A 57,671-nucleotide genomic window follows, 5' to 3' on the forward strand; every position below is an offset into this window, starting at 1 on the left:
ATTATTTTTAAGCATGATATTTCAGTTTAAACTATTCCTTTATTACGACTATACAAAAAAATATAGCATCTGCCAATAAGACTATGGGCTGAACTTCTTATCTTTGTTTAGGATAAATAAAGAATCGACTTAGTCCTTCAGGGCGAACAAAATTCTCTTGTACCACTAAAAGATCCTTTAATTCAATACTGTCAATCACTTCCGCAAAATCAAACAAGGTTGTTTCACCAAATTTCATGGTGCTGAATTGATTAGCAATATATTCTAGAGAATCTAATGATTGAAGGTGTCGTCCCATCATTTTACGTTTGGCCAAGTTTAAGTTACGTTCGTTTAGTTCAGGGCTATCTTTTGATTTTAAAATCAAATTGATCATTTGATTGGCGAAGCGTTCAGGTTCACTAGTATCGGTACTAAAATCAGCAAAATGAAAACTTCGATCTAGTGTAAATTCATAAGAAAACGAATCATCAATCAGTACATCATTGTACATTTCTAAGTAACTTTCAGATGTATCACCAAAAAGTAAGTGTAAAAGTAGTTGAAGGCTTGTTTGATATTTTAAGCGTTCAAACCCATCTTCTGGAACAGTATCAAGACCTTTCAAACCAACAATTGCTTTTGGTCGATTAACCGATAATTCAATTCGGTCTTCTTTAATAATTTCATTTGATGTTTCAATAGGAAAACGTCGCTTAATAGATTGGCTAGGAACAAACTCTTTTTGTGCCTGATTTTCTTTTATAAAGGTCATTAATCGCTCGGGTTCTAAATTTCCTACGATAAATAGATTCATATTACTAGGATGATAGAAGGTATTGTAACAAAGATAGAGGTCTTCTGCTGTAATTCGATTAATACTTTCTTCAGTTCCAGCAATATCGATATGTAATGGGTGCTTAGGATACAAGTTATTAATTATACCAAAATATAGGCGCCAATTTGGGTCGTCTTGATACATTCTAATTTCTTGGGCAATAATTCCTTTTTCTTTATTAACAGATTCTTCCGTGAAATAAGGGTCTTGGACGAAATCTAAAAGTGTTTGAATATTTTTTAGTGTGTTATCAGTACTTGAAAAAAGATAGCTAGTTCGAGTAAAACTGGTAAAAGCATTACTTGAAGCACCTTGTTTACCAAATTTTTGAAAAACATCTTCGTCTTCTTTTTCAAATAGTTTATGCTCTAAAAAATGTGCTATACCATCGGGGACTTTGGTAAAATTATCTTGTCCAAGTGGTACAAAATCATTATCAATTGACCCATAATTCGTTGTAAATAAGCCGTAAGTTTTATGGAAATCGAGTTTTGGTAATAAAGTGACTTCTAGACCATTGTCTAAAGTCCCAGTATAAAGAGTTTCGTTAATTGAAGGATAAAAAATTTTTTTCATCATTAGTTTTTCTCTCCTTCCATGAAATAAACAGCTTGTAAACGGACGTGTTTAGCGACTTCTTGAATGTCTTCAATGCTAACTTGATCGATGCGTTGCAGCCACTCTTCTTGTGAAATATCAGCAGCAGGTACTTTTAGTTTTAAATAAGCCTGCTCCATCAAATTACGCTGACTATCTTGTCCAAGTAAATAGTGGTTTTTAAGCATGACTTTAGTCTGATCAAGATCTTCAATTGAGATCTTTCCAGCAATAAGTTCTCTGAGTTGCTCGTTAATTAAACGTAAAACTTTTTCTCTATTTTTACCATCAATCCCAGTTTGAACTGTAACTAATCCTCTAAAAGGTTCTAATGAGCTACTTGCATAATAAGCAAGGCTATGTTTTTCACGAACGTTTAGAAAGAGTTTAGAATGGGGAAAGCCACCAAATAAGCCATTGAAAATCATTAAAGCAAAATAAAGTTCGTCATAATAATAGATATCACAATGATAGGCTAAATTTAGTTTTGATTGAACAACGGGTAATTGTTCCATTTTTTGTTGAATAATATTTTGAAAAGGCTGTTGATAAAATAAAGGGGTGATAATATTTTCACGATCAGTAAAACCGAAATTTTTAAAAACTCGCTTAACATAACCTTCAGCGACATCACCAATGACCATAATATCGACTTTATCGGTACGAATCATGTCTTGATAATAACTAGCAATAGAAGCAGCTGTTTCTGATTCTATTGAGCTGACATCTCCAAAACTAGGTGTTTTTTGACTATTAGAGTGAGTAAAAAATAAATTTTGTAGGGAAAGAGCTGCGTACGTTTGCTTATCATCAAAAATAGATTCGATGTACTCAACTAAATTCTCTTGTTCGCGGTTAAAGGTTTCTTGATCAAAGGAACCATCGATAATATGAGGTTCAAAGATGATCTCTTTTAAAAAAGCAACAGCAGATTCTAAAACAGATGTTCCACTAGGTACTAAATGGTCATTGATAATATTAAGACCAATTGTAAGATAGTGTTGATTACCATTACGACTAACACCTATACCAAAGCCTGCCCCATATAAATCAGATAATTTTTTGCTAAGAGAAATTTGATCAGGAAAATTCAAACTATTGGTTTCCATTAAGCTTGCTAAAAGTGAACGTTTACTACTAGTTTCTTTATTTAAAGGTGCGGCAAAACGAACTAAAAGACGCACCGTTTTATATTTATTAGTTGGGAAAACATGTAAATTAACATTTTTATTTAATTCATAGGTCATGAATCTAATCTCCTTCGTTGATCAGATAGGTGTCTTAATTTTGTAAAATAAGATACACCCACTAGAGTACCAAAAATTAATCTATATTGGTAGAGAAAAGCTAGATTTTAAGCTGAAAAATCTAATTTTAATAAAAGATTAAGGATTGCAATAAATTTAATCTTTTAATTTATCTTTACAGTATCTTATCATATATTACAAATAAGTTACATGTCAAATCAAAATAAATGAAATTATTTATTTGATTTTGTATAATGAAAGAGATAAATCGTAAGGGGAGTTGATAGTGTGTTAAAAGAGTTTAAGGAATTTATATCAAGAGGTAGTGTTTTGGATTTAGCAGTCGGTGTTATTATAGGTGGGGCTTTTACAAGTATTATTACCACTTTAACAACAAATGTGATTACACCCCTAATAAATTTAGTTATTAGTTTTATTATACCTAATTCTAAAAATATGGAAGATGCGACTAAGGGGATGTTTTTTAAAGTAAATGGCATTAAATTTGACTATGGATCAGTTATTTCTGCAATTATTACTTTTTTAATTACAGCATTTGTTTTATTTATGATTATTAAGACGGTCAATAAAGCCAATCAAATTGTTCCTAAAAAAGAAGAAGTTGTGGCAGATGAAGAAGAGCCAGAGACTTCAGAAGCTATCTTAAATGATATTCGTGACTTGCTAAAAGCACAACAAGAAAACACAAAAAATACGCCAGACAACTAGTCTGACGTATTTTTTTAACCTATTTTTTTGATTCAAAAAGTGGACTAACTGGTTTGTTTTCGTGGATACGTTTAATCGCATCTCCCATTAATTCACCCACACTAACGATTTCGATTTTGTCTGATGTTTTATCTTCAGGTAAACGAATTGAATCTGTAATGATTAATTTTTCGATTGAAGAATTATCAATACGTTCAATTGCAGGTCCGGATAAAACAGGGTGAGTACAACATGCAACAACTTCAGTTGCGCCTTTTTCTTTCAAGGCTTCAGCTGCTAATGTAATCGTACCAGCTGTATCAATCATGTCATCAATTAAGACACATTTTTTACCCTTAACTTCCCCAATAATGTTCATTACTTCAGCAACGTTCGCTTTAGGACGACGTTTATCAATAATAGCAATAGGTGATTTCAAAATTTCTGCTAATTTACGAGCACGAGTTACTCCACCGTGATCAGGAGAAACAACGACAACGTCATCACCTTCATAACCATGATCTTTAAAGTAATCTGCAAGTAAAGGTGCTGCCATCAAATGATCTACTGGAATATCGAAGAAACCTTGGATTTGTGAAGCGTGTAAATCTAAAGTAAGCATACGAGTTGCTCCAGCAGTTTCTAACATGTTAGCTACCAACTTAGCCGTGATTGGCTCACGAGAACGAGCTTTACGGTCTTGACGAGCGTAACCATAATAAGGCATAACCACGTTGATTGTTTCAGCACTCGCTCTTTTAAGTGCATCAATCATGATAAGAAGCTCCATTAAATGATCGTTTACAGGATTGCTTGTTGATTGAATTAAATAAACGTGACCACCACGAATACTTTGTTCAATATTGATTTGAATTTCACCATCGCTGAATTGTTTCACTTCAGACTTTCCTAATTCTACCCCAACAGCATCAGCTATTTTAGTAGCTAAAGGTTTATTTGAGTTTAACGAAAAGATTTTTAGTCTTGGATCAAAGTAATGATTAGACATGAGGACCTCCACTTTCTATTTCTATAACTGAGATTATTCTTCCACCTAAATAGTAGTCATTTTTTACGAATAAATCAAGTGATTTCATGTTTTTTATTCGTTATATGGCATTTTTTTAGAATAACCATCTAAATTTGATTGACGACTTCGGGCAATACCAAGCGCATCATCAGGTACATTTTCAGTAATGGTCGACCCGGCAGCAGTAGCGGCGTTATTACCGATTGAGACAGGTCCAATTAAATTGGTACCACTGCCAATAAAGCTATGATCACCAATTGTTGTATGAAATTTATTTTTTCCGTCATAGTTCACAAAAACTGTGCCGCAACCAACATTAATATCTTTTCCTAAAGTAGCATCTCCCACATAAGTTAAGTGACCAACTTTTGAGCCTTCACCGATGGTTGCTTTTTTAATTTCAACAAAATTGCCGATATGGGCATTTTCAGCAATAATCGCATCTGGACGCAAGTGAGCATAAGGCCCCACATCTGCTCCATCTTTGACCGTGGCATTTTTTAGAGTAGATGAATGAATTTTTACGTTATTACCAATGATTGAATCTGAGATATCAGAATTAGCACTTACGAAACAATTATCACCAATCACTGTTTTACCACGAAGAACAACACCAGGTTCAATTAAGGTGTCTTGTCCAATCAAGACATCACTTTCAATGTAAGTGGTGCTTGGATCGATAAAAGTAACCCCATTGCGCATGTGGTTTTCGTTAATACGAGCCGTCATGATTTGGTTAGCTTTGGCAAGAGCAACACGGTCATTAATTCCCATAGATTCGTCTTCTGAGTCCATGACAAAAGCTGTTACGATCTCACCTTTATTTTTTAAGATACTAATCACATCAGGTAAATAATATTCACCTTGGGCGTTGTCATTACCAACACTGTTTAAAGCATCGAATAAAAATTCATTATCAAAGCAATAAGTTCCAGTGTTAAATTCATTGACTAATAATTCAGCTTCGGAAGCATCTTTATGTTCAACGATTTTTTCAACTAAGTTTTTATCATTGCGAATAATACGACCGTACCCTGACGCATCCTTAGCCACAGCGGAAAGAATTGTTGCTTTTGCTTTTGTCTCTTCATGATGTTGGACTAGTTTGCTTAAAGTATCAGAAGTTAAAAGAGGGGTATCTCCACAAATAACAAGAGTTGTCCCTTTTTTATCTTTTAATAAATCAGCAGTAGCTAGGACCGCATGACCGGTACCAAGTTGTTCTTTTTGTAAAGCATATTTAGAGCGATCTCCAACATGTTCTTTTACCATCTCAGCACCAAAACCGACGATTGTAACAATTTCATCTACATTAATAGCTTCAACTTGCTCAATAACATGTTCTACCATTGGTTTTCCTGCAACCGAATGAAGGACTTTGTATAAAGAAGATTTCATACGAGAACCCTTACCAGCTGCTAAAATAATTGCATAGCGATTTTCCACTTATTTAACACTCCTTATTTTCATTAAGACTCATCTAAGTTTTCAGTTCATTGTAACAAAAAAAGAGCTCGAAAGACAAGCTCTTTATCATTTTAGGTGACTAGACCAATTTAGTTATTATTATCAGTATCAAAATAATTACCAGGAACAACGGTAATATTTTTTGTTCTAATATCGACGTCCTTCACGCAAAGAAGTGAAGTGTAATCTTCAATCATGCGACGACCACTAAAAGTCGATTCTGCAAAAACTGTAATCCCCACAAGTTCGGCTTCAAATTCTTCAATCAAGGCTTTCATACCATTAACAGTTCCGCCACCTTTCATGAAATCGTCCACAACAAGTACACGAGAACCACGTTTTAAGCTACGTTTTGATAGTTCCATTTTTTCAATTCTTTCAGAACTACCAGAGACATAGTTGACACTAACTGTGGAACCTTCTGTGATTTTAGAATCACGACGAACGATAACAAAAGGCACATTTAAATAATGCGAGACCGCTTGGGCAATGGGAACACCTTTTGTCGCAACAGTCATGACAGCATCAATTTCTTTACCCACATATTGAGAGGCAATGATTTGACCTATTTGTTTTAGTAATTGAGGTTCTCCAAGCAAATCTGAAAGATAAACATACCCACCAGGTAATAAACGATCTTGCTCTGATAAACGTCCACATAATCCTGTCACCATTTCTTTAGCAGTATCAAAAGGAATTTCTGGTGTAAAAATAACGCCTCCAGCAGCACCGGCAACTGTTTCTAATGTACCAAAGCCACGATCCTTAAATGTTTTTTTGATTATTGTCAAATCTTCACTGATTGAAGATTTTGCTGATTCGTATTTTTTAACAAAAAAAGTTAAGGGAGTTAGTGTGTGAGGGTGGCTTAAAATATAAGCAGTCATATCAATTAATCGTTCACTTCTCTTTATTTTCATAGTAACCTCCTTCTTTATATTAAGTATTATTAACCATTATAGTATGTTTGAAGTAAAAAACAAAGTATTTTTATAAAAAAAAAGAAAATGTTCGGTAAATAAAGAAACACCACTGTTTGAGTCACTTTTATTTTAAGAATAAAAGTCTCTAAACAGCAGTGTTTTTAAGTAATAAAAACGATGCGTTGTGATATTGGGACGTTAAATAAACAACGTTAGACCATAAGATAAAATGATAGAAAAGGCGGTAATAGCAAAACCTGGAATTATAAAACTAAAAGGTTTAGTTCGTCCTGTTTTATCTAATTCACAAGCAAGTAGCAAAGTGGGTTGTGCCGGTATGATGAAATTTATATTTAAACATTGAACAATGATAATTAGAGTAATCGGTGAGATATTCAAACTAAGTGCTAAAGGGAAAACAATTGCAGCAACAGCCGTTTGTGCCCCAACAATCATCGCCACAAAACCACAAATTAAAATAATAACCCAAGGATTACTCTGTAAAATCTGACCAATAGTTGTTTGAAGGACTACCTGATTTCCTGGAGAGCCAAAAACTGTCGCGCCAACCCAACCAAGACCAAGAACAATGAGTGCAGCACCTAAAGCATTTCTAACAGCATCAGTTGCTAAAATAGTTTTAGACTTAACTCTGAAAACAAGGATATTAATCGCTGCAGATAAGTACATAAACATTTGAACTAAATCGGATGCGGCGATTTTAACTAGTTTATCCTCTACTTTATATTGAGGCAGCAAGTCTGGCATTAAACCAAAGAGAATAATACAGAAAACACAGCCAAGAAAGACAAATGTTGAATATTTAGCTGATTTAGAGTGAGAAGTAACAGTTGCTGATGTTTTATATTCTTTTAAAACGCTTTCGTCGAAGGGCGTTTTTTTCTCTAAAATCATTAAAATTAAGCTTAAAATAACAATAGCAGCTAAAGTTGAAGGTAGAACAATACCTAAATAAGTAACAAGAGAGACACCAAAAGGCATTAAAAGCATGATGACAAAAGCAGTTGAAGAAGAAGCGGGACTACATAGGAGAGCCATGTTAGAAGCAAGAACAGAGCTAATCAGTGCACCTTTAGGATTTACCTTAGATTTTGTAGCTGTTTCAGCAATTATCGGTTCTAAAGAAAGGCTGATCATCGCAGTTCCCATACCGAAAACAAAAATAAAACAGACGAGAGGGGCAACTAGGGTAATGATTTTTGGAAAACGACGAATAATTTTTGTGGCAATGGAGATCATATAATCCATCCCACCAGAAGCCTGAAGAGCACCGCTTGCGATACCAATAGAAATAATAATGAGGACTGCTGTAACTGGGGGTGAAGAAGGTGGTAAATGAAAAATAAATAACATAATAAAAAGTGCGACGACAGAAGCAACACCAGAACCAAGTGTGCCTCCTTTAACTAATCCTAAAATAATTGTACAGGACATAATCAATATTTCGATTAATAATAACACCATAAAAATTCCTCCTTTTTATAATTAATTACTAGTCAATCTTCATTAGATACATCTACTGTCAAAAGAAAGATAAAGTTAAAAAATAACAAGAGTATATCTAACGTAATTAAAGCATAACATACCTGACAGCCCTCTTAAATAACAATAAGTCTAACTAAATGAACGGAAACATCGACGTTAAATAAAAATTTGTCCAAAAAAATACCTCTGTGTGAGTTATAACTCATACAGAGGCAAGGTGCTTAACAAAATAAATTATTTTTTGAGTGTTTTCTTCTTTAAAATTTCCCAAACATTTACGAGAATAAAGATAAAAATAAAAACCAAAGTAATCGTTGCACCTGGTGGCGTATCTAGTTGGTAAGAACCAATTAAACCTGAAATCATGCCAATAAATCCAACAACAATACTAAAAATGATGACACCATTAAACGTCCGGCCTAACTTCATAGAAATTGTCCCAGGTAAAATCATAATTGCCGAAACAAGTAAGGCACCAGCTATTGGAATCATGACGGTAATAGCAACTCCTGTAATCACATTAAATAAAGTCGAAAGTAAGCTGACAGGAAGTCCGTCTACATGAGCGGTATCTTCATCAAAGGTTAAAACGTACATTGGGCGCTTTAAGAAAGTGAATAAAATCAAAACGACTACCATTAAAATACCTAGAATCTTTACTTGAGACCAATTAATCGTAATAATTGAACCGAATAAATACTGTTGAATATTCATTTGAGATTCACCTTTGTTTAAATTCATTAAAACAAGAGCTACTGCTAAGCCACCAGACATCAAGACTGCTGTGGAAACTTCGGAGTAAGAACTGTAAAGCTTACGAATGTATTCTAAGGCTAAAGCAGAAATGACGACAACAACTAAAGTCGTAATAGTTGGGTTCATATTAATGAAGAAACCAAGGGCAATTCCGGCTAAAGAAACATGTGACAGAGTATCAGCTAGAAGTGATTGCCTTCTTAAAACAAGGAAGACACCTAAAAGTGGTGCAATAACAGCCATGAATGAAGCCGCAATTAACGCTCGGGTCATGAACTCATATGAAAACATCTCCATTCTGTGTCCTCCTTTCTAACTAACTGGATATGACGATCCATGTATTCTTTAATATCTTCGTGATCATGAGTAATCATTAAAATTGCTTTTTGATGCACATGAGAACTATGTTGAAGTAACTTATAAAAAGCACGTCTAGAAGCCTCATCCATCCCAGTTGTAGGTTCATCTAAAATAAATAAATCTGGGTCAGAAGCAAAAATTCGAGCCAAACAAATTCGTTGCTTTTGTCCACCGGATAATTCACCGATTCGCTTATGACGCATGTCCCACATACTAACCGATTTCAATGCCTTTTCAACATGACTGTGATCTTCCTTAGATAAGCGTTTAAACCACTTGCCACTACTGAAACGCCCAGATTCTACCATTTCTAAAACGGTACTAGGAAAACCAGCATTAAAAGAAGCAATTTGTTGGGGACTATAACCTATTTTCAGTTTTTTTCCTTCTATATTAATAGGAGAAATTGTGATATCACCTTTAGCTGGTGTTAAAAGTCCGAGTGTGTTCCGAATCAATGTGGACTTAGCTGCACCATTTTCACCAGTTAAGATGACAAATTCACCAGGAGATACATGGTAAGAAATATCTTGGAGAACAGGTTCCTCTCCGTAATAAAAAGTGAGCCCTTTAACATCTATATAATTCATGAGGATAGTCCTTCCTTTTACTTTTTATACAAAGCGTAATTGTTACGTTTTGCGTAATGAAAATTTTAACACGATATGAATAAAAGGGCAAGGATAAAAACTTGGATTAAAAAAGGGAACGTAATATGTTTCTAGTTTGTATTTAAATAAAAAATCAGGAAGTAATAATAAGTATTATGAGGTATTTATAAAAAATATATGTTTAATTATAAATTTGATAATAAGGGAAAGAAAACACCTTGTAATGATATATGATTAGGAATATTGAGTTGGCAATAAAAAACCTCCTCGAGTTAGACGGAGTATCTAACTTAAGAAGGTTTTTTATTTATTCAACGTCCTCACCACATATACTTCTTGACAGAATCCCTTCAAAGAATTAGCCACATGTAATGCTCGTGAGTATTTATCACACAAACCAATGACTGTAGGACCACTACCGCTCATAACAGAAGCATCTGCACCAAATTGAATCATCTTATCTTTAATGTGTTGAACAACTGGAAATTTTGCTGTTGTGTAATCTTCTAATGAGTTACCTAAATATTGTGTCATTTCCGAATAGTCATTTTTTTCAATACTTGCTTTTAATTTTTCGATATTCGGATGACTTAATGATTCTGCTTCTATTTTAGAAAAAACACGAGGGGTAGAGACGCTTATTTTCGGTTTTACTAGAACAACCCAACATTGGGGAATTGGGTTAGTGAGAGGTGTGACAATTTCACCCAGGCCAGTTACTAAGGCTGTATTACCTTGTAAACAAAAAGGAATGTCTGTACCAATCGGAATCGCTAGCTGCGTTAAATCCTCTAAGGTAGCGTTTAGAGAGAATAAGCGGTTAACGCCTCTGAAAGTAGCGGCAGCATCACTGCTTCCACCTCCTAAGCCAGCAGCAACAGGAATATTCTTATGAAGCTCAACATGGATACCACCAGGAAAGTTGTAATGTTTTTTCATTGCTTCAATCGCTTGAAAAATATTATTTTTACGATCTGTAGGTAAAAAGCCACTATTGGTTTCAATTATTATTTTTTCTTCCCTAATTGGTTGAAAGGTTAAACGATCAGCCAGATCAATACTAGCCATAATCATCTCAAGTTCATGATAACCATCGTCTCGTTTATATAAAACATCTAGGCCAAGGTTTATTTTTGCGGGTGCTTTTTCGATGATTTCCATTATGTCATCTCCTCATCTGCTAAATCATATAATTGTCTTAATTATACATTAAAAAAAATGACTTTTAAATCATTGTTAAAAAGAAGATTGTTCTTAAGTTCTTCCAGTTTCTTGGAGCTGGAAGATTTTTTTATCACCTTTTTGTAGTCGGGAGATAAAAGGCAGCACTTTCGGCAACTTCACTAATAGCAATCAGTCTAAAAAGCAGACTGGTTGCTATTACCTCCAGTTGCTCAGAGCAAGACGCCTTTTTTATCACCTTTTTGTAGTCGGGAGATAAAAGGCAGCACTTTCGGCAACTTCACTAATAGTAATCAGTCTAAAAAGCAGACTGGTTGCTATTACCTCCAGTTGCTCAGAGCAAGACGCCTTTTTTATCACCTTTTTGTAGTCAGGATAAAAAAGGCAGCTTCTGCGACAATTTCAGAATTGATAATCAGTCAAAAAACGGACTGTTTATCAGCTCTTCCAATTGCTTAAAGCTGAACGCCCTTTTTATCACCTTTTACTTCCGGTACATTTTGAATTCTAGGAAGCGGTCGTTGTAGATTTCCAGGTATTTAGGACCTAAGTCTTGATAGACTTCTAAATTTTTCATTGTGTCTTGATCTGGATAGAATTGTTCATCTTCTGTAATTTCTTTAGGTAATAATTTTTTTGCTTCTTTATTGGGTGTTGAATAACCGATGTATTCCGAATTTGTCGCAGCGTTTTCTGGTTCTAACATAAAGTTTATAAAATCATAAGCCCCATCGATATTTTTAGCAGTTTTAGGAATAACAATGTTATCAAACCATAGATTAGATCCTTCTTCTGGAATAACGTAATGAAGATGTTCGTTATTATCTAACATCTCACGTGCTTCCCCAGAAAAAGTAACAGCTGTGGCACTCTCTTCGTTGATCATATACATTTTTATTTCATCTGCTACGATGGCTTTAACATTATCAGTCATTCCCGTTAATTTTTCTGAAGCTTGGTCTAATTCATTATCTGTTTTACTATTAAGTGAATGTCCGTTACTATTAAGAGCTAGTCCAATAACTTCTCTAGCACCATCAATTAACATGACATTATTTTTTAGTTCTGGTTTCCAAAGATCATCCCAGTGTTGCATCTCTTCTTCTTTAATAAATTTATCGTTGTAAATAATACCAAGAGTTCCCCAAAAATAAGGAATGGAGTATTGATTTTTTTTGTCAAAAGGCAAATCTAAAAATGTAGAATCAATTGTTTCTAAGCCTTTAATTTTTGAATGATCTAACTTGAGTAAAAGGTTTTGTTTCATCATTTTTTGAATCATGTATTCACTAGGAATAGCAATATCATAGGCTGTTCCACCTTGCTCAACTTTAGTTAACATGGCTTCGTTAGAATCGAAGGTCTCATAAATGACTTTATAACCATACTCTTTTTCAAATTTCTTTAGAAGGGTGGGATCAATGTAATCTCCCCAATTGTAAATAGTCAGTACTTTAGCGCCAGAATTGCCTGATTTTTTTTCTAAATTAAAGGCAGTTAAAGCAAGGCAAGCGATGATTAAGATGATTCCAATGACGAGTGAATTAAGTTTTTTCATGATTGCCTCCTTTCTAGTTCACTACTTTTCGACGGTGTTTTTTAGTTTTATTTTCTTTACTAATAAAATAATAGCCAAGTACAAGAATCATTGAGAATAGGAATAATAAAGTACTTAGAGCGTTGATTTCTAAACTAATTCCTTGTCTAGCTCTTGAGTAAATTTCAAGAGATAGAGTGCTAAAACCATTTCCCGTAACAAAGAAAGTTACAGCAAAATCATCTAAAGAATAAGTAAATGCCATAAAATAACCAGCAATAATGCCTGGAGTGATATAAGGTAAAATAACTTGGCGTAAAACCTGCCAGTTGTTAGCCCCTAAATCACGAGCAGCATCAATAAGTGACTCGTTCATTTCTTGAATTTTTGGTAAGACCATCAGTACAACAATCGGAATACTAAAAGCAATATGGGAAAGTAAAACAGACATAAAACCTAATTTAAAGCCAAACCATGTGCCTAAAAATGTGAATAAAATCAAGAAACTAGCCCCGATAATAACATCAGGTGAAACCATTAAAATATTATTTAAACTTAAAATCATGTTTCTCATGCCACGTTTTTTAGTATAATGAATTCCCATAGCCCCAAAAGTTCCGATAGTTGTCGCAATTAAGGCAGATAAAAAGGCAAGTAAGAACGTATTAACAACGATACCGATTAACCGAGTGTCTTCAAAAACAGCTCTATAGTGATCTAAAGTAAAGCCTGTAAATTTAGTCATGTTTCCACCATCGTTAAATGAATAGTAAATCAGGTAAAAGATTGGAATGTATAAAAGAATGAAAATGGCTACTAAATAGAGATGAGACCACTTGAATTTATTTTTTGTCATTTTTTCTTTTTACCTCCTTTTTTCTTTTCACCTGTTAAGAACATAATGATGAACATTGTAATAATCAAGATAACGCCAATGGTTGAGCCCATGCCCCAGTTTTGAGTCACTAAGAAATGTTGCTCAATCGCTGTTCCAAGAGTAATCACACGATTTCCACCAATTAAGCGAGTTAACATGAATAAACTTAATGAAGGAATAAAAACAGCTTGGACCCCACTTTTTACCCCATTTAAAGAAAGAGGGAAAATAACACGTCTAAAGGTCTCAAAATTATTTGCGCCTAAATCTCGGCTTGCAGAAATTAGTGAAGGATTAATTTCTTCTAAAGCGTTAAAAATTGGCATAATCATAAAAGGAATTTCAATATAAGTTGCCACAAAAATAAAACTAAAATCAGTAAATAAAATCTGCTGAGAACCAATGCCAATTCCTTCAAGAAAATGATTAATACTACCGTTAATGCTAAATATCCCAATAAAGGCATAAGCTTTCAGCAACAAGTTAATCCAGGTTGGTAAAATAATCAGCATTAACCAAAGTTGTTTATGTTTCGTTTTATTTAATAAATAAGCTGTCGGATAACTAATCAAAAGAGTAAAAAAAGTAATAATGAATGCGTAAAAAACGGAGTTAAAAGTCATCCTTAAATAAGTTCCACTTGTTAAATATTGTTGATAGTTAGCTAAAGTAAAAGCACCACTAGCATCAAAAAATGATTGATAGAATATCAAAAGAACGGGGGCAATCACAAATAAAAGTAACCAAATAACATAGGGGATTGTATACATTTTTTTATTAACTGACATTTTTTCTCCCCCTAGTCTTCATCATAACTTTCAAGTCTCGCATCGAAATCTTCCTCAGATTCTCCAAAACGCATCACGTGGATATCCTCTGGTTCAAAGTAAATCCCTATTTCTTGTCCTTCTTTACTTCGTTTCGTCGAATGAACAGTCCAAGCGTTACCTTCGTTGTCTAAGCAAAAAATTTCATAATGAACCCCTCTAAAGAGAATCGTATCCACAGTGGCGATAAGTTTGCCTTTTTCAATCGGAACAATACTTAAATCTTCTGGTCGAATCATGATTTCCACAGGTTCATTTTTACGCATGCCACTATCCACACATTCAAACTTTTTACCTACAAATTCTACAAGGTTATCCTCTTTCATAACACCATCCACAATATTACTTTCACCAATAAAATTAGCTACAAAGCGGTTAATTGGTTCATCATAAATATCACCAGGTGTACCACTTTGTTCAATGTTACCTTCATTTAAAACAAAAATTTCATCACTCATTGCCAAAGCTTCTTCTTGATCATGGGTAACAAAAATAAAGGTAATTCCCAATCTTTTTTGTAAATCACGTAACTCAGATTGCATAGCTGTTCTAAGTTTTAGATCAAGAGCAGATAAAGGCTCATCGAGTAAGAGAATATCAGGTTCGTTAACAAGAGCGCGAGCAATTGCCACACGTTGACGTTGTCCGCCTGACATTTCGCTAATTTGACGCTCATCAAAACCAGAAAGTTGGACCATACGTAGTGCATCGCTAACTTTTGTCTCAATTTCTCTTTTAGGTAATTTTTTTATTTTTAAACCAAATGCCACATTGTCAAACACATTCATATGAGGGAAAAGGGCATAGTCTTGAAAAACGGTATTTACTTTTCGTTTATTGGCAGGAATTGTATTAATTTTTTTACCATCAAAATAAATATCCCCACTCGTAGGTTCGGAAAATCCCGCGATCAATCTTAAAATAGTCGTTTTTCCACAGCCAGAAGGACCGAGTAAAGTATAGAATTTACCTTGTTCTATTTCAAAACTAACCTCTTTTAAAACGACTGTTTCATCAAATTCTTTTACGACATTGTCAAAGCGAATAATTGTATGACTCATTGTTTGCCACCCCTTTTATAAATATGAATTGGTTGCCACTAATAATAAGCGACTAGTACTTGTATGGTTATTGCTAATTTGATGTTTTTTGAGTGCTTGATAATAGATGCTTTCCCCTTGATTAGCGTAGTAGTAATCTGAGCCAATTTTAATACAGACACTGCCCTCTAAAATATAGGCAAAAGTATCCGAAAGTGAAGGTTCAAATTCTTTATACTCACCTGCCTGATCTAAAGATAGAATAATCGGTTCCATCTCTTTTTCGTTAGAATCAGGAACAAGCCACTTGATTTCGTAACCTTTTTCTTCTTCGTGATAAACGGTATACTCTTCACTTTGATAAACAACTTGTTGAACCTGTTCGTTTTCATCAAAAAAATCTTTCGGTGAAATACCGAGAACTTCTAAAATTGAAAAAAAAGTTTCCATAGAAGGTGAGCTTAATCCTCTCTCCAATTGAGAAATATAACCTTTACTTAAATCTGTCCGCTCACCTAGTTCTTCTTGGGTTAAACTTTTTTGGATGCGTAAATTTTTAATCTTATTGCCAATATTCATTATTTTCCTCGTTTCAAAGTTTATAATTACTAAACTTCAAAGCACAAAAGTTTAATATAATTAAACATGTAGTTTACTAACAACGGAATTATACAAGAAAAGTAAAAATAATTCAATTATTTTACTATAAGATTTACATTAAAAATAAGGTATACTTAAGAGAGAAAAACAAGTTTAAGAAAAGAGGTAAAAAAATGACAATCAAAGGATTTAAAGCACTCGTTGTAGAAGAAACAGAAGGTAACATTACTGCTCGTGTGAAGGAATGTGATTTATCAAACTTGTCAGAAGGGAATACGTTAATAAAAACGGCTTATTCAGCAGTAAATTTCAAAGATGGATTAGCAACAATTAAAAATGGTGGCGTTGTAAGAAGTTATCCCATGATTCCTGGAGTAGATGCAGTAGGTGAAGTTGTTACTTGTGAGGATGGAACATTTGAAGTGGGAGATCTGGTTATCCTTACAGGAAATGCTTTTGGTGTAAGCCATACAGGTGGTTTTAGTGAATACATTCGTGTGCCGAGTCAATGGCCCTTAAAGTTACCTAAAGAGTTGACGCTTAGAGAAGGAGCGATTGTTGGAACAGCGGGTTTAACAGCAGTTGAGGCAATTAATCAATTAGAAAAACATGGATTAGCAGAAAAAAATACTCGCATACTTGTAACAGGAGCTACAGGCGGTGTTGGTAGTACGGCAATTGCGATGCTAAAAAGTTTAGGATATCAAAATATTACTGCGCTATCAAGAAAGAAAAATGAAGATTATCTTTTAGAAATTGGTGCGTCTTGTGTTATAGGGTTAGAGGAATTTATACCTGAAAAAATCAAGCCACTTCAAAAACAACATTTTGATTATGTGATTGATACGATTGGTGGAGAAACGCTGAGTGCTATTTTACCTCAAATTAGCTACGGAGGAAGTATCGCTCTTTGTGGAAATGCAAGCGGTATTAATTTTTCAACAACTGTCTTACCATTTATTTTAAGAGGCGTGACAATGATTGGTATTGATTCAGTCCAATTATCTAATAAAGTTAAACGTGCTATCTGGGAAAAAGTGGCCCAAAACTTAGATAAAGAATTAATAGATAAAATTGGAAGAAAGGAAAAAACACTAGATGAAATGGAAGAGGTTATTTCTGGTTTATTAAAGGGAACGCACTCAGGAAGAACGATAATAAAATTTTAGTAATCAGGAGTATGAAGATATCGAATAAGCTGCTATTTGAACCAAAAATAAAAACGAGACTAACATTTGTCAGTCTCGTTTTTATTTTTATAAACCTAAGCTATTAGGTTTTACATCTGCAGGAATTGGATTAACATAAGGTGTTTGCTGTGTCACCTCAGCTAATTCGGCTTTTGCTTGCTCAATGTATTCAGGATTTTCAATGGCTTTCATAGCAGTTGTTGCCATAACTTTAGCTGCTTGTAACATTCCCTTTTTAGCAATGTTTGTTTTACCATTAGCAACCCATTGCCAAGAATGTAATGCCGTATTAAAGACTTCAGTTGTCATAACACATTGTGCAGTCGGTACAACCCAACTAACATCACCAACATCAGTTGAACCTGGCATTACAAAGTTAGTGAAAGCTTCATTGAATGGATAAATGTAATCTGCTAAAACTTTCCCTTGGTTAGCGCCTAATATTTGTTTCTCTACTGAAGTTATTGGTGGCACCATCATGAATTTTTTCTCGTCATCAGTTAATGAATTATGCATTTCCTTAGCAAAGGCAATATCTTCCTCATCAAACTGAGGAGCGCCAACTTCAATCATACAATCAGACATTAGTTTTGAGTAGACCTTGTTAGGCATGTAATTAGAACAGGCTTTATCAAAGTGAATCTCAACTTCTGTTCCAGTCATAAGAGCTGCACCTTTAGCACAGTCACATAAACGATCATAAATATCTTTTACTTGGAATGCTTTAGGTGCACGGATTAAGTAAAGAGATTTAGCATGTGCTTGGACAACGCTTGGTTGCATACCACCACCATCTAACACTGCGTAATGATAACGAGCTTCTGGTGTCACGTGTTCACGTAAATAGTTAGCTCCAACGTTCATTAATTCCATGGCATCTAATGCACTACGTCCCATATCTGGTGAATTAGCAGCGTGAGATGATTTACCCTTGAATTCAAAGACGGCTTGAATATTTGCCAATGTAGGAGAAGCGATAATAGCATTATCAGTTCCAGGATGCCAGCAAAGAGCCATATCTAAATCATCAAAAGCGTGGGCGCGAGCCATATAAGTTTTACCAGACCCGCCTTCTTCAGCAGGACAGCCATAATATCTAATTTGAGCATCAATATTGTTAGCTTTAACATAGTCTCTTGTTGCAATCGCTGCAGCAAGGGAAGCAGTTCCTAATAAGTTATGACCACATCCGTGACCATTTGTTGTCCCTAGACTAGGATCTGTCTCTTTATGAGTTACACCTGCTTTTTGATTTAATTCAGGTAATGCGTCATACTCACCTAAGAAACCAATGGTAGGACCTTTTGAACCATAAGTTGCGATAAAGGCTGTATCAATATCAGCAATGTTTGTTTCAATGCTGAAACCTTCTTTTTCTAGAACAGCGATAATCGTTTTAGCTGATTCTTGTTCATGGAATTTTGTTTCAGCAATATCCCAAATACGATCACTTAAGGTAAAATACGATTCTTGTTTACTTTCAATCAAATTTTCGATTTCTTTGAACATAATAATTCCTCCTAGTAGGGTTTTTTAAATAAATAGTGTCATTCCATAAGCAAGCACCATAGAGAGGGCTGTGATAATAACACCGGGTATAATGAAACTAAAGGCTTTCGTTCTGCCAGTTCGGTCCAACTCACACGCTAATAGTAGTGTAGGTTGTGCCGGGATAATGAAGTTAACGTTAAGACATTGAACCATAATCACTAAAAAGATAGGTGAGATATTCAAGCTTAAAGCTAACGGGAAGACAATAGCAGCAACAGCTGTTTGAGCCCCGATGATCATAGCGACAAAACTACAAATTAATATAATAACCCAGGGATAGTTTGCTAAAACTTCGCCGATGGTTGTTTGTAAAACAATTTGGTTACCAGGTGAGAAGAAGATGGTCATTCCAACCCAACCAAGACCAAGCACAACAAGAGATGCTCCAAGTGCGTTACTAGTAGCAGGAGCAGCTAAAATGCTTTTTGATTTAATTCTAAAGATAAGAATATTAACAGCAGCTGATAAATACATAAACATTTGCACAACATCAGTTGATTTAATTTTAACACTTTTTCCATCAACTGTATATTGAGGCAATAGCCCCGGGAAAAGACCGAAAATGATAATTGCAACTACACAACCTAAGAAAACAAAAGTAGAGTATTTTGCTTTTTTATCATGAGTGACTTCTTCAGAAATTTCTTGTGTCTCTTCTAGAATACTTTCATCAAATGGAATTCTTTTTTCTATTGCCATTAGAATCAAACTTAAGATAACAATGGCAGCAAGTGTTGATGGTAATACAATAGCTAGATAAGTAATAAGTGACACGCCAAATGGCATTAACATCATAATAACATATGCAGTTGAAGACGAGGCTGGGCTACATAAAAGTGCCATGTTTGAAGCTAGAACCGAACCGATTAAAGCACCTTTTGGATTTACTTTTGATTTTGTAGCAGTTTCTGCGATGATCGGTTCTAAAGATAAACTAATCATAGCAGTTCCCATACCAAAAACGAATAAGAAACAAACAAGGGGGGCAACAAGAGTAATAGCTTTAGGGAAACGACGAATGATTTTTGTCGCAACAGAAATCATGTAATCCATTCCGCCAGAAGCTTGAAGTGCACCACTCGCAATTCCGATAGAAATAATAATTAGTACAGCAGTAACAGGTGGTTCTGAAGGTGGTAATTTAAAAATGAATAACATAATAAAAAGTGCAACAATCGATGAAACTGCGGAACCAAGTGCTCCACCTTTGACTAAACCATAAATAATGGTAATAATCATAATAGCGATTTCAATTAATAATAATGTCATAAAAATCCTCCTGAGTTTAATTTTTAACAACTTTGTTCAATTGAATACGGAATTTGAACAAGCTTGTTAAAAAAAACACCTAGCTATATTTTTTTTAGCGTAGTTATATTCAAACTAACCATATTTAACTTAAAGAAATTTTAACATAAAAAACAACAACATAAAAGAAAAAAAAGATATTTTTTTAAAAAACATAAAAATAAAAATGTTTTATTAATCTTTTTTTAACGCTTACAAAGGTTATAATTATGTAATTTAAATCTTTTAAAATTAATAATGTCTGTTATTTAATTAATGGTATTTATAATATTTAATAACTAAATAAAAGTGTTTTCATTATTAATGTTGCTATTATTAAACAAGTATGATAATTTATGAATGACATCACAAATAGTGATGTTTATTTTATCGTTTCTATTGAGAATGAATATCAATATCGGTTAGGAGAGAAAAAATGATAGATGTTATTATTATTGGCGGGGGTCCCGCTGGTTTATATAGTGCTTTTTATTGTGGACTTAGAGGAATGACTGTAAAAATAATTGAGGCACAGGAATATTTAGGCGGTAAATTGAACGTCTATAAGGAGAAAAATATCTGGGATATTGGTGGAGTGGTTCCTCAATCAGCAGAGGATATTATTTCTGCGTTGATTAAACAAGGAAATACGTTTGATCCAACGATTGTTTTAGGAAAAAAAGTAACAGAAATTAATAGTGAAAAAGAGAAAGTTGCTGTGATAACTGAAGATGGTGAAGTACATCAAGCAAAATCACTTATTATTGCAACAGGAACAGGAATTATTGTACCTAAAAAATTAGATTTTGATTACCCCAGTGTCTTTGAAGCGAGTAATCTTCATTATGAGGTGCAAGAGATAGAATCATATAGAAATCAAGTAGTTATGATCTCAGGAGGTAATGATAGCGCTGTTCAATGGGCTAAGGCACTTAGTTCAGTTGCTAAAAAGATATATTTAGTTTATCGAAAAGAATCATTTAGAGGATATGAAACTGAAGTAGAAAGTGTTCTTTGTGATGAAAAAATCAATTGTTTAACAGAAAAAGAGATTAGTGGTTTTAAATCAGAAAAAAATAATAAAATTGAGATAGTCGAATTAGTCGACACTCTAACAAATAAAAAAGAAGAACTACCTGTTGATGCTGTGATTGTATGTCATGGGTTTGAAAGAAATAATCCTTTGTTAGATAAAAAAGATAGAGTATTTAAAGTAGTGGATGATATCTTTTTTGAAACATCTGAAAAAGGTAAAACATCTATCCCAGGTATTTATGTTGCTGGAGATGCCGCTTCTTATGATGGAAAAGTGCGACTTATTGCAGGTGCTTTCCATGATGCTGTGAATGCAGCCAATGGCGTGAAACAAATTGTAGATCCAGAAGCAAATGAGAGAGGACAAGTTTCTTCTCATCATGACATATTAGAAAAAAGGAATCTTGAAAAAAATAGCTAATAAGAGTAGAATATGACTAAATATGACTATTTTTGGAGTAATAAATTCCTTAACGTAATGATAGAATTGCCAATTAATGCTAATAATTTGAGGTTAACTTAAATGTTAGCCTCTTTTTTTATTTTCTCAAATATGAATAATAGTCAGGGAATAAAAAGTCTATATTTTTTAAAAAGGAGTTTTTAATAATGGAGAAAAGAAAAATAGTTGGACTAATTTTATTTAGTTTAGTAACTGGTTTGTTAGTTGGAGGGTTAGAGGTTATTTTTGGAAAAATTTTGATTCAAGTAACAGAATGGCGACTATCATATTTTAGTTATTTGATTTTATTTTTACCAATAGCAGGCTTAATAATTGAATTTATCTACCGACGCTATGGAGGGATATCTGATCAAGGAATGGGTTTAATTTTTGATGTTGGACATGGTGATCAAGAAAATATTCCGTTACGATTAATTCCAATTGTTATGTTTTCTACTTGGATAACACATTTATTTGGGGGAAGTGCTGGTAGAGAAGGGGTTGCCGTTCAAATTGGTGGTACCCTGTCCCACAGGATGAGTCAGGGAAAACTAGCAAAGTATCTGCCAACAGAAAATATGCCGAAAATAGCTTTAATTACAGGAATGGCTGCTGGTTTTTCTGGATTATTTCAAACACCGATTGCGGCTGTCTTTTTTGCGTTGGAGGTTTTAGTGGCAGGAAGATTTGAAATTAAAGCCCTGCTTCCTGCAAGTATCGCCTCTGTAACAGCTTTTTTTATTTCTTCTTATTTAGGGTTAGAAAAATTTATTTTTCCTATTAATCAATCGATTTCTTTAGATTTTTCGTTAGTAGTTAAATTTGTTGCTTTAGGCCTTATCTTTGGCATAGTAGGTAGATTATTTTCTTATACTTTGTCTAAAGGAAAGAAATTGGCTAAGGATTTACTAGTTAATCCATATTACAGAATTTTTATTGGTGGAATAGTTATCGCGCTACTTATACTGTTGCTACATGGAGGTCGTTACGCAGGTTTAGGAACTAATTTAATCGTAGAGGGATTAAATGGAGAAGGGATTCATTCATATGACTTTATCTTAAAATTAGTGCTGACGGTACTAACTTTATCAGTTGGGTTTCAAGGCGGAGAAGTCACACCTTTATTTTCTATTGGTTGTTCTTTAGGTATTGTACTAGCACCTATGTTTGGATTACCTATTGAATTAGTTGGAGCAGCAGGTTATATTGCTGTTTTTGGTAGTGGAACAAATACACTTTTAGCACCAATATTAATCGGTGGAGAAGTATTTGGCTTTCAGTTTATCCCAGTATTCTTTATAACGATGAGTGTAGCTTATTGTTGTAATGGTAATCATTCGATATATAATAAGCAAAAAATGTTAGGTGAAAAATAAAAAAGAGAGGGAAGGAAAAATTATTTTTCTTCCCTCCCTTTTTTTTATTTTTCTCTACCAATCACTCGAACTTCAGTTTCCAAGGTTACGTTGAATTTCTCTAAGATTACGGATTGAATATGTTGAATTAACTCTACATAATCAGTAGCTGTTGCGTGATTAATATTAACAATAAAACCCGCATGTTTCGTTGAAATTTGAGCACCACCCCAAACTAAACCTTGCAGATTAGCATCTTGAATCAGTTTTCCTGTAAAGTGACCTTCCGGACGTTTGAAAACGCTACCGCAAGAAGGATATTCTAGAGGTTGCTTACTTTCTCTAAGATGAGTTAGTTCATTCATTTTATCTTGAATGGTTTCATGCACTCCTTTTTCTAAAGAGAAAGTCACGTTCAAAACAATGCCCTTCATATTTTGTAGAACACTATGTCGATAAGAGAAGTCCATTTCTTCTTTAGAGTAAGTGACAATTCGTCCATCTTCCAAGATGATCTCAGCTGATTCGAAGACATCAACTAGCTCACCACCATAAGCACCAGCATTCATATAAGCAGCACCGCCAATACTACCAGGAATTCCACACGCAAATTCTAGGCCTGTTAAATTCATCCTAAGCGCTTCTTTAGTTACATCGATTAATTTAGCGCCAGCGTCAGCTGTGATAGTATTTTTTTTGGTAGTTACTTGATTTAATTCGCTTAACATAATCACAAAACCAGAGATTCCCCCATCTCTAACAATTAGGTTACTGGCATTACCTAAACAAAGCCAATCCATTTTTTCTCGGTTACAATAATCAATAATTTCTTTAACTTCTTCTGTTGATTTTGGAAAAAGTAGACAATCAGCAGGGCCGCCAGTTTTAGTGTAAGTAAATTGTGATAGAGGTTCGTTGAAAGACAACTTAATTTGGTTTAAGTCAGTTATTATTTTTTCGATATTCATTTTGTTTTTCTCCTTAGTCAATCATTCATCTTGCCCATTTTATCATAATTAAACATAATAAGCTTTTTTTATGTCTATCTCTTTAAAAATAATAACTTTCTTTTTAAGGATATATATTTTTGAAGCTTAGTTTATATGTTAGAATAAACAGTATAGAAAGAAATGTGAAGTAGGAGGATATACCCATTGAAACTAGTATCTTGGAATGTCAATGGCTTGAGAGCTGTTGTAAAAAAAGGATTTATTGATATATTTAATGAAATAGACGCCGATATTTTTTGTTTACAAGAAACAAAATTACAAGAAGGACAAATTGATTTAGAGCTAGAAGGTTATACGCAATACTGGAATTATGCTGAAAAAAAGGGCTATTCTGGAACAGCAGTGTTTAGTAAAGAGGAAGCGGTAAGTGTTTTTTATGGAATGGGAATTGAAGAACATGATAAAGAAGGTCGCGTGATTACATGTGAATACAATGATTTTTATTTGGTTACGTGTTACACTCCGAATTCTCAAGCAGAGTTAAAAAGATTAGAATACCGCTTGCAGTGGGAAAAGGATTTTTTAAATTATTTAAAAGAATTAGAAGAAACAAAACCTGTCATTTTATGTGGTGATTTAAATGTTGCTCATGAAAATATTGATTTAAAAAATTGGAAAACAAATCGAAAAAATCCGGGATTTTCAGATGCCGAACGTGATGCATTCACTCAATTTTTAGGTAGAGGCTTTACTGATACATTCCGGTACTTTTATCCAGATTTAGAAGGAGCCTATTCTTGGTGGAGTTACCGCTTTAATGCAAGAGCCAATAATGCAGGTTGGAGAATTGATTATTTCTGTGTGTCTGAAAGTTTAAATGATAAACTACAAGAAGCTAAAATTTTAAAAGAGGTTTATGGGAGTGATCATTGTCCTGTTGAATTAACAATAAAAGTATAAAAGTGAGGAAAATTAATATGAAAAAAACATTTAAATGGCTAACAGTTGCCGTATTAGTCATGGTATTTTGCTCAGTTTCTTCACTAGTTGGAGTGGCAGAGGATAAAAAAGAAGATCAGCTAATACATGAATTAAAATATGACAAGGATAAAAGCGTTTTATCTGGAAAAACGAAACCGAATGCTAACATCTATATTAAAGATGTTGCAGGCAGTGTTGTAGCAGATGAAAAGGGTGGATTTGAAATACCTATACCTAAGGGAATGAAGGTATCTCCTATTCTAATGTTAGATGCTGAGGGAAATAATTCCACAGATATTCGCTATAACTTTGAAAAAAATACGGTTGAAAAAGAAGAAGAAGAGTCTAGTAAAAAAGATTCGACAAAAGCATCTGAAAAAGAATCTAAAAATTCAGAAGAAGATAAAGATAAAGAAGAAAGTACTGATACATCAGAGACGAAAGAAAGTAAATCAGAGGATAATTCAACTTCTGAATCAAAAAAAGCTAAAAAATCAAAAAATGATTCAAAAGAACTAACAGTCTCTACTGAAAGCTACAAAGCTGAAAAAGAAGAAGGAAAGAGAAGTTTAGTTTGGCTTTGGACATTATTAATAATTTTATTGATTGGCGGTTTATTAGTAGGTGGCTACTTCTGGTATAAGAAAAAAATTGAAAAAGAGGAAGCAGCAGAACGTAAAAGAAAACGTCACTCTAACAAAAAGAAAACAAAAAAAAGTAATAAAAAATTAGATGCTGATTTTGAGGACGATTTATACGAAGATTTTAAAGAAGATAAGACCAAGAATACAAAAGGAAAGCATACTAAGTCATCTAGATCTAAGCAGAAGGTAAGTTTGGATCAATTAATCGATTCTGAATTAGAGAGTCAACCGTCTAAAAATACTAAGAAACGTCGGTCATCAAGCTCTAATGCCAGTAGTAAAAAACGGAAAAAAAGTTCTAAAAAGTAAAGGAAGATGGTCATGAATTTTATTGCTTATGATTTTGAAACAGCTAACGGAAAAGCCTATAGTGCATGCTCAATTGCACTAGTAATGGTGAAAGATAGTAAAATTGTAGGGAATTATTATTCATTGATTAATCCGAAAACTGAATTTCATTGGCGAAATATCCAAGTTCATGGTATTCATGAGAAAGATGTTCAGGATGCCCCGACATTTGATGAAGTGTGGCAAGAGATAGGTCAATATTTTGAGAAAGAACGTTTAATTGTCGCTCATAATGCTTCTTTTGATAATCGTGTATTAGCAAGCTGTTTGTCACACTACGAGTTGCCAGAAGCCCATTTTATTTCATTATGTACGGTGAGAACAAGCCGAAAATTATTTCCTAATTTAGAAAATCACCGCTTAAATACAGTATGTGACTATTTGTCAATTGGCTTAGAAAATCATCATCATGCGTTAGATGATAGCTTAGCTTGTGCGAACATCTTACTACAACAAGAGCATCAATTTGGTGTAGATCCATTAAAAAAATTAGTTAAATTAATATAAGGTGATGAAAAAATCGTTTTGCTCCAAGCAACTGGAAGGATTCACAAACAATTCGTGCATTTGGGATTGATTGTGAAAACTGAAGTTGTCGAAGGAGTAGAATTTTGAATCCCGACTAAATAAAGTGGTAAATTTTCCGAAAAATAAAAGAGCCAAAGATGACTCATAATGGTCATTTTGGGCTCTTTTTTTATTCTAGAATGTAACTCATTAAAATAATATCCAGATACTCATGATCTTCTGATAAAAAACCATATTTAATAGTTCCTTCAATTTCAAAATTTAATTTTTGATAAAGAGAAAAAGCACGTTTGTTTCGTTCTTGAACTTTAATTTCTAATCGTTTAATGACGTTACCGTCAGTTGCCCAATCGATGATTTCTTCAATCATAATGGAACCTAAACCATAACCCCAAAATTCTTTTAGAATACTAATACCTATTTCACCAATATGTCTGACTGGCTGATCATTTTCTCCAGTAACTGTAGCTACACCAATTAGTTCATCATGGTTAAAAGCAAGTAGAATGAGTTGATTGTCTTCTTCATAGATAAAATCAATCTGATCAGCCATAGCTTCTTCTTTTAATTTAAGAGAGTAAGGATTAACGAGTAGAAAAGGTGTTTCCTTATCTAAAATATTCATAACACGTAGTAATTCTTGAGCGTCTTGGGGTGTTGCTTCTCTAAGTGTAATGTCTAGTTTGCTCATATTAAAGGTCCCAACCTAGATTAGATAAATTAATTTGTAGTTGCTTCATTTTTTCTGTAGCAGAAGGAGAAGTAGCCCTCATATGGAAAGCACGTTCTTCATTACTAACTTTATCTAAAAATAATTCGATGTAGGGAGAGAAGATGTCAGCGATAATCATCTGTCCCCATTCAATGACACAAACACCGTCCCCCTCTAGGTATTCATCTAACCCAAGATCGGTTGCCCCTTCTGTTAGGCGGTAAACATCCATATGGTATAAAGGCAGTCGCCCTGTATCGTATTCTCGAATTAAAGTATAAGTAGGACTTTTAATCATTTGTTCAATACCAAGGCCTTGTGCAAAACCTTTAGTAAAAGTTGTTTTACCAGCACCAAGCTCACCTGTTAGGAGAAATATATCTCCCTTTTGAGATAAACTGGCGATATCAAAAGCTAATTTTTTAGTTTCTTCTTCATTTCTAAGTTGTATTTTTTTCATGTTTACCTCCTTATCATCTGTAAGTATAAAGCGAAGATAAAAAAAAAGCCATGCTTAGCATGACTTTTTTAGATTATTTTTCTTGTAGCGCTTGTGAAGCAGTGATGATTGATAATTTGTAAACATCCTCTTCGTTACAGCCACGAGAAAGGTCAGAGATTGGTTTGTTTAATCCCTGTAAGATAGGTCCAATCGCTTGGAAGCCACCTAAACGTTGAGCAATTTTGTAGCCAATGTTTCCTGATTGAATTTCTGGGAAAACAAAGACATTAGCGCTACCTGCTACAGTTGAATCTGGTGCTTTTTGTTGAGCAACAGAAGGAACGTAAGAAGCATCAAATTGTAATTCGCCATCAATCGCATATTCAGGAGCTAATTCTTTAGCGATTTTAGTCGCTTCAGCTACTTTAGTTACTTCGTCAGATTTAGCAGAACCTTTTGTTGAAAAGCTTAATAAAGCCACTTTTGGTTCAATACCAAAGATTTCAGCAGTTTTAGCACTTTCAACAGCGATTTCAGCTAAAGCTTGTGCGTCTGGGTTAATGTTGATAGCGCAGTCTGAGAAAATATATTTTTCAGAGTCACGGTTACCAACCATTAAGAAAGCACCACTTGTACGGCTAACGCCTGGTTTTGTTTTGATAATTTGTAGAGCAGGACGAATAGTATCACCTGTTGAGTGAACCGCACCACTTACTAAACCATCTGCCAAGTCCATAAAGACTAACATTGTTCCGAAGTAATTTTCATCTTTTAAGATTGTACGAGCTTGATCTTCAGTCGCTTTACCTTTACGGCGATCGATGAATGATGTCACCATATCATCAAATGCTGGGTAGTTGTTAGGATCGATAATTTCTAAACTGTCCACAGATAAACCACGAGTGTTTGCAACTTCTTTAATTTTATCTACATTACCAATTAAGATTGGTTCAACTAATCCATCAGATTTTAAACGTACAGCAGCGCCTAATACTCTAATGTCTGTTGGTTCTGGGAAAACAATACGTAAATTTTTTCCACCAATATTTTCTTTTAATCCATCAAATAGTTCCACTAAGAAACCCTCCACTTTTTATACTTTTAAATCATGTGTCTATCATACAACGATTCTAATAAAAAAGACAGTATTTTTTCCTGTTTCTAATAAAAAAGTAGCTATTTATTAGAATTTGATAAAAAGTAAGTATAACAGAAAAAATATCTGTTCTAATACACGATTAAGAAAGAAAATTTAGAATAAAGACTCTCCTAAATTCCAATCAATAGGCGCTTTATTTTGGCTTTTAAGTAGCTGATTGATAGTAGAATAAGGTTTACTCCCAAAAAAGCCTCGATATGAAGATAAGGGGCTAGGATGGGGAGCTTCGATAATGAAGTGTCTTGAAGTATCAATCATTTTTTTCTTTTGGCTAGCAGGTTTGCCCCAAAGAACAAAAATTATTGGATCTTTTCGTTGATTCAAGCACTCAATAACAGCATCAGTAAAAATTTCCCAACCTTTTCCTTTGTGAGAATGGGCGCATCCTTTTCTGACTGTCAGAACCGTGTTAAGTAAAAATATGCCTTGCTCAGCCCAAGGTAGTAAGTAGCCGGTATTTGGAATAGGAATATCTAGATCACTTTCTAATTCTTTATACATATTCTTTAGAGAAGGTGGGATTTTTTCACCTGGTAAAACAGAAAAGCTAAGGCCATGTGCTTGGTTTTCTCCGTGATAAGGATCTTGTCCTAGAATAACCACTTGTACTTTATCAAAAGGGGTTGCTTCAAAAGCTGTGAATAGATTTTTCTTTTCAGGGAAGATTATTTGTGCTTTATATTCTTCATTTAAAAAAGTTGTTAATTCTTTAAAATACTCTTTTTTTATTTCTTTTTCTAATAATAAGTTCCAATTTTCTGGAAGCGTTAATGTCATTTGTCTCACCTCATCTAGTAGTTTATCACAAAGACATGATTAACCAGTCAAAAAATGGTAAACTATAATTACTAAATTAGAGGAGGCAACATACGTCTATGATTAAAATGATTGCATCTGATATGGATGGAACTTTATTAACATCACATCTGTCTATTTCTGAGAAAAATAAAGAAGCAGTACTAGCTGCACAAGAACAAGGTATCGAATTTATGGTAGCAACAGGTCGTGCCTACACGGAAGCTAAACCGCCATTAGAGGAAATGGGTATCCATTGTGGCATGATCACAGGTAATGGGGCGCAAGCTTTTGATGCTGATGGCAATGTTATTTTTACTATTGATATTGATAAAAAAACAGCAAAAGAAGTCATGGCTATTTTTAGAGAAAATAATCTTTATTTTGAAATTATGACATCACAAGGTGTATACTCAGATAATCAACCCCAACGATTAGAAAATTTTGCTACAATGTTAGCAGAAAATATTCCTCATATTACTTTTAAAATGGCAATTGCAATGGCTTCAACTCATATTAACATGTTACCAGTTATCTATACGGAAAGTTATGAGACATTAATAGAAAATCCTGAGATGGATATCTTAAAATTTATTACTTTTAGTGAGGATGGACAAGAGGTTTTACAACCAATCGCTGAAAAAATTAGCCAATTAGGAGAAGTTCATGTTACGTCATCATTTCCTAATAATATCGAAGTGAATCACCGTGATGCCCAAAAAGGTGTGGCTGTTTCAAGGTTGGCTGAAGAGAGAGGTATTGATTTAGCTGATGTCATGGCAATTGGTGATAATTTTAATGATGTATCGATGTTAGAAATAGCAGGAGTTAGTTTTGCTATGGGAAATGCAGAAGATGGCGTAAAAAAAATTGCAAAATATATTGCAGAGACAAATGTGAATGATGGTGTTGGAAAAGCAATCGAGAGAGCGATGTCAGAGAATCTTTAGTTTTTAATGAAAGAAGCTGATAAAATATGACTGTTTATTATATTCAACAAAACTTATTATCTGCAAAAGTACGGACTGTCATTAAAGATACCCAAGATCGCCCAGTTTTTCTTTTGGTAGGCAGTTGGGGAACACGAGGAGATAGTATCTCTATTTATAACTTAGATGGAAAAGTCTTGGCTAGCGCTAAACAAACAACCTTTGCTATAAAATCACAATTTGAAATTTATTCATGCCATGATAAAGTAGGAAGTCTAAGTCGTTTATTTTCTATTAATCGGGATTTTTACTACATAAAAAATCTTAGATGGCTTGCAGTTGGTGATATTAACCATCAAGAGTATAAAATTTATCGTTTCAATGAGTTGATTATGGAAATGACAAAGGTACTTAGTCGTAAGGGTGAGTACTATAAAATTGTGGTTCACGAAGATGAAGACGCGGCTGTTTGTATTTGCATTGCGGCAGTGTTAGATTACTGGGCAAGAAAAGGTAATAAGAAAGAAGAATTGGTGAATAAAAAAATAGTTAATATCCAATTAAGTTAATGTTATCAAGTGGGCTGACAAACCCATGTCAGCCTACTTTTATTTTTTAATATTTATTATACGGGGAGATAATGTTTTATAAATTGAGGAGAGAGGTGTTTTATGGAAGTATTTGAATCAGTATTAATTATGCTTTTTATTGTATTACTATCTAATATATTAAATCGGTTTATTCCGACTATTGCCATTCCGTTAATACAAGTTGGGCTGGGAGTTATATTAGCTGTTTTTACATCGTTCCATTTTTTTGAATTAAGTTCTGAGTTTTTTATGTTGCTATTTTTAGCACCGTTATTATTCAATGAAGGGGTCGTTGTCGATAAAAAAGCCCTTTGGAAAGCTAAAAAAGCGATAACTATGCTTTCGATTGTCCTTGTCTTTGTAACAGTCGGACTGTTAGGAAGTGTTATCCATTGGTTAATCCCAACAATGCCGTTAGCAGGAAGTTTTGCATTAGCAGCAGCATTAGCACCAACAGATGCGGTTGCTGTAGGAGCATTGGCTCAAAAAGTAAAAATTCCGCATAAAATGATGAATACGCTGGAGGGAGAAGCTTTAATAAATGACGCATCTGGTTTAGTGTCTTTCCAATTTGCAGTGGCAGCTCTTTTAACAGGAACTTTTTCAATTGCACAAGCCGGATTTAGCTTTGTTTTAATTTCACTTGGTGGTGTAGTTATAGGTATTGTTCTTAGTCTGTTAGTTATTTTAGTCGTTCATTGGTTACGTAATTTAGGGATTGAAAATAATATTTCATTTATTTTATTAGAAATACTGTTACCTTTTGGTGTCTTTATTGTGGCTGAGCATTTCCATGCTAATGGTATTCTAGCAGTTGTGAGTGCTGGGTTGGTCTATTCTATAAGTTATAAAAAAGTGAATGCAGACATTGCGCAGTTACATCTATTATCTAAGAATACGTGGTCAGTCTTTACTTTTAGTTTGAACGGTTTGGTTTTTGTCTTGTTAGGATTACAACTTCCTAATGCTATCCACGCCGTATGGAAAAATAATAATATTAGCAATGTTACGCTAGTTTTCTATGTATTGATAATTACAGTTATTCTACTAGGTATTCGATTCCTATGTTTTGGTCTATTTAAAAACTTTGAAAAGAATTCAGAGTTACCCAAACAAGACCAATTGAAGCAAACAGCTCTCTATACTATTTCGGGAGTTAGGGGAACGATTACACTAGTCAGTGCATTGAGTTTGCCTGTTGTTTTGGGCAATGGAGATCTCTTTTTAGAAAGAGAATTACTAATTAGTATTGCTGGAGGTGTGATTATTACGACATTACTTTTAGCTAACTTTGCTATGCCACTTTTCGCTGAGAAAAATGAGAAAGTAGATAACGTAATTGATCACCAGAAAGAAAAAGAAATTTTAAGAAATGTAATTAAGCAATTAGACAAGCAAACCACGATTGAAAATCAAGGAGCAATTGCTAAAGTCATTGATATTTATAATGATCGAATCTTGAATTTAAGTAAAAATCAGGAGGATAGTGACAAACTAGACCAGCTAAAAGAATTAATTTTAAAATGGCAATATGCTGATACATTGAAGCAGTTACATGATAAAGAAATTAATTTACAAGTGGCCTTTCGACATATTCGACGCTTAAATAAATTACTTTATCATTTAACAAGAGATGAGTCTTATCGAGGCAATATTTTTTATGGTAAATTAATTCGTCAAAAGCTAAAATTAGAAACCTTTGTGCCACTTAGTTATTCTGAAAAACGTCAGCAACGTCGCTATTTAAAAGAAAGTAACTGGAACTATATCATGAAAAAATTAGATGAGTTAGATCAAGAAGAGTTTTCACCAGAAATGATTGCTTTCTATCAATCACGCTATTCAAGAAAAAATCGTTACCTTAATAAAGATAGTTTTGATAGTACGGATGAGTGGTTAGAGTACGCTATTCAAATCGAGCGTGACAGTGTTCAACAAGCATTTGAATTAGGAGATATGACACGTAGTGAAGTTAAAGTTTATCGCGAAAACTTAATTGCTATAGAAAGCACGATACAGTTTGGTGATTAAAAATAAAAAAGGTAAGAAGCTGGAAAATTAAATCAGCTTCTTACCTTTTTTGTCTTAATAAATTCCTCATGATTACCGATTTAAATTAAAAGAAAGATTTTACTATTAATAAATAGGAGGAGAAATAATGCAAAAATTTTTATTAGGTTTTGCGGCGTTGGATTATTTAATTGTGTTAGGTTGGGCAGGTATGGCGATTAAGAATAAAAGTTGTACTACACCGGATAAAGCGATACGATCATTTTTATTTAACAAAGGTTTCTACTTAAAAAATTTAACATGCAATATTGAAGAAACAGATTATTTTTTTACTCAAGATCAAGAACTTGAATTAGATGAAAATCAAACTATCTATAAAATTACACCACCACTCTATGAGAAAAATACAGCAATTCATTTTGAATATTTTTCGATTATTAAAGAAGAAAAGAAGTATGTGGTTGAGGTGTTTGAGGGAGAATAGATTGAAGAATGAAACTGATAGTAAAAGTTTCATTCTTTTTTTGTAGTGATAGTCATAAATTTTTAAGAAATATATCAGAAATATATTATATATAACTGTGGTTATTATTGTATTCTAAGAATGTACAAAAAATATTAAAGGGAGATATGATGAAAATGAAAAAACAAAAATTAGTTATCTTATCGTTGTTGTCACTAGGGATTTTGGGAGGTATGGCTAATACAGCTTTGGCAAGAGATGTGATAGAAATTAAAAATTTTAGAGTAACATCTAATGGAAGTTATACACCAGCAGCCAAAAAATATACTTCTTCTAATACAGTAATTAATCTGCAACAAACTGGTGGTGGAAAAAGAGTAGATGTAGATAATTATTCAACTGGTGGTAAGTGGGTAGGTAGTACTACTTGTTGGACCAATACCAGAAAATCATTTTCAGATAATTCAGCTCCAGGAGGACGTTACAACTTGAAATTGTCTAACAAAAAGTGGGGGCAGGACAATTTTTCAGTAACAGGATCATGGTCACCTGACTCATATTAATAATCAGATGATTTCTTGTAAAAACATATAAAAATAATCTGAGAATAGAGGCTGACGTGGTTTATCAGCTTCTTTTTATTAAAAAGGAGCCATCGTATGTATAAAAAAAGAGTAATTTTTAATTATAAGTGGTTATTAATTATTTCAATGATTGTTGCTGTTATTTATACAAGTTATGTTATTAATGTTATGTTACCATTTTGGAGTATTATAACAGGACCTGAAGAATATAACGTAGAGAAGAATTTCAGTTTAAGAAGTCATGCTATTGTTTCTGTACTACAGTGGAGTAGAATAAATAGTGAGTGTTATTTATTGCCATTATTGTTTCCTGTATGTATTACATTAGGTTTATTAAGTTTTAAGGAAGACTTACAAACTTATTTTATTTTTGGGAAAAATCGTTTTAATTCATATGGAAAAGAACTCTTAAAAACAATGTCACTTTATTCGATAATGATGTCACTGGTTTTTACATTTGGTCATTGTTTAATTTACGGCATTTTTTATATACTCACACCTGTCACAACAGATATTTCTTTAGAGTCAACGAGCTATTTATTTAATTTTATGGTACCAAGTGATTTATTTGAAGGTTATCCTATTTATTATTTTTTAACCACAGTTATATTAAATGATATACCCATTATTTTTGCTTATACATTATTCTTTTGTATGTCCACGGTGTATCTAAAAGATAATTTACTTTTATTTGCTATTTTTCCAACTGTTTTCTCTTTTATCCTACTATATGTAAGTAATAGTGTACACTTTGAATATGGTGATTTGACCGTTCCTTTTCTAGGTTATTATAGTAATATATTTGAAATATGGAAATATACAATGATTCCTTTATTTGGTTTTTTGATAGGTTTAACCATTCATTTGATGCGAGTAGGTGATAGTTATGATTATAAATAAAAGAAACTATCTTTTTTTCATTTTTTTATTCATTTTTATGTATGTTTTAACCCAAAATGTTCCAACTAATTTTTTTAGGGATTATGTTATTAATCAAAAAGATCAAGTTAATAGTTGGGATGCTCTTCGTTTGTTTTTGGGTTATCCTATGCCTACTGATATTCTAAATGAAAAATCATACTTCAATTTGTATGATCCGATTTTATTATTTACGCCACTTTTATTTCAATTAACGGGTATTTTTATTTCGAGTTATTTTGTGAAAATACCATTATCCTTCCATATATTCATAAAGAATAAAGTAGATAACAAAATGCAATACTATCTCTTTTTTTTAAAAAAATCTATGAAACTAAATTTAGGATATACGATACTTCTTTTTTTTCTAATGAAAATTAATATAGCAACATCCAAAATAATCTCTCCAATTAGTAGTTTTAATAATCTAGAAAGAGATTTTTCTTTTGTTTTGATATTGTATTGTGTTATGTATTTTTTTATGTGTTTCACATGTACTTTGATTATTTTCTTAGGCTACTTAAATAATAAGGCTGTTCTAGCTATGGCTGGTGTTAGTATCGGATTGATGATACTAAATATTTTAGACAAGACAGAGAATGCTATCAATTTTATTCTATTTGATGCAACATTTTATTTTTTTGATAGTTATCTTTTTTGGGGAATTATCTTATTTTTAGTTTTGTGGATTTTAATGAAAAAAAATTTAAAACAAGAGGTGTACAATGATTAAATTAGAAAAAGTAAATATTAGTATAAAAAACGATTGTATATTAAAAGATATTAATTTAAATTTAGATCATGGAAATTGTTATGGATTTATTGGAAGAAATGGGTCAGGTAAATCCATTTTATTCAAAGCAATTAGTGGCTTACTTAAAATTGAGTCTGGGATGATTAAAAATGATAAGTATGAAATAAATCCTAAAACACCGCTGAAAAATGTAGGTGTTATTATCGAGTCTCCTATGTTTATCGCTAATTTGTCAGGTTTTGATAATTTGAAATGTTTAGCTGAAATAAATAAAAAAATTTCAGATGAAGAGATTAGTGACTGTCTGAAAAAAGTAGGTTTAAAGGATGCGGGTAAGAAAAAATTTAAAAATTATAGTTTAGGAATGAAACAGCGCTTAAGAATTGCTCAAGCGATTATGGAAGACCCGGCTATTTATATTTTAGATGAACCATTTAATGGGTTGGATGAAATAGGTGTTCAAGATGTTTATCAGATTATTTTAGAATTAAAATCAAGAAATAAAATGATTTTATTAACAAGCCATGATGATCGAGATATTGAAAAACTGAGTGATTATATTTTTAAAATAGAAAATAGGAGTGTTCTAAATGTATAAAAAAATTATTATATTATTTCTACCTTTATTATTAACAAGCTGCGGGGTAAAAGAAAAAGTAAGGCAAGCTAATGAAACAGTTAAGAAAGAAGAAGCCAGTAATTTAAAAAATGAAGAGGTCAATCAAGAAAGGCTAGATGAAGAATCACAGGGATTAAAGAACCCAGAAAAATTAAATATTAATGTTGATGAGTATATTAATTTACAAAAAAAATTAGAAAAAATAACGGTAGAAAAAGAACTTGTGAAAAATATTGACATAGATAATTATGAAGAGTATCAATTAAATTATGGAAAAGGAACTATTTTGGAAAGGATTACAACTATTGAAAATGAAAAAAGTCCAATAGCTTATAATATAGAGGTTAAGAATAAAGATAAAAAATTTAATCAAGATATTACTAATGGAGATTTTGCTTTTGCTATGATAAGTAATATGTTAATAGATACAAAAATTACGGATAAACCACTCGAATTAATTACAAAAATAGATAAGAAAAAAGAAAATTTTTCAATTGACTTAGGAAATAATATCACGCTTTTATATTCAGAACAAAAAGATATTGATGGCTTTTTGTTGAATCTTAATTTCTAATAACTTTTATTTATAAACTAATAATCATAATTTTTTAAGAGTTTTACTAGGAGAGTTTTAAGAACTATAATCTATAGTAAGAGTGTATTAAGAAAAGCGGGTGAAGAGATGAATCAAAGTGAGACGGTTATTTTAGTGGTAGATGATGATAAGGAAATAAGAGAAGGAATTAGAATTTATCTAGAGTTGGAAGGGTATCAAGTGTTAGAAGCACCTGATGGTCAGATTGCCTTAGACATACTAGCTGAAAATTTAGTTCATTTAATTGTTCTAGATATTATGATGCCCAATTTAGATGGAATTATGACAACGCATAAAATAAGACAAGACAATAATGTTCCTATCTTAATGTTGAGTGCAAAAAATGAAGATTTGGATAAGATTAACGGACTTCAAGTTGGAGCAGATGATTATTTAACGAAACCATTTAGCCCGATGGAACTTTTAGCTCGTGTGAAGTCCATGTTAAGACGCTATTTTACTTTAGGAGAATTTGAAAAAGAATTAACTGGTGATGAAATTATTTTAAGTGATCTAAGATTAAATTTAAGTAATAAAATGATTTACGTTAATGAGCGTGAAATTCGTTTAACTAAAACTGAGTTTGAAATTGTTAAATTGTTAATGTCTCATCCGGGAAGAGTTTTTTCAACGGATAATATTTATGAAACTGTGTGGAATGAACCAAGTTTTAATTCTGATAATACGGTATCGGTTCACGTACGCAAAATTCGTGAAAAAATTGAGAATGATCCAAAGAAACCGAAATATCTAAAGGTGGTGTGGGGCATTGGCTACAAAATGGAAAAATAGCTTATTGCTTTTACTATCAGTCGGATTGTGCTTACTAGGTGGTTATATTACTTCAGTTTCTTATATGAGAAGTACTTGGGCAAATGGATTAAATACTTTTTTTAGTTCTGACTACATGAACGCGGCTTATACAGATCATTTATTGCAGGATGAATTTAATAATGATGAGGCTGTTATAACAGGAGAAACGATTGCTGCGTATCGAAATCGATATGGCTCATTAGATGAACAGGTTAAGGATATTAAAAAACAGTATCAATCTAAAATTGATGAAGCTAAAATCGATAAAGATACAAAGAAAATTAAGAGTTTAGAAGAAGAAAAAAACAAAAAAATAAAAGCAATTGTTGATAATTTTTCAGATGATACTATTATCAAAAATAAAATTAAAAACGAAGAAGAAGATTATTTTATAAAAGAGGAAGAGAGAACTCAAAAAGCAATTGATCCGCTTTTAAAAGAAATGAACGAAAATTTTGTGTATTACTATAAAGACAAATCTGGCGACATAGTCATTACAAATCTTTACGGACTAACTAAGTATTCTTCTAATAAAGAAATTGAAGATGCTCTAGATAAATCTGGTGTGGGAGATATTTCAGACAACGAAATGTATGCTAGTATTCAGCCCTTTATAACTAGTGAAGCAGATTCTATCGGTTTGTTTAGAGATAATAACCTACTAATGACTGGAAAGAGCATGGTCAAGAAGAATTCTCCCTATGAAAAAAGATGGTATACTCAAAAAAGAGACAAAGAACGATTTCAAAAATTATTATGGCTTGGAATAACTACAATAATTTTGGGTATTGTCTGCCTGTATTTTTATCTTAAAACAGCGATAGTTGAGAAAAGTTTACTTTCATTTATGAGGATAATCCCAATTGATGCTCGTGTCATTTTATTTTTAGTGAGTGGTTTTATTTCAGTCATATTGGTAGGAAGTAACTATCCGTATAATTATGGCTTAATGAATACTATTCAAAATTTCGCAGTTCCAGGATTACTGGCAGCGATAAGCTTATGTATCAGTTTCATGTCTTTAAAAGTTATTTGGTGGCAACTATCACCTAAACATAAAACGCAAACAGGAAAAGAGTTAGTAAAAGGAAGTTTGTGCTATCAGGTATTAACAGCGATTGGGCGTATTTTTGTTAAAAGTCCAATGGTGATAAAACTACTCTTTGTTCTATGTTTAATGGTTGTCCAATTACATCTAACTCTAATATTAGTAGGTAACTTTCCTTATCTTGGACAAATTAAATCACTGATAATCTTACTGTTTTTTGTAGTTGAAGCGTGGTTTTTATGGAAATATTCTAAATTTTTAAAAAAGCTTATCAAAAAACCAAGTGATATTTTAGTGAAACAAGGTCAAAAAGTAAACAATGAACTAACCTTAACAGAACTTTCCAGACAACTAGATGAGATTGATGAAATGATTCAATCATCAAAAAAAGATAGCCGTCAAAGTGAACAATTAAAAACAGAACTTTTAACGAATGTCAGTCATGATTTAAGAACCCCATTAACATCGATTATTACTTACGGCGAACTTCTTAATCAACCGAAAACAACGACTGATGATCAGAAAAAATATGTTAAAATTATTAATCAAAAAGCCAAACGGATGAAACATTTAATTGATGATTTATTTGAAGTAACTAAAATGAATAATGGTGAGATTGTTTTAGAAAAAAAAGAGGTTAATTTAAGCCAGTTGTTACAACAATCTGTTTCTGAATACAGCGAAGAATTAAAGGAACATGATTTAAAATTAGTATTTAATAAACCTGAAATGGATCTCTACTTAAAAATTGATGGAGAAAGAATGTGGCGTGTTTTTGATAATTTACTGGCTAACGTGATTAAGTATGCCATGCCAAATACACGAGTTTACTTAAAAATAGAAGAACAAGATAAGCACGCTCGTATTGAATTGAAAAATATTTCAGAATATGAATTAAATGAAAATGCCAATGATTTAGTTGAGAAGTTCAAACGTGGCGATAGTTCTCGTCATACAGAAGGTTCAGGTCTTGGATTAGCGATAGTTAATTCGATTGTGGCGTTACATAATGGACAGATGAACATTGATGTAGATGGTGACATGTTTAAGGTTATCATTCGAGTGCCTTTGTAATATAAATAGTTTGAGATTACGGTTGGAGCCGTAGTCTCTTTTTTTGTATTTATTTTTCATGTCCATCTATCAGCCAAAAAAGACCAATTATCATTTTTTTATGACAAGCATGGTTGAAACGTCTAAAATAAAAGTAAGTTAGGAGTTGATGGGATGAAGGTAACTTTTGAGATTGATTCAAAGTATGATGAAGCGTTGGTAAAAATTTATGCCAATAGTATGACAGATCAGATTAAATCTATTATTGATATCTGTTCAGAAGGAGACAGGCAATTTCCGCCTTTATTCGGCTTTAAAGGAGAACGGATTATTCCGATTAAAGAAGAAAAAATTATTCGCTTTTATTCATTGGATAAAAAAACTTATTGTGAATTAGAAGAGGAAACAGTCATTATTAAAGAGGCTTTATATAAGTTAGAAGAGCAATTTACTGAATTAATTAGAATATCCAATAGTGAAATTATCAATCCTGATTATATTAAAAATTTAGAATTATCCTTAACAGGAACAATCAAGGTTAATTTTAAAAATGGAACGTATAGTCATACTTCCAGAAGGTATATGAAAGAATTCAAAAGGAGGTTAGGATTATGAGTAAGATGATTAAGCATTTATTATCAGGAATTTTTTCAGGAGTTTTTATAGGATTAATGATTTCTTTTGTGATTTCATGGCGAGTGGGATTAGGTGAATATTTTCCGGGAACACCCATTTTTATGGCACAATTTGACACAGAATTAGAAGCTTTTGGTTGGAGTATAGCGCTTTGGAGTATTGTTGGAATGATGTTTTCAGTAGCTAATTTAATTTATGATAAGGATGATTGGTCGATTTTAAAGCAAATGTCCATTCATTTTATCAGCACGTATGTTGGATTATATACTTTAAATATCATGCTTAATTGGTTTGATTATACGTTCAAAGATTGGCTAAATTTTACAGTTATTTTTATAATAATTTATGCAATAATCGCGTTTGTTTCTATGATGCGAGTAAAATTGAGTTTAGATAAAATTAATGAGAAATTAAATAAAAAGGAGTGAGATACAACATGGAACAAGTAATGAGTTTAAAAAATGTGACAAAAAAATTTAAAGAAAAAGAAGTTTTAAAAGATATTTCTTTAACGATTAACCAAGGAGAGTGTGTGGCTTTACTTGGGAAGAATGGTGCGGGCAAGAGTACGTTGTTAAATCTTGTGTTGGATTTGTTTTATCCAACTTCTGGAGAAATAATATTACAGACTAAAAAAGAGGCGGTGGGCTTTCTTTCTCAGAAAACACGCTTCCCAGATGATGTAACGATTCAAGAAATGTTAGATTTTATTTCTAGTTTTTCAAATAATCCATTATCAAAAGAAGAGATAAAGCATATTTTAAATTTTGAAAAAACAAAATATAAACAGCTTATTCATACTTGTTCTGGTGGAGAACAGCGACTGTTTGATATGTGCTTAGCGATTATTAATCGACCTAAGTTTTTAATTGTGGATGAACCGACAGCAGGGATGGATACTTCTACAAGAAATCATTATTGGGATATTATGAAAGAGTTAAAAAACACAGGGACAACTATTTTATTTACTACGCACTATGTTGAGGAAGTTGATTATTGTGCTGATCGTGTTATTTTATTAGATAATGGTGTGATTAGAGCAGACAATACACCTTATCATTTGCGAACACTGAATAAGAAAAAAATAATTACAATCGAAAAAGAAAATTATTCGCTGTATGAAGAAAAATTAAAAGAAATAGAAAAAAACTATCAGATTAGATTGGCTAAAAAAGCAGATGTTGTCACATTAGAATTTCAAAATGAAGCCTCCAATCAAATTATTACCGAATTATTAGCAATGGGTTTATCTTTCGATAATGTAGAAGTGACTAACACATCCTTGCTTAATACAATTTTTGCTAATGAACTAGAAGAGGAGGTAAAGTAAATGAAAGCATTAATTAAGATCGAAGCCAAACGAATGACGAGAGATAAAACAACGTTTATTATGAGTATTGGGATGCCCATTTTTATGTATTTTATTTTTACATCTTTAATTCAAGTACCAAAAGACTATCAGGCAGTCTTTTACCGAGAATACCTAATATCTATGACGGCTTTTAGTTTATGTAGTTTTTCTTTATTTACATTCCCTTTTGATATTATCCAGGATCGTAAAAATGGCTGGAGTATGCGTTTAAAGCATGTTAATTTAAGTTCTTTTGAGATTTATTTTGTTAAAATGCTCAAAATGATTGTGATGTATATAGTAGCCATTACGTCTGTTTTTTTAGTAGGTGGTTACTTTAAAGGGGTAGAATTAACAGCAAAACAGTGGCTTGTTTCTGGCTTAGTCTTACTTTTAGGTGGTGTACTATTTTTAGGAATTGGTATTGTAATGAGTCTTTTTAAAGAAATCAAGACAGCATCAGTGTTCTCTAATATTTTATACTTAGGAATGGCTGCGTTAGGTGGCTTATGGATGCCAACAAGCCAGTTTCCTGAATGGATTCAACCTTATTCAAAAGCAATGCCGACTTATCAATTTAGAGAATTAGCAGTGGGTTACATTAACAATGGCCGGGTTCCAATAAATTCTATCATAATTTTGACAAGTTATAGTTTAGGTTTTATTTTATTAGCAGTAGTGATTAGTAATAAGATGAAACGTGATATGAGGGAGTAAGATAAGCACAATATGTTAAAGTGGAGGATGACTCTCTATTAAAGTCATTCTCTTTTACTTAGAAAATCTTATTTAAAAAGAAAAGGCTTGCATTTTATTTTTAGTCAAACTATAATGAACTCGTAATAACTATTACTTATCAAAGTACAAAAAAATGTATATTGAGAAAGGGGATTTTTTTAATGAAGAAAATAGTAATCGGTGGACAAATTGATAAAGACGAGGTAAAGAAAATTACAGAGGCTCATACAAATGGTCTGTTTGAAGTAGATGTAAAAAGTGATCTAGATGCAGCGATGGCGGTTAAAGCAGGACAAGCTGATTTTTATTTAGGTGCATGTAATACTGGCGGTGGTGGTGCTTTAGCAATGGCGCTTGCTTTATTAGGTCGTGAAAACTGCGTGACTGTTTCAATGCCGTCAAGTGTTATGAGCGAAGAAGAAATTAGAGAACAAGTTAAGAGTGGCAAAAAAGCCTTTGGTTTTACTGCGCAACATAAAGAAATTGTTATTCCAATTATTATGGATGAATTAGGGAAGTTATAATAATAATATTATAAAAAGGAAATGGTGGAAATAAAATGACATCAACAAAAATTATAGAATTAATTGCAATTGCAGCTTTAGGTGGGATGAGCTCAATTTTAGCAAATAAAGGTATCGCAGTATTTAATGATGGGTTACGACCGATTGTTCCAGAATTTTTAGAAAAAAAGATTAGTAAAAAAGAATTGGCCGCAACAAGTTTTGCTTTAAGTTTTGGTTTAGTTATCGGATTTGGTATTCCGGTTTCAATTGGTGCCTCAATTTTACTTGTTCATAGTATTTTATTGATGACAGATATTATTGGTTCATGGGCTCCTGAAGGTAAAAAAGGAATGGTTATCTCTGGTGTTATAGGCGCTTTATACGGTGTAGGACTAGTTTTAGGACTCCAAGCAGTGGTAGATTTATTTGCAATGATGCCAGTTAACTTTATTGATTCACTATCGAAAGTTGGAGCACCTGTAGTTATTTCATTTAGTATTTTTCCAGCTGTTGCGATTGCTAGTCAACATGGTTTTAAAAAAGGATCAATTTCTTTTGGGGCAACGTTATTAACATTATTCGTTGTGAAGCAATTTGGTACATTTAATCTTGCTGATGGTGCGACATTAACATTAAGTGCAGAAGGAATGTCTCTTTTAGTAGGAATGATCTTTATGATTTATTATGCTATCCAAGTAAAAGGTGATGGTAGTAATTCAAATGAAAGTTTAGTCAGTGTCTTTTTAGAACGTGTGAATCGCATTAAAAGAAATTGGATTTGGTTATCTGCAATGGGTGGTTTGGTTTCAGCTGCGACAAGTCTTTTATTAATTGCAGGTGACCCAATATCTTTAAACTTGTTATCTGAAGGTAAATTTAGTGAAGCTGGTTTAGCTGCTTTTGCCAGAGGAATTGGTTTTATTCCTTTAGTGTTTTCAACAGCAATTGTAACAGGTGTCTATAGCCCGGCAGGAACAACTTTTGTCTTTGTAGTAGGTATTTTATTAAAAGGTAACCCTTTAATGGCTTTTGTAGTGGGTGCTTTGGTAATGTTTATTGAGGTTCAACTATTAACAATTATGGCAAAAGCTTTAGATAAATTCCCTGGTATTAGAGAAATGGGAGAACATATTAGAACAGCTATGAATAAAGTTTTAGAAGTAGCTCTTTTAATTGGTGGTGCGATGGCATCAGAAGCAATTGCTCCTGGAATTGGTTATTTCTGGGTTATCGGTTTATTATTATTGAATAGAAAAGCGAAGAAACCAGTTGTTGATTTAGCAGTAGGACCTATTGCAGCTATTACATTAGGTATTATAGTAAATATTTTAAGTTTAATCGGTTTATTCACGCCTGTTGTGGCTGGATAAATAAAAGGAGATAAAGTTAATGGTATTAGAAAATGGCATAACGTATATGCATGAACATACAACAATTGATTTATCACGTTTAAAAAATATTGATGATACAAACTTAAATTGTTACGATGAAACTATTGAAGAATACAAAAAATTGTACGATAAAGGTGTTAGAAATATTGTAGATGTAACGAACATGGATATGCGAAGAAATCCACTTTATGTTCAGAGAGTGGCTAATGAGACTGGCATGAATATTGTTCAGGCTACTGGTTTTTATCAAGATAAATTTTTACCTGAATTTGTTACTCATTATTCTGTAGAACAATTAAGTGATTTTATGATAAAAGAAATTCGTGAAGGTATTGCCGAAACAAATATTAAAGCTCAAATTATTGGAGAAATTGGAACAAGTAAAGATGTTATGACAGATCGCGAAAGAAAAGTTTTCGAAGCATCGGTTATCGCTCAAAAAGCAACTGGAGTTCCAATAACAACGCACACAACACTAGGAACATATGGGCATGAACAAGTTGAGTTTTTTAAACAACATCAAGCAGATTTAAGCAAAGTTGTGATTGGGCATGTTGATTTAACAGGTGATATTGATTATATCTTACATATGCTAGATCAAGGTGTTTATGTTGAGTTTGATACAATAGGAAAAATAAATTATCAACCAGATATTTTGAGGGTTGAGATGTTAAAAGAAATTGAAAAAAGAGGATTTAGTGATAAGGTCTTTTTATCAATGGATATCACTAGAAAATCAAATATGGAATATATGGGTGGAATTGGTTATTCATACTTACTTGATACATTTGTTCCACTAGCCTTAGAAGAGGGTGTTTCGCAAAAATTTATGACGAAGATGTTAGAAGAAAACCCAATAACATTTATGAATAGAGGGTAACATGATGAAAACTTATCCGTTAACTAGCTTAACACTGAAAGAAGCGACTAACTTACAATTCAAACTAGTAGATTCAATTACTCGTTTTTTTCCAGGAAATGAAATTTTAACTCGAGGTGATTTAGGTGTTGTAAAAAATCTTAATCAACCTATGTTTACTAATAAAGTTGAACAAGTATTAGCAGATTTTTTTGAAGCAGAATCTGCTATGCTTGTTAGAGGCTCGGGGACCAATGCGATTCGATTAGCTCTTCATTCATCCGTAGGAACGGGTGGAATTTTATTAGTACATGATGCAGCGATTTATCCAACGACTAAAGTATCACTTGATATGTTAGGAATTAAAACGATAGCTGTTGATTTCAATCATTTAGAAGCTGTTAAAAATTTGATTGAAACTGAAAAAATAAATGGTATTTTAATCCAAGCAACCCGACAAAAAATTGATGATTCCTATGATTTAGAAGAATTAATTGAAACAATTAGAAAAATCAATGATACAATACCAATTGTTACAGATGATAACTACTCAGCGATGAAGACACGTGGTATCGGCACTCAATTTGGTGGTAATTTAGCCTGTTTCTCAACGTTTAAATTACTCGGTCCAGAAGGTGTTGGATGTATTATTGGTGATAGCCGATATATTAATAAATTAAAACAAGAAAACTACTCTGGTGGGGGACAAGTTCAAGGTCATGAAGCATTAGATGTTTTGAAAGGCATGATTTATGCGCCTGTTTCGTTAGCAATTTCTTCAGAAGTGAGTGAAGAATTATGTCAACGAATTAATGAAGGTGAAATTGAAGGATTAGAAAAGGCTTATGTTGTGAATGCACAATCAAAGGTTGTTGTCATTCAACTTAAAGATAAAAATGCCAAGCAAATTATTGAAACAGCAACCAAACTAGGTGCATTACCACATCCAGTAGGTGCTGAATCTCAATATGAATTTTCCCCTCTTGTGTACCGTGTTTCTGGGACATTTAGAGCAACTAATCCTGAAGCAGAAGACACCATGATTCGAATTAATCCGAATCGTTCTGGAGTAGAAACGATTATTAGAATTTTAAAAGAAGCAATGAGCTTAATATAGAAAAGAGGCGTTTGGATTGAGCAATAAATTCTTAACAAAAAAAGGCGTTATTATTAATTTTTTAGCATCGGACTTACTACAATTAAAAAAAGGTGACAAGATGCCAAGTATATCAGAGTACCAATTAGCTTATGACGTGGCTCGTGGAACGGTACAAAACGCACTAAATTATTTGAAAACAGAGGGTGCGATTGTTGTTAAGAGTCATGGTCATTTAGGCACTTTTATTGAAGAAATTAATTACGCTATTTTACAAGAATATGCTCTTTCTGAAGCTATCTTAGGAACAATGACCTTACCTTATTCTAGATTGTATGAAGGTCTAGCAACGGGGATTTATGAAGAATTTAAGGAATATAATATTAAATTAAATTTAGCTTATATCAGAGGCTCAAAAGAGAGAATACGTTCTATCTCAATGAAAACTTACCGCTTTGCTGTCGTATCGAAATTTGCAGCAGAAAGAGCCATCAAACAAGGTGATTCTTTAGAAATCGTCGTTGATTTTGGAGAAAAAACCTATTTAAGTGAACATGTTCTTCTTTTTTCAAATATTGATAAAAATGAAATTGAAAATGGAATGCGTGTGGCGATTGATTATAGTTCCCTTGATCAACAAATGCTAACAAAAGAGAGTATTAAAGATAAAGAAGTTAAGTTGATTGAGATGCCAGGTCATCAGATTATTCACTCGTTAAAAGAAGGACAAATTGATGCTGGTATTTGGAATTTTGATGAGATTAGAGACAAGAATCATGATGATCTAAATTACGTAACATTAGCTAATAAAGAACTAGGTCAATCAATGGGGACTTCTGTTATTGTATGCCATAAAGAAGACAGCTCTATGCAGGCCTTTTTCACAAAAAGTTTTAATCGAGAACGTGTTTTATCTGTTCAGTCACAAGTTAAGGCGGGAAAATTGATTCCTAAATATTAAAGGAGAAAAACATGATTAAAGAAAAATTAGAAATATTAGTCACTTCAGAAATAATTGATGAAGAAACGCAACATTACATTTTAAAAGTATTAGAATACCTTCTGGAAAAGAAAATCATTCAAGAAGTATCTGAGGCAGATGTTTTTTTAACACACTTAGCGATGGCTGATACAAGACGTAAAAAGCAAGAAACAGTAGCTAGTTTAGATGATTTTATTTTAACTGAAATTAATGCAGATCCTAAGTATTTACATTCAAAAGAATTGTGGCAAGATCTACAAAATATGGCGGAGAAACAATTCGAAGATGCGGAGTTAGATTATTTTTATCTACACATCATTAATTTATTGAAGGAGGACTAATATGTTTTTAGAAGTAACAAAACGTAGAAATCCTCAGTTAGTTGAAGCTGCTATAAAATTACATCAAGAAGGATCTATTCTTCCAGATACGTATATATTAGATTTGGATAGAATTGAAAAAAATGCAAAATATTTAAAAAGACAAGCGGATGAATCTGGTATTGAATTATTCTACATGACCAAACAAATTGGCAGAAATCCGTTAGTTTCTCAAGCGATTAAGAATGCGGGAATTGAAAATGCAGTCGTGGTTGACTATAAAGAAGCACTCATTATGATGGAACATAACTTACCTATCGGAAATGTGGGGCATCTTGTACAAGTACCAACCCGTCTTTTAGAAAAAATAGTAGCCTATGGACCAAAATTTATGACGGTATTTTCAATAGAAATGCTAGAAAAAATCAACGATTCAGCTCAAAAATTAGGAAAAAAACAAAAAATATTATTAAAAGTAATAGAGCCAACAGATGAAGTATATGAAGGACAGTTTGGTGGTTTTCATTTATCAGAGCTTAGAGAATTGGCGTTAGTGACTAAAAAAATGAAGAATATCGAAATTTCAGGTATTACGTCTTTTCCATGTTTTTTATATGATGGAGAAAGCCAGTTAAATCCAACTAATAATGTAAAAACGATTGAAAAAGCAACAGAAATTTTAAAAGAATCAGGTATAAATATTACAGAATTGAATATTCCTTCGGCAACATGCGGTAAAACGATTCCTTTTATTCAACAAATAGGAGGCACACAAGGCGAGCCAGGTCATGCTTTAACAGGCACAACGCCATTGCATGCTAAATTAGATTTAGAAGAGCTACCGAGCATGATTTATGTAAGTGAAATTTCTCATAACTTAGATGGGAAAGCTTACCTTTATGGTGGTGGTTATTATCGTCGGGGGCACTTTGATAATGCTCTAATTATAGAAGAAAACGGACAACAAGAAACAGATCAAGTTGAGTCATTTGGCAATGAAAGTATCGACTATTACCTTAGTACTAAAAAAAGCCATCCAGTGGGATCTACTGTGCTAGCTGCTTTTAGAACGCAAATATTTGTAACTAGAAGTGATGTTGCTGTTGTTTCAGGTATTAGCCAAGGAAAACCTAAAGTTGAAGGTCTATACAATAGTCTGGGAAATTTAATTAGAAGGTGATAAAATGAGTAAATTTGTTGTGATTGTTTTAGATAGTTTTGGCGTGGGTGCAATGGATGATGTATCTGTTGTCAGACCACGAGATGTAGGAAGTAGTACAGCTGGACATATTATAAAATCAAATCCTGAAATCAATATCTCAACACTTGAAAAATTAGGATTAATGAATGCACTAGGTTATGAAATCGGAAACCACAAAATGTCAGAAAGAGCAGTTTTTGGAACAGCCAACTTAACCCATCAGGGAGCAGATTCTTTTTTAGGTCATCAAGAAATTATGGGAACAACACCTAAAGATCCTTTGATCCAACCCTTTAATCAAAAAATAGCAGAAGTTGAAGCTAATCTTTTGAAAAATGGTTATCATGTTCGTCGAGTAGGAGAAGTTGGGACGCAAATTTTAGTGGTTAATGAGTACGCAACGGTAGGAGATAATTTGGAAACAGATTATGGTCAAGTTTACAATGTATCTGCTTGTTTGGACTTAATCAGTTTTGAAGAATTGAAAGACTTAGGTCATGTGGTTCGCGAAGTCGTTCAAGTTTCTCGAGTGATTACTTTTGGCGGTGAACAAATAACCTTAACTGATTTATTAAATGCAAGAAAAACCAAAAATGATGAAATTGCTGGTGTGGATGCACCAGAATCTGGTGTGTATAATCATGGTTATCAAGTCGTTCATTTAGGATATGGTATTGATAAAAAAGTACAAACACCAACTATTTTAGATGAAGCTGGTATAACAGTCTCATTTTTAGGTAAAATAGCAGACATCATCCAAACAAATAGTTTACGTTTATTTCCTGGAGTAGATTCAAATTATTTATTTGATTGCTTGATTCAAGAAGTTCAAGAAATTGAACATGGTTTTATAGCGTTAAATATCCAAGAAACTGATTTAGCTGGTCATGCAGAAGATGTCATGAAATACTCAGATCGATTAGAATTAAGTGACCTAAGAATAGCTGAGTTATTACCGATGTTAACTAAAGGAGATATTTTAGTCGTGATGGCTGATCATGGGAACGATCCAACTATTGGTCACAGTAATCATACAAGAGAGAAAGTTCCATTACTAATTTATAGTCCGGAAATTGATTCCGTTGAAATTGGAGAAAGAGCTACAATGGCAGATGTAGGGGCAACAGTCTCAGATTTCTTTAATGTGAAACCTCCTCAGCATGGCACATCATTTTTAAGTAAAATTAAATAATATTCGTATAAACAAGACGGAGGCTGACATTTAAGTCAGTCTCCTTTTTTAGGAGGATTAATATGATAAATAATAGAGTTCAAAATTATGCTAAAAAAACATTTTTAGCAATGGATAATCGACACAAATCAGTTAAGAAAGTTTTTCCTAATTGTATTGACAATATATCTGAAAAAACAGGCTTTTTTATGGGAACAAAAGAAGTGTCTACCATTTCTGGAGAATTTATTAGTGAATTAGAAACATTAGGCTATCAACATCACACGGTAGATAAAGCTAGCCATTCAGGAAGAGCGATTGATTTGGATTTGATTAATCCTTTAACAGGAGGTTACATGACAGGTTCTTCAAGTGGCACAGCTTTGAATGTTTTCTTAGGAATTAATGATTTAGGTATTGGAACGGATGGTGGCGGATCTGTTTTAGCTCCAGCTATTAGTTTGAATTTATATGGACTGATTCATCCACAATTAGGGAAATCAGAGTTAAATCAAGTAAGTCAGAAAGTATCGACAGATGGTATCGCTTTTACGCCATCTTTAGGTTTGATTACAAGGGAATTAAGTCATATAGAAGCAGTTATGCAGCATTTTTTCCTAGTGAGTGAGGAAAACGATGATATCATTACTATTATTTTAGATGAGACAATCGATGCTGAAAAAGAAATAATTACTCATCAGAAAATAGAGATCACAAAGAAAAATCTAGAAGGAAAAAATATTAAATCTAGAGAAGAATTAATCCTTGATTTAAATCAGTTGTTAAATCAAGCTGATATCGTGATTTCAAAGGAAGGGCCAGTTGATTTTTCTGGGTTTGGTGATACAATTTTTGGTCATTTTACTGATGCAACGAAAGAGAATCAGAATGCAGCTAATAAGGGATTTATTAGAGTAGCGAATATGGTAGGCGCTATTTCTTTAGTTATTCCAACTGGAAATCTAAGTGAAGGGTATGTGTTAATGGCTAAAAATGCGCCAACAGCGATTTATAATTTATTTACTACTGCCAAATGCCTAATTAAAGAAGAGGACGCTTTGGTTGATAATTATTTTAGAGATTTGTCTAAATATTTTGATATGGGTATTTGAAAAATCGTGAGAGTCACCTCTAGTGATGTTATATTAGTTAATAGGATTTAAATTAAAATTAAGGAGCTATTCACTATGAAAATCGGTGTTCTGGGTTTAGGTAATATTTTTCAAAAAGCCTATCTACCTACCTTAGGAGAAAATAGACAGGCACATAGCTATTATTTCACAAGTAAAAATGAAGAAACTAAAAAATTGTTAAAAAGTAATTACGGTTTTACCAACTTTGCTGAGACTTTAGATGAGCTACTAGAAGAAGGTATCGAAGCGTGCCTGATTCATTCTGCCACTGTAGCTCACTATGAATTAGCAAAAAAGTGTTTAAATGCAGGTGTTCATGTACTGATGGATAAGCCTCTTAGTGAAGAGTATGAAGAGACGAAAGAATTAATAGAATTAGCTGAAGAAAAAAACTTAACACTGATGATTGGGTTTAATCGACGTTTCACTCCAACTGTAAATCAATTAAAAGCATTGCCAAATAAACGAGTTATTTACTTAGAAAAAAATCGAACGATTGCTGAATACGATACTAAATTTGCAGTGTATGATTTATTTCTACATTTAGTAGATACAGCCGTCTATTTATTAGATAGTTCTGATATTAAAATTATTTCTTCGCATATTGAAGAAACGAAAATTTTAGAGTATATGACAGTTATATTACAGGCTGGTCAAACAACAGCTATCTTAACAATGGATATGAAAAGTGGTGCGAATACAGAAATGTATCGTGTCACAAGTGATCAAGGTATTATGACGGTAGCTAATTTATCTGAAATAAGCCATCAAAAGGGAACTGAAATAACTAAGGATTTAATATCTGATTGGGAGAAAACATTAGTTACAAGAGGGTTTGAACCGATGTTGAAAGCGTTTCTTGAACATTTAGAAGGTAATAACGAAGTTGGGGTGCGTCAAAAAAATGTACTACTAAGTCATAAAATTTGTGATGGTCTATTAAATTAGACAAAGTGTATTAGGTGGAAAGATTGGAGATCTTATCTTCAATCTTTTTATTTTTATTTCTAAAGTAATTGTTTCGTAATATAATTGTGACATAAAGAAATAAAAGAAATAAAAACAGGAGGAAAAGAAAATGAAAAATAAGTTAATGTTGGTATGCGGGTTGGTTATTGTAGGGAGTGCCCCATTGTTGGTATATGGAGCTGAAGAGCAAGGCACAAAAGCAACTGTTGAAGAAGTTAAAAAAGAAGAATTGAAAGAAACAACCTCTGAAACTAAAGAAGAACTAAAAACAACAGAATCATCTGTGACAAAAGAAGAAGTAAAAAAAGAAGAAACTAAAAAGGAAGAAACTAAGCCGGCTGCGATGATACTACCAAAAGAATTGCAAGGTAAATGGGTGGCATATAATGAAGGTCAAAAACTAGATTTAACAATTTCAGGAGATATGTATGTTGATGGTAAAGCAACAGAATATAATGTAGTATCGTATACTCTAAAAGATGGTTTCTATACAGTTGCTTGGGATGTTGATGCTTTTGCTGAAAAGTATGGAAAAGAGGCTCTAGGAAACCCGCAACCATTTATTTTTAGTTATGACGCTAATAAAGATATCATCACAACAAGTGGCGGACTCGAATACACAAGAAACGATAAAGATACTAACGAAGAATATTATGATAAATATGTAAAAAATCAAGATTTACCAGGATTCTTACAAGACAAATGGATCGCTACTGTTGAGGGTCAAAAAATTGAGTGGACAATAGGAGCTCGTAATTTAAATGTAAATGGCGTATTAGATTATAAGATTGATGCTTACGGTATTAAGGGTACCCAATATTCATTGCTGTGGGATGTGGATGATTATATCAACCGTTACGGAAAACCAGGTAACTTCAACCCACAACCAATTATGTTTGATTATAACGAAAAAGATGATACTTTAGTTTCAGGAGATGCAGTATTCGCTCGTGCCAGCAAAAATGTAAAAGATGAAGGTGCAAAAGTTGCTAAAAAAGAAGAACCTAAATCAATTAATAAAACGGGAGTTCTTCCACAGACAGGAGAAAAAATAACTTTAGCTTTAAGTATTGCAGGTGGTGTCATTGCTACTATAGGAAGTATTATCTTAATTAAAAAAAATAAATAGACAATAAAAAACGTTACGAACAGAAATGACTTGTTAACTTTCCGTTCGTGACGTTTTTTGAAATTAATTTCCGTATTTACTTTGTATTTTCTTTAAAAATTGAGAGAAGTCTGTTATCAAAAAACTAGGTGATAAAATAGTTATGGCGTTACCGAATGATAGCAAGTAGTTCATTAAAAAAGTTACTTCATCCGGATTAAACGTCCCGACTAAAAATGTTTGATTATTCTCAGTGATTAAATTAACTTGAGGGTATTTTCGATTTTTAAATAGCTTAATACTGTCGTTTTCAATCATTGCTTTAAAAGGAATTGTTTTAATTTGATGTTGGTATTTTTCTAATAAATGTTGTGTTGTTTCGTTTAAACAAGATTGATTAGAGTATCTAATTTCTTCAATAGCATCACAGCGAAATTTGCGGAAATCTTTTTTATCCATATCCCAACTAAGTAAATACCATTCCCCGTAATTTAGAATGAGTTGTAGAGGCTGAACATGTCGTTCTTCTTTTTTGTACCGGGTATAGTCGAAAAAAATGACTTGTTTCTCCAAAATAACTTGAAAAATACTGTTTAGTAAGGGGCAAGGCTCTGGTAATTGAAACTGATCAATAACGACCAATTGATCTAAATCGTCACTAACCAAACGATCTTTATCAGGAACAACTGACAGCAGTTTATTTTTTAATTCTGAATAAGATTGGTCAAAAGGTGTATCATTTAAATTTTTAAACAGTTGTAGAGTTAAAAATAAGGAGTACCATTCATTTTGATTAAAATAAAGAGGGGGTAAGCTATTGTTTTTAAGAACATGATAGCCTCCGTACCGACCTTTATCTACGGTAATAGGAGCACCAAGTTCTTCTAGGGATTCAATGTCTCGAATAGCTGTTCGTCTAGAAATAGCAAATTCAATCACTAAATCATTTAAATTAAATGTCTTTTTCTGATTAATAAAAAATAATTCAGCAATAAGCCGTTCGTTTTTTTTCATTTTCCCTCCAATAGTGACATCTTTTGTCACTTATTATCTTTATACTAAAAATATCACAAAAATAAGAAAAGGGGAAACAAGATGAATGAAGTAAATTTTCCAACAACAACTATTAAAGGTAAAAGAATTAGGACAGATAATCAGCATGTAGAAGAGATTGTTTCATTATGGATGGAAGTACCTCAAATGAATTTGATAGGAGAGCTTTACGCTGTTTACTATAATTATGAATCAGACCATAGAGGAAAGTATGATCTACTGATAGGCAGTAAAACGAGTCAATTAGCAGACAGTGTTGAATTATTAAAAGGAAATTATCTAGTGATAAACGTAGCTAAAGGAACACCAGAATTAATTGGAAAAACATGGCAAACTATTTGGTCAGATCAAGATATTTATCAAAAAAGAGCGTTTACGACAGATTTTGAGTGCTATTTAGAAAATGGTAGTGCAAAAATTTATTTAGCGATAAAGTGAATCAAGTTGACAAATGTTAGAAAATGATTAATAATACTCTTAACATATTTTAATAAATTAAAAACTGTGACGGGATAAGTAAAATAAGCGGCGATTTAAAGAGAGCTCATGTTGGTGGAAATTGAGTAATTGACGTTATTTGAAAATGGTCCTTGAGTTTCATTGAAGGTGAGTTGATTAACAAGCCGACAACGGGTTCGCCCGATAAAGCAATAGGAATCAGTATTTGGTTCTGAAACTAGAGGTGGAAAAATTATTTTCCATGAACTAAGGTGGTAACACGAAGCTCAAGCTTTCGTCCTTTACGGGATGGAGGCTTTTTTTGTTTATTAAAATATAAAAAGGAGGAAATTACCATGTCAGAAATCACAAAAATTCAATCATATATTAAAGAAAGTTTACCAACGTATCAAACCTTAGCGTTGGATATTCACGCTCATCCAGAAGTGAGTAATTATGAATTTTATTCGTCAGAAGTCTTAGTTAAACAATTAAAAATCGAAGGGTTTGAGGTAGCCTATGATGTTGCAGGGCATCGAACGGGATTTGATGCTAGGTATAAGTCAAATAAAGAAGGCCCAACATTAGTATTTTTGGCTGAATATGATGCGTTACCTGGTATTGGACACGCGTGTGGACATAACTTGTTTGGAACAACCTCTGTTTTAGCGGCTAGTGCATTGAAGCAAGTAATTGATGAAGTAGGCGGAGAGATTAGAGTCTATGGAACACCGGGAGAAGAAGGTGGAGAGAATGGTTCTGCTAAAGGAAGCTTTGTTAGAGAGGGATTTTTCAAAGATGTAGATGCAGCTCTTTGTGTTCACCCTTCGTACAAGTACGCTCGAACAACACCTTCGCTGGCAAATGATCCTGTAGATATTAAATTTTATGGACGTGCCTCTCATGCTTCTGCCGCGCCAGAAAAAGGAATCAATGCTCTAGATGCCGTGATTCAAACCTATAATGCGATTAACGCTTTAAGGGAACATTTGCCAACAGATGTGAGAATTCATGGTGTCATCACAGACGGTGGTGTCGCAGCAAACGTAGTCCCTGAATTTGCATCCGCAAGATTTTATTTACGAGCTGCCACACGAACTACTTTGAATGACGTTTATCAAAAGGTAGAGAATATTGTGAAGGGCTCAGCACTTCAAACGGGTTGTACATATGAATTTGGCTTATTTCAAAATTCTGTGGATGATACGATTGTAACGCCGAGCTTTGATGATGTATTTTTTGAAGAAGTCAGAACGTTAAAAATTAATGAAGAGGAAATTGAGTTGACTGAACCAACAAGTTTAGGATCAACAGATGTTGGTAATGTGAGCCAAGTAATTCCAACCATTCAACCGACTGTTTCAATTTCTGATGTGTATATAGCTGGACATAGCATTGAATTTAAAGAAGCATCTCGTAGTGAAAAAGGATTGAAATCGATTGGAATTGGGGCAGAACTATTGGCACGAACAGCATTAAAATTAGTTGTAGATAAATCTTTGTTAAAAAGTATACAAAAGGAGCATTCTGGTTTCTTATTAAAAAATAAAGTATGATTATCATCATTTTTACTTTTTGTGTCTTTTTAAAAGACAACAAATAAAAATTTTATGCTTAAAAAGAAAGTATACTATTAGTTGTAAGGGAAATGATATTTAAATCGTTAGGAGATAAATATCAATAAAATATTATAGAGATATTTTTTGAGTAGGGAATACAGGGGACAAAAAATAGTTAATCTAATATTTAAAAAAAGAATTCACACTGCCTATTCAGAGGTGGTGTCTTTTTTTATAACTGATATAAAATGAAAATCGTGATATTATTAAAAGACAAAAATAGATTGATGTTCCTAAACAAACTGATAGATTAGAAATTGAAAGGAAGTATGAATATGGACACACAAAAGACAATGGATAAAATTAATATTTTCAGAGAAGAAAGAGATTGGCGTCAATTTCATAATGAAAAGGATTTAGCAATTTCTATTTCACTTGAAGCAAATGAATTATTAGAGATTTATCAATGGCGAGAGGCTAGTATTGCTAATCTTGACCGTGAGCATTTAAAAGAAGAATTAGCAGACGTGTTAATTTATTCTTATATGATGGCGGATAATTTAGGTTTTGATATTAATCAGATTATTGAAGAAAAAATAGTAAAAAACGCCATAAAATATCCTGTTGAAAAATGCTTAGAAAAAAATAAACAAAGAAAAACAAGTTAAAAATGACTTGTTTTTTTATTATAAAAAATATTCTTTAAAAGTTATTTATTACACTTTATAATCTACCTATAATAAAAAAGATGTCATTGCTTATTTAAAATAAGTGATTGCGAAAATAGTAAAAAAAGATGATAATTACTAATTTGTTTGTTTTTGTTGAGAATAGTAAAAAAAATATAATAAAAAAAACGTCGTTATTTAATATAAAAATGAAAATTAATAATAGCTTATTAGTAATTTAGTGTGGTAGATTAGTAGATACTGTTAAGTAACTTTGTGAATTTTATAAAAATAAAAAGGAGGCTATTTTTAAGTAACATTAAAGGGGATAATTTTTATACAGAAAAATGAGTAATAAGGGGAAAAAATGAAATTATTAAATAAACATGAACAAAAGGTACCTTTAGAAATAGGGGTGTTTATTTTGTTGTCTTTTTGCGCGCTTCAAAATGTGTTACTCCATGACAATGTTAGTTTAGAAGTTTTTATTTTTGCAAATATTATCTCGTTGATGGGGATTATTTTAGGTTTTTTAGGTTCATCAGCGATGATTTTAAGTTCTAATATTATTATTGTATCAGTTAGTTTATTTTTATTATTCTTCCAACCAAT

General features: G+C 32.7%; 59 protein-coding genes and 1 other annotated feature (1 of these 60 only partly in view). Of the genes, 37 read left to right on the forward strand and 22 right to left on the reverse strand.

Annotated elements, in window-relative coordinates; translation table 11 throughout:
* Positions 1–97: 97 nt before the first annotated feature.
* A complete protein-coding gene (yfmH, locus tag FM121_RS02965) occupies positions 98–1,393 on the reverse strand; it encodes an EF-P 5-aminopentanol modification-associated protein YfmH (RefSeq protein ID WP_373385066.1) in 1,296 nt (431 codons plus the stop codon).
* 2 nt (positions 1,394–1,395) lie between these two features.
* On the reverse strand, positions 1,396–2,661 hold the full coding sequence (yfmF, locus tag FM121_RS02970) for an EF-P 5-aminopentanol modification-associated protein YfmF (RefSeq protein ID WP_086950661.1): 1,266 nt from the start codon (positions 2,659–2,661) through the stop codon (positions 1,396–1,398).
* Between the two features lie 288 nt (positions 2,662–2,949).
* Here yfmF and mscL point away from each other — a divergent pair, with 288 nt between their 5' ends.
* A complete protein-coding gene (gene mscL / locus FM121_RS02975; RefSeq protein ID WP_086950662.1) occupies positions 2,950–3,390 on the forward strand; it encodes a large conductance mechanosensitive channel protein MscL in 441 nt (146 codons plus the stop codon).
* A gap of 19 nt (positions 3,391–3,409) precedes the next feature.
* Here mscL and FM121_RS02980 read toward each other — a convergent pair whose 3' ends face one another.
* From FM121_RS02980 to FM121_RS03035, 12 genes are all read right to left on the reverse strand, one after another.
* Positions 3,410–4,378, reverse strand: a complete 969-nt coding sequence (locus FM121_RS02980) for a ribose-phosphate diphosphokinase (protein WP_086950663.1) — start codon at positions 4,376–4,378, stop codon at positions 3,410–3,412.
* A 93-nt stretch (positions 4,379–4,471) separates the two neighbouring features.
* On the reverse strand, positions 4,472–5,845 hold the full coding sequence (glmU, locus tag FM121_RS02985; RefSeq protein ID WP_086950664.1) for a bifunctional UDP-N-acetylglucosamine diphosphorylase/glucosamine-1-phosphate N-acetyltransferase GlmU: 1,374 nt from the start codon (positions 5,843–5,845) through the stop codon (positions 4,472–4,474).
* Positions 5,846–5,955: 110 nt separating this feature from the next.
* Positions 5,956–6,786: a pur operon repressor gene (gene purR / locus FM121_RS02990; RefSeq protein WP_086950665.1), complete on the reverse strand. Its 831-nt coding sequence runs from the start codon at positions 6,784–6,786 to the stop codon at positions 5,956–5,958.
* 201 nt (positions 6,787–6,987) lie between these two features.
* Entirely contained in the window at positions 6,988–8,274 is a 1,287-nt protein-coding gene (locus FM121_RS02995; RefSeq protein ID WP_086950666.1) for an anaerobic C4-dicarboxylate transporter family protein, read from the reverse strand.
* 255 nt (positions 8,275–8,529) lie between these two features.
* Positions 8,530–9,348 (reverse strand): metal ABC transporter permease, encoded by an 819-nt coding sequence (locus tag FM121_RS03000; RefSeq protein ID WP_086950667.1) that lies wholly within the window; start codon positions 9,346–9,348, stop codon positions 8,530–8,532.
* Complete coding sequence (locus tag FM121_RS03005) at positions 9,321–10,001, reverse strand: metal ABC transporter ATP-binding protein (RefSeq protein WP_086950668.1); 681 nt, start codon at positions 9,999–10,001, stop codon at positions 9,321–9,323. The genes FM121_RS03000 and FM121_RS03005 overlap by 28 nt, the downstream gene beginning before the upstream one ends.
* A gap of 324 nt (positions 10,002–10,325) precedes the next feature.
* Positions 10,326–11,183: a 4-(cytidine 5'-diphospho)-2-C-methyl-D-erythritol kinase gene (ispE, locus tag FM121_RS03010; RefSeq protein ID WP_086950669.1), complete on the reverse strand. Its 858-nt coding sequence runs from the start codon at positions 11,181–11,183 to the stop codon at positions 10,326–10,328.
* A gap of 505 nt (positions 11,184–11,688) precedes the next feature.
* Positions 11,689–12,762, reverse strand: a complete 1,074-nt coding sequence (locus tag FM121_RS03015; RefSeq protein WP_086950670.1) for an ABC transporter substrate-binding protein — start codon at positions 12,760–12,762, stop codon at positions 11,689–11,691.
* A gap of 13 nt (positions 12,763–12,775) precedes the next feature.
* Positions 12,776–13,597 (reverse strand): ABC transporter permease, encoded by an 822-nt coding sequence (locus FM121_RS03020; protein WP_086950671.1) that lies wholly within the window; start codon positions 13,595–13,597, stop codon positions 12,776–12,778.
* Positions 13,594–14,406, reverse strand: coding sequence for an ABC transporter permease (locus FM121_RS03025; RefSeq protein WP_086950672.1), 813 nt, complete (start codon positions 14,404–14,406; stop codon positions 13,594–13,596). The genes FM121_RS03020 and FM121_RS03025 overlap by 4 nt, the downstream gene beginning before the upstream one ends.
* A gap of 11 nt (positions 14,407–14,417) precedes the next feature.
* On the reverse strand, positions 14,418–15,506 hold the full coding sequence (locus FM121_RS03030) for an ABC transporter ATP-binding protein (RefSeq protein ID WP_086950673.1): 1,089 nt from the start codon (positions 15,504–15,506) through the stop codon (positions 14,418–14,420).
* A 15-nt stretch (positions 15,507–15,521) separates the two neighbouring features.
* Complete coding sequence (locus FM121_RS03035) at positions 15,522–16,064, reverse strand: helix-turn-helix domain-containing protein (protein WP_086950674.1); 543 nt, start codon at positions 16,062–16,064, stop codon at positions 15,522–15,524.
* A gap of 194 nt (positions 16,065–16,258) precedes the next feature.
* Here FM121_RS03035 and FM121_RS03040 point away from each other — a divergent pair, with 194 nt between their 5' ends.
* Positions 16,259–17,254 (forward strand): acrylyl-CoA reductase family protein, encoded by a 996-nt coding sequence (locus FM121_RS03040; protein WP_086950675.1) that lies wholly within the window; start codon positions 16,259–16,261, stop codon positions 17,252–17,254.
* A gap of 87 nt (positions 17,255–17,341) precedes the next feature.
* On the opposite strand, the gene FM121_RS03045 is transcribed toward FM121_RS03040, so the two are convergent.
* Both FM121_RS03045 and FM121_RS03050 read right to left on the reverse strand, forming a co-directional pair.
* Positions 17,342–18,784 carry a M20 family metallopeptidase gene (locus tag FM121_RS03045; protein WP_086950676.1) on the reverse strand — a complete coding sequence of 481 codons (1,443 nt, stop codon included), beginning with the start codon at positions 18,782–18,784 and terminating at the stop codon, positions 17,342–17,344.
* 24 nt (positions 18,785–18,808) lie between these two features.
* Positions 18,809–20,095: an anaerobic C4-dicarboxylate transporter family protein gene (locus FM121_RS03050; protein ID WP_086950677.1), complete on the reverse strand. Its 1,287-nt coding sequence runs from the start codon at positions 20,093–20,095 to the stop codon at positions 18,809–18,811.
* Positions 20,096–20,549: 454 nt separating this feature from the next.
* Here FM121_RS03050 and FM121_RS03055 point away from each other — a divergent pair, with 454 nt between their 5' ends.
* Together FM121_RS03055 and FM121_RS03060 are read left to right on the forward strand one after the other, a co-directional pair.
* Complete coding sequence (locus tag FM121_RS03055; protein ID WP_086950678.1) at positions 20,550–21,569, forward strand: NAD(P)/FAD-dependent oxidoreductase; 1,020 nt, start codon at positions 20,550–20,552, stop codon at positions 21,567–21,569.
* Positions 21,570–21,757: 188 nt separating this feature from the next.
* Entirely contained in the window at positions 21,758–22,966 is a 1,209-nt protein-coding gene (locus FM121_RS03060) for a chloride channel protein (protein ID WP_086950679.1), read from the forward strand.
* Positions 22,967–23,010: 44 nt separating this feature from the next.
* Here FM121_RS03060 and murB read toward each other — a convergent pair whose 3' ends face one another.
* A complete protein-coding gene (gene murB / locus FM121_RS03065) occupies positions 23,011–23,913 on the reverse strand; it encodes a UDP-N-acetylmuramate dehydrogenase (protein ID WP_086950680.1) in 903 nt (300 codons plus the stop codon).
* A gap of 186 nt (positions 23,914–24,099) precedes the next feature.
* Here murB and FM121_RS03070 point away from each other — a divergent pair, with 186 nt between their 5' ends.
* Genes FM121_RS03070 through FM121_RS03080 form a run of 3 tightly spaced genes read left to right on the forward strand, consistent with a single transcriptional unit; the run spans position 24,100 to position 26,375 of the window.
* Complete coding sequence (locus FM121_RS03070) at positions 24,100–24,855, forward strand: exodeoxyribonuclease III (RefSeq protein WP_086950681.1); 756 nt, start codon at positions 24,100–24,102, stop codon at positions 24,853–24,855.
* Positions 24,856–24,872: 17 nt separating this feature from the next.
* A complete protein-coding gene (locus FM121_RS03075; protein ID WP_086950682.1) occupies positions 24,873–25,829 on the forward strand; it encodes an Ig-like domain-containing protein in 957 nt (318 codons plus the stop codon).
* A gap of 12 nt (positions 25,830–25,841) precedes the next feature.
* The gene (locus FM121_RS03080) at positions 25,842–26,375 is read left to right on the forward strand and encodes a 3'-5' exonuclease (protein WP_086950683.1); all 534 of its coding nucleotides are present in this window, start codon (positions 25,842–25,844) and stop codon (positions 26,373–26,375) included.
* A 190-nt stretch (positions 26,376–26,565) separates the two neighbouring features.
* Here the strand turns inward: FM121_RS03080 and FM121_RS03085 are convergent, their stop codons facing one another.
* The 4 genes from FM121_RS03085 to FM121_RS03100 form a co-directional block, all read right to left on the reverse strand.
* Positions 26,566–27,087: a GNAT family N-acetyltransferase gene (locus tag FM121_RS03085; RefSeq protein ID WP_086950684.1), complete on the reverse strand. Its 522-nt coding sequence runs from the start codon at positions 27,085–27,087 to the stop codon at positions 26,566–26,568.
* A gap of 1 nt (position 27,088) precedes the next feature.
* Positions 27,089–27,568 carry a tRNA (adenosine(37)-N6)-threonylcarbamoyltransferase complex ATPase subunit type 1 TsaE gene (gene tsaE, locus FM121_RS03090; RefSeq protein WP_086950685.1) on the reverse strand — a complete coding sequence of 160 codons (480 nt, stop codon included), beginning with the start codon at positions 27,566–27,568 and terminating at the stop codon, positions 27,089–27,091.
* Positions 27,569–27,641: 73 nt separating this feature from the next.
* On the reverse strand, positions 27,642–28,625 hold the full coding sequence (gene pta, locus FM121_RS03095; protein WP_086950686.1) for a phosphate acetyltransferase: 984 nt from the start codon (positions 28,623–28,625) through the stop codon (positions 27,642–27,644).
* 177 nt (positions 28,626–28,802) lie between these two features.
* Complete coding sequence (locus FM121_RS03100; protein ID WP_086950687.1) at positions 28,803–29,486, reverse strand: uracil-DNA glycosylase; 684 nt, start codon at positions 29,484–29,486, stop codon at positions 28,803–28,805.
* A gap of 98 nt (positions 29,487–29,584) precedes the next feature.
* Between FM121_RS03100 and FM121_RS03105 the strand changes: the two genes are divergently transcribed.
* The 26 genes from FM121_RS03105 to FM121_RS03230 all read left to right on the forward strand — a co-directional run bounded on the left by FM121_RS03105 (position 29,585) and on the right by FM121_RS03230 (position 53,362).
* On the forward strand, positions 29,585–30,454 hold the full coding sequence (locus tag FM121_RS03105) for a Cof-type HAD-IIB family hydrolase (RefSeq protein WP_086950688.1): 870 nt from the start codon (positions 29,585–29,587) through the stop codon (positions 30,452–30,454).
* A 26-nt stretch (positions 30,455–30,480) separates the two neighbouring features.
* Complete coding sequence (locus tag FM121_RS03110; RefSeq protein WP_086950689.1) at positions 30,481–31,002, forward strand: LURP-one-related/scramblase family protein; 522 nt, start codon at positions 30,481–30,483, stop codon at positions 31,000–31,002.
* A 102-nt stretch (positions 31,003–31,104) separates the two neighbouring features.
* Entirely contained in the window at positions 31,105–33,054 is a 1,950-nt protein-coding gene (locus FM121_RS03115) for a cation:proton antiporter (RefSeq protein WP_086950690.1), read from the forward strand.
* 127 nt (positions 33,055–33,181) lie between these two features.
* Positions 33,182–33,517, forward strand: a complete 336-nt coding sequence (locus FM121_RS03120; protein WP_086950691.1) for a hypothetical protein — start codon at positions 33,182–33,184, stop codon at positions 33,515–33,517.
* Between the two features lie 155 nt (positions 33,518–33,672).
* Positions 33,673–34,059: a hypothetical protein gene (locus FM121_RS03125; protein ID WP_143597054.1), complete on the forward strand. Its 387-nt coding sequence runs from the start codon at positions 33,673–33,675 to the stop codon at positions 34,057–34,059.
* A gap of 96 nt (positions 34,060–34,155) precedes the next feature.
* Positions 34,156–34,980 (forward strand): hypothetical protein, encoded by an 825-nt coding sequence (locus FM121_RS03130; RefSeq protein WP_086950693.1) that lies wholly within the window; start codon positions 34,156–34,158, stop codon positions 34,978–34,980.
* Positions 34,967–35,731 carry a hypothetical protein gene (locus FM121_RS03135; RefSeq protein ID WP_086950694.1) on the forward strand — a complete coding sequence of 255 codons (765 nt, stop codon included), beginning with the start codon at positions 34,967–34,969 and terminating at the stop codon, positions 35,729–35,731. The genes FM121_RS03130 and FM121_RS03135 overlap by 14 nt, the downstream gene beginning before the upstream one ends.
* Complete coding sequence (locus FM121_RS03140) at positions 35,724–36,350, forward strand: ATP-binding cassette domain-containing protein (protein WP_086950695.1); 627 nt, start codon at positions 35,724–35,726, stop codon at positions 36,348–36,350. Before FM121_RS03135 ends, FM121_RS03140 begins: the two co-directional genes overlap by 8 nt.
* Positions 36,343–36,945 (forward strand): hypothetical protein, encoded by a 603-nt coding sequence (locus FM121_RS03145; protein ID WP_086950696.1) that lies wholly within the window; start codon positions 36,343–36,345, stop codon positions 36,943–36,945. The genes FM121_RS03140 and FM121_RS03145 overlap by 8 nt, the downstream gene beginning before the upstream one ends.
* 108 nt (positions 36,946–37,053) lie before the next feature.
* Positions 37,054–37,758, forward strand: a complete 705-nt coding sequence (locus tag FM121_RS03150) for a response regulator transcription factor (protein WP_086950697.1) — start codon at positions 37,054–37,056, stop codon at positions 37,756–37,758.
* Positions 37,736–39,901 carry a sensor histidine kinase gene (locus FM121_RS03155; protein WP_086950698.1) on the forward strand — a complete coding sequence of 722 codons (2,166 nt, stop codon included), beginning with the start codon at positions 37,736–37,738 and terminating at the stop codon, positions 39,899–39,901. The genes FM121_RS03150 and FM121_RS03155 overlap by 23 nt, the downstream gene beginning before the upstream one ends.
* A gap of 153 nt (positions 39,902–40,054) precedes the next feature.
* Positions 40,055–40,495 carry a LytTR family DNA-binding domain-containing protein gene (locus FM121_RS03160; protein WP_086950699.1) on the forward strand — a complete coding sequence of 147 codons (441 nt, stop codon included), beginning with the start codon at positions 40,055–40,057 and terminating at the stop codon, positions 40,493–40,495.
* A complete protein-coding gene (locus tag FM121_RS03165; RefSeq protein WP_086950700.1) occupies positions 40,492–40,944 on the forward strand; it encodes a DUF3021 domain-containing protein in 453 nt (150 codons plus the stop codon). Before FM121_RS03160 ends, FM121_RS03165 begins: the two co-directional genes overlap by 4 nt.
* Before the next feature lie 8 nt (positions 40,945–40,952).
* A complete protein-coding gene (locus tag FM121_RS03170) occupies positions 40,953–41,846 on the forward strand; it encodes an ABC transporter ATP-binding protein (RefSeq protein ID WP_086950701.1) in 894 nt (297 codons plus the stop codon).
* The gene (locus FM121_RS03175; protein WP_086950702.1) at positions 41,847–42,584 is read left to right on the forward strand and encodes an ABC transporter permease; all 738 of its coding nucleotides are present in this window, start codon (positions 41,847–41,849) and stop codon (positions 42,582–42,584) included.
* Between the two features lie 182 nt (positions 42,585–42,766).
* Complete coding sequence (locus FM121_RS03180) at positions 42,767–43,129, forward strand: DUF2620 domain-containing protein (RefSeq protein WP_086950703.1); 363 nt, start codon at positions 42,767–42,769, stop codon at positions 43,127–43,129.
* Positions 43,130–43,164: 35 nt separating this feature from the next.
* Positions 43,165–44,481 carry a YhfT family protein gene (locus FM121_RS03185; RefSeq protein WP_086950704.1) on the forward strand — a complete coding sequence of 439 codons (1,317 nt, stop codon included), beginning with the start codon at positions 43,165–43,167 and terminating at the stop codon, positions 44,479–44,481.
* A 19-nt stretch (positions 44,482–44,500) separates the two neighbouring features.
* Positions 44,501–45,382, forward strand: coding sequence for a phosphotriesterase family protein (locus tag FM121_RS03190; RefSeq protein ID WP_086950705.1), 882 nt, complete (start codon positions 44,501–44,503; stop codon positions 45,380–45,382).
* A gap of 4 nt (positions 45,383–45,386) precedes the next feature.
* A complete protein-coding gene (locus tag FM121_RS03195; protein WP_086950706.1) occupies positions 45,387–46,478 on the forward strand; it encodes an aminotransferase class V-fold PLP-dependent enzyme in 1,092 nt (363 codons plus the stop codon).
* 16 nt (positions 46,479–46,494) lie between these two features.
* A complete protein-coding gene (gene yhfZ / locus FM121_RS03200) occupies positions 46,495–47,418 on the forward strand; it encodes a GntR family transcriptional regulator YhfZ (RefSeq protein ID WP_086950707.1) in 924 nt (307 codons plus the stop codon).
* Positions 47,419–47,429: 11 nt separating this feature from the next.
* Positions 47,430–47,780, forward strand: coding sequence for a PRD domain-containing protein (locus FM121_RS03205; protein WP_086950708.1), 351 nt, complete (start codon positions 47,430–47,432; stop codon positions 47,778–47,780).
* Between the two features lies 1 nt (position 47,781).
* A complete protein-coding gene (locus FM121_RS03210) occupies positions 47,782–48,939 on the forward strand; it encodes a YhfX family PLP-dependent enzyme (protein WP_086950709.1) in 1,158 nt (385 codons plus the stop codon).
* Positions 48,940–48,943: 4 nt separating this feature from the next.
* On the forward strand, positions 48,944–50,152 hold the full coding sequence (locus FM121_RS03215) for a phosphopentomutase (RefSeq protein ID WP_086950710.1): 1,209 nt from the start codon (positions 48,944–48,946) through the stop codon (positions 50,150–50,152).
* 62 nt (positions 50,153–50,214) lie between these two features.
* Entirely contained in the window at positions 50,215–51,243 is a 1,029-nt protein-coding gene (locus FM121_RS03220) for an amidase family protein (RefSeq protein WP_086950711.1), read from the forward strand.
* Positions 51,244–51,318: 75 nt separating this feature from the next.
* Complete coding sequence (locus FM121_RS03225) at positions 51,319–52,212, forward strand: Gfo/Idh/MocA family protein (protein WP_086950712.1); 894 nt, start codon at positions 51,319–51,321, stop codon at positions 52,210–52,212.
* A 130-nt stretch (positions 52,213–52,342) separates the two neighbouring features.
* Positions 52,343–53,362 carry an LPXTG cell wall anchor domain-containing protein gene (locus tag FM121_RS03230; RefSeq protein WP_086950713.1) on the forward strand — a complete coding sequence of 340 codons (1,020 nt, stop codon included), beginning with the start codon at positions 52,343–52,345 and terminating at the stop codon, positions 53,360–53,362.
* Positions 53,363–53,425: 63 nt separating this feature from the next.
* Here the strand turns inward: FM121_RS03230 and FM121_RS03235 are convergent, their stop codons facing one another.
* Positions 53,426–54,355 (reverse strand): helix-turn-helix transcriptional regulator, encoded by a 930-nt coding sequence (locus tag FM121_RS03235; RefSeq protein WP_086950714.1) that lies wholly within the window; start codon positions 54,353–54,355, stop codon positions 53,426–53,428.
* Positions 54,356–54,436: 81 nt separating this feature from the next.
* Here FM121_RS03235 and FM121_RS03240 point away from each other — a divergent pair, with 81 nt between their 5' ends.
* From FM121_RS03240 to FM121_RS03255, 4 genes are all read left to right on the forward strand, one after another.
* Positions 54,437–54,832 carry a GyrI-like domain-containing protein gene (locus FM121_RS03240; protein ID WP_086950715.1) on the forward strand — a complete coding sequence of 132 codons (396 nt, stop codon included), beginning with the start codon at positions 54,437–54,439 and terminating at the stop codon, positions 54,830–54,832.
* 57 nt (positions 54,833–54,889) lie between these two features.
* Positions 54,890–55,138: a binding site (T-box leader), on the forward strand.
* A 50-nt stretch (positions 55,139–55,188) separates the two neighbouring features.
* A complete protein-coding gene (locus FM121_RS03245; protein ID WP_086950716.1) occupies positions 55,189–56,388 on the forward strand; it encodes a M20 family metallopeptidase in 1,200 nt (399 codons plus the stop codon).
* A 338-nt stretch (positions 56,389–56,726) separates the two neighbouring features.
* Positions 56,727–57,059, forward strand: coding sequence for a nucleotide pyrophosphohydrolase (locus tag FM121_RS03250; protein WP_086950717.1), 333 nt, complete (start codon positions 56,727–56,729; stop codon positions 57,057–57,059).
* A gap of 367 nt (positions 57,060–57,426) precedes the next feature.
* On the forward strand, positions 57,427–57,671 hold the beginning of the coding sequence (locus FM121_RS03255) for a hypothetical protein (protein ID WP_086950718.1). It continues 637 nt past the right edge of the window; the window shows 245 of its 882 coding nt (coding positions 1–245); its start codon is at positions 57,427–57,429; its stop codon lies beyond the right edge, outside the window.

Source organism: Vagococcus fluvialis bH819, assembly GCF_900163795.1.
Lineage (GTDB): Bacteria > Bacillota > Bacilli > Lactobacillales > Vagococcaceae > Vagococcus > Vagococcus fluvialis_A.

What these genes read in the sequence shown, in the direction of transcription:
- yfmH (WP_373385066.1), bottom strand. Translation starts at nt 1,393, where the DNA reads ATGAAAAAAATTTTTTATCCTTCAATTAACGAAACTCTTTATACTGGG.
- yfmF (WP_086950661.1), bottom strand. Translation starts at nt 2,661, where the DNA reads ATGACCTATGAATTAAATAAAAATGTTAATTTACATGTTTTCCCAACT.
- FM121_RS02980 (WP_086950663.1), bottom strand. Translation starts at nt 4,378, where the DNA reads ATGTCTAATCATTACTTTGATCCAAGACTAAAAATCTTTTCGTTAAAC.
- purR (WP_086950665.1), bottom strand. Translation starts at nt 6,786, where the DNA reads ATGAAAATAAAGAGAAGTGAACGATTAATTGATATGACTGCTTATATT.
- FM121_RS02995 (WP_086950666.1), bottom strand. Translation starts at nt 8,274, where the DNA reads ATGGTGTTATTATTAATCGAAATATTGATTATGTCCTGTACAATTATT.
- FM121_RS03000 (WP_086950667.1), bottom strand. Translation starts at nt 9,348, where the DNA reads ATGGAGATGTTTTCATATGAGTTCATGACCCGAGCGTTAATTGCGGCT.
- FM121_RS03005 (WP_086950668.1), bottom strand. Translation starts at nt 10,001, where the DNA reads ATGAATTATATAGATGTTAAAGGGCTCACTTTTTATTACGGAGAGGAA.
- ispE (WP_086950669.1), bottom strand. Translation starts at nt 11,183, where the DNA reads ATGGAAATCATCGAAAAAGCACCCGCAAAAATAAACCTTGGCCTAGAT.
- FM121_RS03015 (WP_086950670.1), bottom strand. Translation starts at nt 12,762, where the DNA reads ATGAAAAAACTTAATTCACTCGTCATTGGAATCATCTTAATCATCGCT.
- FM121_RS03020 (WP_086950671.1), bottom strand. Translation starts at nt 13,597, where the DNA reads ATGACAAAAAATAAATTCAAGTGGTCTCATCTCTATTTAGTAGCCATT.
- FM121_RS03025 (WP_086950672.1), bottom strand. Translation starts at nt 14,406, where the DNA reads ATGTCAGTTAATAAAAAAATGTATACAATCCCCTATGTTATTTGGTTA.
- FM121_RS03030 (WP_086950673.1), bottom strand. Translation starts at nt 15,506, where the DNA reads ATGAGTCATACAATTATTCGCTTTGACAATGTCGTAAAAGAATTTGAT.
- FM121_RS03035 (WP_086950674.1), bottom strand. Translation starts at nt 16,064, where the DNA reads ATGAATATTGGCAATAAGATTAAAAATTTACGCATCCAAAAAAGTTTA.
- FM121_RS03040 (WP_086950675.1), top strand. Translation starts at nt 16,259, where the DNA reads ATGACAATCAAAGGATTTAAAGCACTCGTTGTAGAAGAAACAGAAGGT.
- FM121_RS03045 (WP_086950676.1), bottom strand. Translation starts at nt 18,784, where the DNA reads ATGTTCAAAGAAATCGAAAATTTGATTGAAAGTAAACAAGAATCGTAT.
- FM121_RS03050 (WP_086950677.1), bottom strand. Translation starts at nt 20,095, where the DNA reads ATGACATTATTATTAATTGAAATCGCTATTATGATTATTACCATTATT.
- FM121_RS03055 (WP_086950678.1), top strand. Translation starts at nt 20,550, where the DNA reads ATGATAGATGTTATTATTATTGGCGGGGGTCCCGCTGGTTTATATAGT.
- FM121_RS03060 (WP_086950679.1), top strand. Translation starts at nt 21,758, where the DNA reads ATGGAGAAAAGAAAAATAGTTGGACTAATTTTATTTAGTTTAGTAACT.
- murB (WP_086950680.1), bottom strand. Translation starts at nt 23,913, where the DNA reads ATGAATATCGAAAAAATAATAACTGACTTAAACCAAATTAAGTTGTCT.
- FM121_RS03075 (WP_086950682.1), top strand. Translation starts at nt 24,873, where the DNA reads ATGAAAAAAACATTTAAATGGCTAACAGTTGCCGTATTAGTCATGGTA.
- FM121_RS03080 (WP_086950683.1), top strand. Translation starts at nt 25,842, where the DNA reads ATGAATTTTATTGCTTATGATTTTGAAACAGCTAACGGAAAAGCCTAT.
- FM121_RS03085 (WP_086950684.1), bottom strand. Translation starts at nt 27,087, where the DNA reads ATGAGCAAACTAGACATTACACTTAGAGAAGCAACACCCCAAGACGCT.
- tsaE (WP_086950685.1), bottom strand. Translation starts at nt 27,568, where the DNA reads ATGAAAAAAATACAACTTAGAAATGAAGAAGAAACTAAAAAATTAGCT.
- FM121_RS03100 (WP_086950687.1), bottom strand. Translation starts at nt 29,486, where the DNA reads ATGACATTAACGCTTCCAGAAAATTGGAACTTATTATTAGAAAAAGAA.
- FM121_RS03105 (WP_086950688.1), top strand. Translation starts at nt 29,585, where the DNA reads ATGATTAAAATGATTGCATCTGATATGGATGGAACTTTATTAACATCA.
- FM121_RS03110 (WP_086950689.1), top strand. Translation starts at nt 30,481, where the DNA reads ATGACTGTTTATTATATTCAACAAAACTTATTATCTGCAAAAGTACGG.
- FM121_RS03115 (WP_086950690.1), top strand. Translation starts at nt 31,105, where the DNA reads ATGGAAGTATTTGAATCAGTATTAATTATGCTTTTTATTGTATTACTA.
- FM121_RS03120 (WP_086950691.1), top strand. Translation starts at nt 33,182, where the DNA reads ATGCAAAAATTTTTATTAGGTTTTGCGGCGTTGGATTATTTAATTGTG.
- FM121_RS03125 (WP_143597054.1), top strand. Translation starts at nt 33,673, where the DNA reads ATGAAAAAACAAAAATTAGTTATCTTATCGTTGTTGTCACTAGGGATT.
- FM121_RS03130 (WP_086950693.1), top strand. Translation starts at nt 34,156, where the DNA reads ATGTATAAAAAAAGAGTAATTTTTAATTATAAGTGGTTATTAATTATT.
- FM121_RS03135 (WP_086950694.1), top strand. Translation starts at nt 34,967, where the DNA reads ATGATTATAAATAAAAGAAACTATCTTTTTTTCATTTTTTTATTCATT.
- FM121_RS03140 (WP_086950695.1), top strand. Translation starts at nt 35,724, where the DNA reads ATGATTAAATTAGAAAAAGTAAATATTAGTATAAAAAACGATTGTATA.
- FM121_RS03145 (WP_086950696.1), top strand. Translation starts at nt 36,343, where the DNA reads ATGTATAAAAAAATTATTATATTATTTCTACCTTTATTATTAACAAGC.
- FM121_RS03150 (WP_086950697.1), top strand. Translation starts at nt 37,054, where the DNA reads ATGAATCAAAGTGAGACGGTTATTTTAGTGGTAGATGATGATAAGGAA.
- FM121_RS03160 (WP_086950699.1), top strand. Translation starts at nt 40,055, where the DNA reads ATGAAGGTAACTTTTGAGATTGATTCAAAGTATGATGAAGCGTTGGTA.
- FM121_RS03165 (WP_086950700.1), top strand. Translation starts at nt 40,492, where the DNA reads ATGAGTAAGATGATTAAGCATTTATTATCAGGAATTTTTTCAGGAGTT.
- FM121_RS03170 (WP_086950701.1), top strand. Translation starts at nt 40,953, where the DNA reads ATGGAACAAGTAATGAGTTTAAAAAATGTGACAAAAAAATTTAAAGAA.
- FM121_RS03175 (WP_086950702.1), top strand. Translation starts at nt 41,847, where the DNA reads ATGAAAGCATTAATTAAGATCGAAGCCAAACGAATGACGAGAGATAAA.
- FM121_RS03180 (WP_086950703.1), top strand. Translation starts at nt 42,767, where the DNA reads ATGAAGAAAATAGTAATCGGTGGACAAATTGATAAAGACGAGGTAAAG.
- FM121_RS03185 (WP_086950704.1), top strand. Translation starts at nt 43,165, where the DNA reads ATGACATCAACAAAAATTATAGAATTAATTGCAATTGCAGCTTTAGGT.
- FM121_RS03190 (WP_086950705.1), top strand. Translation starts at nt 44,501, where the DNA reads ATGGTATTAGAAAATGGCATAACGTATATGCATGAACATACAACAATT.
- FM121_RS03195 (WP_086950706.1), top strand. Translation starts at nt 45,387, where the DNA reads ATGAAAACTTATCCGTTAACTAGCTTAACACTGAAAGAAGCGACTAAC.
- FM121_RS03205 (WP_086950708.1), top strand. Translation starts at nt 47,430, where the DNA reads ATGATTAAAGAAAAATTAGAAATATTAGTCACTTCAGAAATAATTGAT.
- FM121_RS03210 (WP_086950709.1), top strand. Translation starts at nt 47,782, where the DNA reads ATGTTTTTAGAAGTAACAAAACGTAGAAATCCTCAGTTAGTTGAAGCT.
- FM121_RS03215 (WP_086950710.1), top strand. Translation starts at nt 48,944, where the DNA reads ATGAGTAAATTTGTTGTGATTGTTTTAGATAGTTTTGGCGTGGGTGCA.
- FM121_RS03220 (WP_086950711.1), top strand. Translation starts at nt 50,215, where the DNA reads ATGATAAATAATAGAGTTCAAAATTATGCTAAAAAAACATTTTTAGCA.
- FM121_RS03225 (WP_086950712.1), top strand. Translation starts at nt 51,319, where the DNA reads ATGAAAATCGGTGTTCTGGGTTTAGGTAATATTTTTCAAAAAGCCTAT.
- FM121_RS03230 (WP_086950713.1), top strand. Translation starts at nt 52,343, where the DNA reads ATGAAAAATAAGTTAATGTTGGTATGCGGGTTGGTTATTGTAGGGAGT.
- FM121_RS03235 (WP_086950714.1), bottom strand. Translation starts at nt 54,355, where the DNA reads ATGAAAAAAAACGAACGGCTTATTGCTGAATTATTTTTTATTAATCAG.
- FM121_RS03240 (WP_086950715.1), top strand. Translation starts at nt 54,437, where the DNA reads ATGAATGAAGTAAATTTTCCAACAACAACTATTAAAGGTAAAAGAATT.
- FM121_RS03245 (WP_086950716.1), top strand. Translation starts at nt 55,189, where the DNA reads ATGTCAGAAATCACAAAAATTCAATCATATATTAAAGAAAGTTTACCA.
- FM121_RS03250 (WP_086950717.1), top strand. Translation starts at nt 56,727, where the DNA reads ATGGACACACAAAAGACAATGGATAAAATTAATATTTTCAGAGAAGAA.